Genomic DNA, 40,439 nt, shown 5'->3' with positions numbered 1-40,439 from the left:
ATCGCGCGGCACGGCTTCGACGCGGGGCGGGTCTACCTGGCCGGCATGTCGGCCGGCGCCAGCCTGGCCGCGCAACTCGGCCTGCACGAGCCGTCGCTGTTCGCCGCGCTCGCGCTTCATTCGGGGGTGTCTCCGGGGTTCGGTGCGCGATCGTTGCGGGGATCGCGTCGCGACGATGGTAGGGGAGTTCCGGCAACGGACGAATCGCGAATTGCCGATGTCCACATCGATCGCGATCGATGCATGCGGCGCGTGCCGCGCGGGCCTGCCTTCAGGCGGCTGCCGACTGCGCCCAGGCCAGCAGCTCGCGCTTGGTGCGCACGCCGAGCTTGGCGAAGGCGCGCTTCACGTAGGACTCGGCAGTGGCCACCCGCACGCCGACGATCTCGGCGGCCTCGGGCACGGTGCGCCCGCCGATCAGTTGCGCGCAGATCTCGTATTCGCGCCTGGACAGGCGCGGCTGGTCGCGCGCGAGGCGCGCATCGAACTGCGCGAGCGGATGCAGGTGCGGGGTGACGTGCGCGATCCGTCGCGAGGCCGCGGTGGCGGCATGCAGTTCGAGCAGCGGGAACAGGCAGTCGCTGACGGTGCGAAAGCGCTGCATCTCGGCCAGCGAGAAGGCGGGCTGGCGCGTATCGCGTTCCAGCGCGATCGAGTGCTGGGCGTGGCGCGTGCCGCGCGCCAGCACGCATTCGTGGGCGATCTGCACCTCGTCGTAGAGCCGCTGGCGGAATTCGCCGGGCGGGATCGCGCCGATGTCGCGCACCACCAGCAGGGTGCCGACCTCGCCGCGGATGCCGGCGAACAGCGGATCGCGATCGTAGAAGCGGTCGTAGTAGAGCGTCATCACCTCGGCGATGGTGCCGTGGTCCATGCCCACGCCGCCGCTGCCGACCCATTCGCAGCGAAAGCCGGTCGGCATCGCCGCGTCGACGCGCGAGCGTTCGATATGGACCGCGTTGACCGGCACGATCTGGTTGAGCAGCACCGTCAGGCGCGGCACGAAATCAGGTGTGCCGACCGAGTCGATGACTTCGCCGAGCGTCTGGAACGACAGCGGGATCGGGGCGGAATCGAGCGGGGAGGAAAGGGCGTGAACGGCCATGATGCATGCCGGAATGGAGGCGAGCCGATTATAGATCAGGCCTCGTGCCGGCCGTAAAGCCGGGGTTTTCCGCAGGCTCGCGGGAGGGCGAAAGCGCGGCTTGCCCCCCCCGCGGGGGGGCATACCGGGGCGCGGCCGCTCGCTACAGTCCAGCTCATCCCTTCTACACGGAATGAACCACGCAATGAGCAAACTGATTCAGGACATCGTCCCGCTGGGCGCCGGCCTCGGCGAATTCACGCGCCTCGACTACGGCATGGACGAATGCGACTGGCGCGCCGGCGCGGGCCCCAGCGCGGGCCACGTGATCGGCTGGTGGGAGGGCAAGGTCGGCGCGCTCGACTTCCCGGCCACCGAGGCGGACGAGGCGGTCTGGCTGGTCGAGGGGCGCGTCGCGCTGACCGACCTCGAGGGCAATCGCCAGGAATTCGTGGCGGGGCAGGGTTATCTGCTGCCGGCCGGTTTCGCGGGCCGCTGGGAAACGCTCGAGGACGCGAAGAAGTTCTACGTGCTGCTCGAGAAGGCCTGAGCCGCGCCGCGCGATGTTTCCGCTCGCCGCCTCGTGTTGCCCGCGTGCGTGCCTCGCGCCCGCGGCACCCCGCATGAACCTCGTTTCGTCGCCGCATCGCGGCGGCCTCATTCGTCAGGAGTCCCGCGATGCTTGATACCGCGAACCATCGTGAAGCCGGTCTCGGCGGCGCGCCTTCGTCCGCTCCGGCGGCCCGCCACGAGGGCCGGGGCGGCGCGCGCGGCGAGGCCAGCCAGGCCGATGCCGAACGCGCGCTGGCCGGCGCGAAGCTGATGCCGTACTGGCTCGACAACCCGGCCGAGCCGCCCGCCGAGGCCGCGCTGCGCGGCGACCGGCAGGCGGACCTGCTGATCGTCGGCGGCGGCTTCACCGGGCTGTGGGCGGCGATCCAGGCCAAGGAGCAGATGCCCGAACTCGAGGTGGTGCTGATCGAGGCAGGGCGCGTCGCGCATGGCGCCTCGGGCCGCGCCGGCGGCATCATCTCGACCTCGGTGATGCACGGGCTGCCGAACGCGGTGCGCGTGTTCCCGAACGACATCGCCGAGCTGGAACGCTTCGGCCATCTCAATCTCGACGGCTTCGAGGCGAGCCTGGAGCGCTACGGCATCGATGCCGACATCGAGTGGAACGGCGAGATGACGGTGGCGGTCGACCCCGCGCATCTCGGGCAACTGCGCGAGGACCACGAACTGCACACGCATCATGGCCACGACGTGCAGTTGCTGGATCGCCAGCAGACGCTCGAGCAACTGGATTCGCCGCTGTTCGCCGGCGCGCTCTGGTCGCGCAATCGCAGCGGCATCGTGCATCCGGCCAAGCTGGCCTGGGGCCTCAAGCGCGCGGCGCTCTCGCTGGGCGTGAGGATCCACGAGCACACGCCGCTCGAGGCGATCCGCGACGAAGGCGACACGGTGCTGGCCAGCACGCCCGAGGGCAGCATCCGCGCGCCGCGCGTGCTGTTCGGCAGCGGCACCGCGAAGGTCGGCATCGCCGACATCAACCGGCGCGTGCTGCAGGTGCGTGACCACGTGCTGGCCACCGAGCCGCTCAGCGAGGCGCAACTGGCGCGAATCGGCTGGAAGAACCGGCAGGGCATCTACGACACGCGCACCCAGCTCAACTATTTCCGCCTCACCAAGGACAACCGAATCATCTTCGGCGGCCTGGTCAGCTATCACTTCGACGGCAATCCGCAGCCGGCCCAGGATGCGCGCCACGATACCTACACGCGGCTGGCGCAGGCCTTCTTCCGCACCTTCCCGCAACTGGCCGGGCTGCGCTTCTCGCATGCCTGGGGCGGCCCGATCGACTACTGCTCGCGCGGCTCGGTGTTCGCCAAGCGCTACCTGGGCGGCAAGGGCGTGTTCGTGGCCGGTTATACGGGCTTCGGCGTCGCGGCCAGCCGCTTCGGCGCCTTCATGGGCCTGAACATCCTGTTCGATCGCGACAGCCCCGAGCGCCGGCTCGACATCGCCAGGCAGAGCCCGACCTACATCCCGCCCGAGCCGGTGCGCTGGCTGGCCGCGAAGATCACTTTCCACGCCTTCGACGGCGCCGATGCCGAGGGCGGCTGGAAACGCGCCTGGATTCGCGGCATCAAGGCGATGGGCTTCCCGATGTGAGCGCGGCGCGGCCGGCCAGGTGCCGGCCGCGCCGTTTCCTTGGGTGCCGCCGGCGCCTTTGCCGATCGATTCGTTCTCCGATGTTTTCGACCACTTCCGATCCCGCCGAAGCCTATGGGCACGGGCCGCCCGGGCCCGCCGAACTTCGAGCCTTCCCCGGCACGGGCGCGACAGCCCGTGAGCGCGGGCCGGCCCCGCGCGGCGTACCAGCGACACCGCGCGCCGGGCCCCGGCCCGCGGCATGAACAACGATCGGCACGATATGCCGGCCAGCCCGCGCGACGGGCGGGACCGGCGCCCGAATGGAGCGAGACGATGAGCGACACTTCCCACGACGACACCAGCATGACGCGGATCGAGACCTTCAGTTTCGAACGCATCCCCGATGCCTCGCGCTACGCGCGGCCCATCGACCTGTTCCGGCTGCTGTTCGGCGGCTGCAACACCTTTTCCACCTCGGTGCTCGGCAGCTTCCCGATCCTGGTCGGCCTGTCGTTTCGCGACGGCGCGCTGGCGATCGTGCTCGGCGTGCTGGCCGGTACCTGCATCCTCGCGCCGATGAGCCTGTTCGGCACGCGCAACGGCACCAACGACCCGGTTTCCTCGGGCGCGCACTTCGGCATCCACGGCCGCATCGTCGGCTCCTTCCTGGCGCTGCTGACCTCGGTGGCCTTCTTCTCGCTGGCGGTCTGGAGCTCCGGCGACGCGCTGGTAGGCGGCGCCCACAGCCTGGTCGGCCTGCCCGTCAACGGCGCCACGGTGGGCCTCTCGTACCTGGTGTTCGCGGTGCTGGTGCTGGTGGTCTGCATCTACGGCTTCCGCTTCATGCTGTGGGTCAACAAGATCGCCGTGTGGGCCGCCAGCCTGATGTTCCTGGTGGGTGCCTTCGCGTTTTCCGGCAGCTTCGACGCCGCTTATGCCGGCACCCTGCACGCGGGCGGCGCGGGCTTCTGGGCCGCCTTCTGCGGCGCCGCGCTGGTGGCGATGAGCAATCCCGTGTCGTTCGCCTCGACGCTCGGCGACTGGGCGCGCTACATCCCCGAGCACACGCCGCGCCATCGTGTGATCGGCGCCGTGTTCGTGGCCCAGCTCGCCACCTTCGTGCCGTTCCTGTTCGGGCTCGCCACGGCCAGCATCATCGCCACCCACGCGCCCTCGTTCATCGCCTCGAACGACTACGTGGGCGGGCTGCTGGCGGTGTCGCCGCGCTGGTTCCTGCTGCCCACCTGCGTGATCGCCATCATCGGCGGCATGTCGACCGGCACCACCGCGCTGTACGGCACCGGGCTCGACATGTCGAGCATGTTCCCCAAGCTGCTGAACCGCGTGCGCGCCACGCTGCTGATCGGCACGCTGGCGATCGGCTTCATCTTCGTGGGGCGCTTCGCCTTCAACCTGGTGGAGAGCGTGTCGACCTTCTCGACCCTGATCGGCACCTTCAGCTGCCCCTGGATGGCGATCATGGTGATCGGCTACGTGACGCGGCGCGGCTTCTATCTGGCCGACGACCTGCAGGTCTTCAATCGCGGCCTGCGCGGCGGCCATTACTGGTTCACGCACGGCTGGAACCTGCGGGCGATGGGCGCCTGGCTGCCGGCGGCCCTGGTCGGCCTGGCCTTCGTCAACCTGCCGGGGCAGTTCGTCGGCGTGCTGGGCAACCTGGCCGGCGGCCTCGACCTGAGCGTGCCGATCTCGCTGCTGCTGGGCGGCGTGCTGTATCTCGTCTTCGTCTGGCTGTTCCCGGAGCCCGATGCCGTGTATGGCCCGGCGGGGCGGCGTTTCGTGCGCGGCTTGACGCGCGCGCGGGGTGCCGCGCTGGCGGCGGGACCGCGCGCGATGGGGCCGGCGCGGGAAGAGGGCGATGCGGCTCGGTGCCTGCCGGTGCAGGGGATCGGCGAGCTGGCGCGACGCGGCAAGTGATGCGGTTCGATGTTATGTAAAGCAAGCTTTACATTTCGATCGGCTTACGTCAGACTGGTCGCCTTCGACAACAAGGAGGCCAGGATGAATCGTTATCGGATCGAGGTTGGGGCGGCGCTGCTCGCCTATGTGGCGCTGCTGACCGTCTCGCTGCTGCTGTTGCGCGGCGACGGCATCGAGTCGAGGGGTTGGCGCATCCTGGTCTCGCTGCTGCCGATCCTGCCGGGCGTGGGTGTCTGCTGGGCGATCGTGCGGCGCGTGCGGCGGCTCGACGAACTGCAGCGGCGCATCGAGCTCGAGTCCTTGTCGATCGCCTTCGGCGGCACCGCGCTGCTGACCTTCGGCTACGGCTTCCTCGAGAACGTCGGTTTCCCGTCGCTGTCGCTGTTCGTGGTGTGGCCGGTGATGGCCGTGCTGTGGGTGCTGAGTTCGGTGTTCGTGTCGCTGCGCTACCGATGAACAATCGCGTGCGGGAGTTGCGGCTGGAACGAGGCTGGTCGCAAGCGGCGCTGGGTGAGCGCCTCGGCGTGTCGCGCCAGACCGTGATCGCGATCGAGAACGGCCGCTACGATCCGAGCCTGCCGCTGGCCTTTTCGATCGCGCGTACCTTCGGGCTGGCGATCGAGGCGATCTTCGACGACGGGCATTCGGCGGCTTGAGAGGAAAGGCGGGCGCCGACGCGGGCCACAAAAGAAAAAGCCCGCAACACTGTTGCGGGCTGAATCCATGTTGGAGACATGGAGGAGACAGACGCAATACTAAGGGTTTGTACTAGGCGTGGCAAGCGAATTCGTTAGACGTCGTAGCGGCGTTGTGTCCACGCAACGCGGAACGGCTCGCCGGGTCGCTGTCGCGAACGATCTTGCCCCATTGTCGGCCATGCCTGACAAGGCGATCCACGTCGATTCAGGGCCTTCGGTATGATCTCGCGCAGGCCGTCGGACGAGGCGATTGCTCCCCGAACCCGCCGGCAGGACCACCCCACCCAGCCATGAACGATCACGATTCCCTGCCCGAACTCGTCGCGGCGGACCCGGCGGCGCTCGATGCGCTGCACGCTTTCGTCGAACGCCATCCCCGCCTGTTCGTGTTGACCGGCGCCGGCATCAGCACCGATTCCGGCATTCCCGGCTACCGCGACCGCAATGGCCAGTGGATGCGCTCACCCCCGATCCAGTACCAGGAATTCGTCGGCTCCGAGCCGGCGCGCCGCCGTTATTGGGCACGCAGCATGCTCGGCTGGCCGGTGGTGGGGCGCGCGCGGCCGAACGCGGCGCATCGCGCGATCGCGCGGCTCGGCGCGGCCGGGCGCATCGGCGGGCTGGTCACGCAGAACGTCGATGGCCTGCACCAGCGCGCCGGCAGCCGCGGCGTGATCGAGCTGCACGGCGGCATCGACGGCGTGAGCTGTCTCGATTGCGGCGCCCATCACGCGCGCGCGGCGATCCAGCACATGCTCGAGGCCGACAATCCCGCGCTGCTGGCCTATGAAGCCGTGCCGCTGGCCGATGGCGACGCGCAGCTCGAACTCGATACGCTCGACGATTTCCGCGTGCCGGCCTGCCCGATCTGCGCGGGCATGCTCAAGCCGGCCGTGGTGTTCTTCGGCGAGAACGTGCCGCGCGAACGCGTGGCGGCCGCGACGCGCGCGCTCGACGAAGCCGATGCGACGCTGGTGGTCGGCTCCTCGTTGATGGTGTATTCGGGGTATCGCTTCTGCGTCTGGGCCGGCGAGCGCGGCAAGCCGGTCGCCGCGCTGAACCTGGGGCGCACGCGCGCCGATCCGCTGCTCGCACTGAAGGTCGAAGCCGCCTGCGGCGCGACGCTGGAGGCGCTGCTGGCACGGCTCGGGCTGGCCGATCCGGAAGAGGGGGCGAGCCTCGTTCGCTGAGGGCGCGGTTGGTCGCGTGCCGGTGCGCTGACTCGACGATGCCGAGCGGGCCGGCGTGCCGGCCCGCCTGACCCGCGATGCCGAACTAGCCGAACCAGCCCGCCGTTCGTCACCAGCGTCTCGAAGTGTCGAAGGCGCCCCGCGTCCGCTACCACCGAGCCCGCCGATGCGGCACACTGCGCGCATCGCGGCTTCCGGCCGTCCCGTCCTCGTCCTCCACCGATCCTCCCGCATGACGAATTCCACCGATCCGAATCACGCCCGGCCGAGTGCCGAATGCACCGGCGAAGCCGCCGCCAATCCGGCCGATCGCCTGCAGGCGCCGGCGGCCGAGCGCAACCGCGAGCCGATCCTCGCGGTGCTGCGCGAGGTCCTGCCCGAGCGCGCCACCGTGCTCGAGATCGCGAGCGGCACCGGCCAGCACGCCGTGCATTTCGCGGCGGCCCTGCCGGGCATCGACTGGCAGCCGAGCGACCCCGAGCCGCGCTCGCGGCGCTCGATCGCCGCCTGGGTCGCGCAAGCCGGCCTGCCGAACCTGCGCGCGCCGCTGGCGCTCGACGTGCGCGCCGAGCCCTGGCCGGTGGACGCCGTCGACGCGGTGGTCTGCATCAACATGATCCACATCGCGCCCTGGGCGGCGGCCGTCGCGCTGGTGAACGGCGCCGCGCGGCGGCTGCCCGCCGGCGGCGTGCTGCTGCTGTACGGCCCGTATCGCCGCGCGGGCGCGCATACCGCGCCCTCCAACGCCGAGTTCGACGCGCAACTGCGTGCGCGCGATGCCGAATGGGGCGTGCGCGACCTGGAGGCGGTGGTCGCGCTGGCCGAGGCGGCCGGCCTCGAACTCGAGCGCGTGGTGGCGATGCCGGCCAACAACCTGAGCGTGGTGCTGCGCCGCCGCGCCTGATCGGCGCGTCGCGCGCGAGGCAGCGGCCTCGCCTGGTTTTCCCGTATCCTTGCGGCTATGCGCGCGGCTCGGTCGGGCCGCGCCGTGTTTTTTTCGGAGAATGAACAATGGGCAAACAAGCAATCGGCGTGGTCGGGATGGCCGTGATGGGCCGCAATCTGGCGTTGAACATCGAGAGCCGCGGTCACGCCGTGTCCGTGTACAACCGCAGCCGCGACAAGACCGACGAGCTGATCGCCGAATTCCCCGACCGCAAGCTGGTGCCGACCTACACGCTGGAGGAATTCGTCGCGTCGCTCGAAACGCCGCGCCGCATCCTGCTGATGGTCAAGGCGGGCGAGGCCACGGACGCGACGATCGCCGCGCTCAAGCCGCTGCTCGGCAAGGGCGACGTGCTGATCGACGGCGGCAACACGCATTTCACGGACACCATCCGCCGCAACCAGGAACTCGCGCAATCGGGCCTGCACTTCATCGGCACGGGCGTGTCGGGCGGCGAGGAGGGCGCGCTGCACGGCCCCTCGATCATGCCGGGCGGCCAGCGCGACGCCTACGACCTGGTCGAGCCGATCCTCAAGCAGATCGCCGCCAAGGCGCCGGGCGACGGCGAGCCCTGCGTGGCCTACATGGGCCCGGACGGCGCAGGCCACTACGTGAAGATGGTCCACAACGGCATCGAGTACGGCGACATGCAGCTGATCGCCGAAAGCTACGCGGTGCTCAAGCAGGTGGCGGGGCTGTCGAACGAGGAACTCGGCAAGGTCTACACCGAATGGAACCAGGGCGAGCTCGACAGCTACCTGATCGAGATCACCTCGAAGATCTTCGACAAGAAGGACGAGGAAACCGGCCAGCACCTGGTGGACGTGATCCTCGACCGCGCCGCGCAGAAGGGCACCGGCAAGTGGACCAGCCAGAACGCGCTGGACCTGGGCGTGCCGCTGCCGCTGATCACCGAATCGGTGTTCGCGCGCGTGCTGTCCTCGCTGAAGACGCAGCGCGTGGCCGCCAGCAAGGTGCTGAAGGGGCCCTCGCCGGCCAAGCCGGAAGGCGATCGTGCCGCCTTCGTCGAGGCGGTGCGCCGCGCGCTCTACCTGAGCAAGGTGATCTCCTACGCGCAGGGTTTCGCGCAGCTCGACACGGCCTCGAAGGAATACGGCTGGAAGCTCAACCTGGGCGAAATCGCGCGTATCTTCCGCGCCGGCTGCATCATCCGCGCGCGTTTCCTGCAGAAGATCACGGATGCCTACACGGCCAGCCCGGAACTCGCGAACCTGCTGCTCGACCCGTACTTCCAGGAGATCTCGACCAACTACCAGCAGGCGCTGCGCGACGTGGTGGTGGCCGCGGTGCAGGCCGGCGTGCCGGTGCCGGCCTTCTCCTCGGCGGTCGCCTACTTCGACAGCTACCGCTCGGAACGCCTGCCGGCGAACCTTGTGCAGGCGCAGCGAGACTTCTTCGGCGCCCACACCTTCGAGCGCACGGACAAGCCGGGCAGCTTCCACGCGAACTGGGCCTGAGGAGGGTGCGAACGGTAATTGTTGCGATTAACCACGCTATCTATCGGGTTGATAGCGTCGGAACCCGCTGATTATTATCGTTCGCGGAACAGTGTTTTCGTCGTTTCATGGTTTTCCCTAGGTGCCGAGAAGACTAGACTTCACATCACTCGCTGCTCACATGGTGTGTGCGGTGAAGCAAAAAAAGTCTCGGAGGTGAAAATCATGAAATCGCTGATCGCTACTGTTGCTGCCGCTGCCGTTCTCGCTGTCCCGGCTCTCTCGTTTGCTCAACCGACCAACGGCCCGTTGACCCGTGCCGAAGTGAAGGCCGAACTGGCCCAGCTGCAAAAGGCCGGTTACAACCCGAGCGCTGACCGCAACGACTACCCGAACGGTATCCAGGCTGCTGAATCCCGCATCAACCCGCAACAAAACTTCGCCAACGCCGATACCAGCGGCTACGGCGCGCAACCGGCCGCGGCCGCCGAATCGGGCACGCCGTCGAAGGTTCGCCGCATCGCCGACGGCGCCCCGGTCTACAAGGGTCGCTGATCGACGCGGGCGGCGCGCCAGGATGGCCGCGCCGCCCGTGGCAGGTAGTTGAAGCAGGTAGTTGAAGTTGCAGTGGAAGTCGAGCTGTACCGCAGTCCGGATCGGCCCGTGGTGTTCCACCAGGAACCCACGGGCCGATTTTTTTTGCATGGCGAAATCCCCGGCGCGCTCGGTCCGGATCCCGCGCCCGGGCGTTCCCGAAGCGCCGAATCGGGGCGCGAAGGTTCCGAAATTCGCGCCGAGCAGGTACTATCCGACGGGCACGCAGCGGCCGGGCCGGGCCGCGCGGCGAGATTCGCGGCCATCTCGCCGCGATGCCGGAACCCGACATGAAGCTCATCCGCAGCAAGACCTTTACCGCGTCGCGTGCCTGGGGCGCCCTCGATATCGCCAATATGCGCGGTATCACCACGCGCCTGCACTGGACCGACCAGCCTTACATCTGGCATGTGAACGACGGCGAGGAAGTGTTCGTCGTCCTCGACGGACAAGTCGACATGCACTATCGCGATGCCGCCGGCGAGCATATTGCCCTGCTCGAGACCGGCGACATCTTTCACGCCACGGTGGGGACGGAACACGTCGCCCATCCACGCGGGGAAGCTCGTATTCTCGTCGTGGAAACCGAAGGCAGCGTCTGAAGGTCCCACTCCTGTCGGGACCGGCCCGACCCGGGCCACGCGGCGCGCGCCGCGCATCCCCGCGATGCACGGCCGCCCGCAGCGAAGCGAAACTAGGGAGGCAGCTTGAGAAGAACGATCTTCACTGAAACCACCACGTATCGTCGCGCCGTCTCGCGCGCGACCCTGTTCGCCGTCGGCGCCGCGCTGGTCGGCGGCTGCACGATGACGCCGTGGACGGACTCGTGGCAGCCGACGAGCACGCCGCAACCCAGCCGCCAGAACCAGGGCGGCGTGCTGGCCGGCTACTACCGCGTCAACCCCGGCGATACGCTGCCGTCCATCGCGGCCGGCTTCGGCCAGCGCAGCCAGGACGTCGCGAGCTGGAACCACATCGCGCCGACCGACATGCTCACGCCCGGCCAGGTGCTGCGCGTCGCGCCGCCGCCGGGCAATACCGCGATCACCTCGCCGGTGCCGTCCTCGGGCCAGCCGTCCTCGTCCGCGCTGCCCGGCGCCACGGCGACCGAGCCGCCGGCGCTGGCCTGGCCGGCGCAGGGCACCGTCACCTCGCGCTTCATCCCCGGCAAGACGCGCGGCATCACGATCACCTCGACCGGCGACAAGACCGTGCGCGCCGCGGCCGCGGGCCGGGTGGTGTATGCCGGCACCGGCGTCGCGAAATACGGCCCGCTGGTGATCCTCAAGCACGAGAGCGGCCTGATCACCGCCTACGGCCACAACGGCAAGCTGCTGGTCAACGACGGCGACGCCGTCGCGGCGGGCCAGGCGATCGCCGAGATGGCCACCGATCCGGATGGCCGTTCCTCGTTCGACTTCGAGGTCCGGCAGGACGGCAAGCCGGTCGACCCGATCGGTTTCCTGCCGCGCAACGGCGGCTGATTACCGGTCGATCCCAGGTCGATCCCCGGCCGATCAGCGGCTGATTGCCGATCGCCGATGCGGCGCGCGCTCCCGACGGGGCGCGCGCCGTTGTTTTTTCCGCTGCCGTGGTTCGTGCGGCACGCGCATCGCGTGGCTGCCGGCTGCGCCGATCCCTCATCGCTTCGCCTCGCTGCGGACCCTGCGGCTCACTCGCGACGCCTGACCAATCGCCGCATCCGTGCGGGCCGAAGCTGCCGCGAGCCACTTCGCCCCGGTACAATCGCCGCGATAGCCGCCGGCCGCCACCAGCCAGGCGCCGCCCCCAATACGATTCGCCCGCCGGAGCCCCGATGAAGAACATCCTCGCGACCCAGCCGCGCTACAACCGTCCCGCGATCGCCTTTCACTGGCTGATCGTGCTGCTGGTGGCGCTGGGCTACCTCGCGATCGAGATTCGCGGCCCGAAGGGCACCGACAGCCGCCTGTTCTGGACCAACGTGCATTTCTGCGCGGGCACCCTGGTGTTGTCGCTCTCGATCCTGCGCGTGCTCTGGCGCTTCGCCTCGCGCCGCCCCGATCCGCTGCCGCAGCCGCCGGTGCTCGCGTTCCTCGCCAAGCTCTCCCATCTCGCGCTCTACCTGTTCACGCTGGCCCAGCCGCTGCTCGGCATCGCCTTCGTCAACATGGGCGGCCATCCCGTGACGATCGCGCCGCTCGGTATCTCGTTCACGTTGTTCGACGCGAACCCGGCCTTGCGCGGGCCCCTGAAGGAAGCCCACGTACTGATCGGCAACAGCTTCTATTTCGTGATCGGGCTGCACGCGCTGGCCGCGCTCTGGCATCACTTCGTGAAGCGCGATGCCACATTGCGGCGCATCCTGCCGTAACAAAACGAACCCGCGCGCTGGTTGCGCCTGCAACATACGCGCCGTTTTCCGCGCTTTCTCCCTCGTGCGTTCCTGGCCGGCATGATTGCCGGTCGGCTTGCCGCGTCTGTTCCATGCGCACATCGCGCGATGCTTCGCAGTCCGTGACATCTCCATGTGGCGACGCAGCATCGCGATGCGATTCGTTCGGCCGCCGTTCCCGATCGCTCGCGTCAATCGATTAGAGATGCGCATCCAAACATCCGTGTGAGTCCGGACAGGACTGCCACCGCCGTGTTTCACTCCGCACTTGCCGCGCCCGGCTTCGCGCGAAGCCGCGATCGAGCGCTGCATTCACATCGACGGATCCAATAACGAGGGAGATAAGCATGCGCAGATCGATGCGTTCGAGGCTGGCGGCGAGGGCGGTGGCATGGGCGCTGGCGGCGATGCCGCTGGCCGGGGTGGCGGGCCTGGCAATGACGGCGGCGCCCGCGGCGATGGCGGCCGATACCTATGCGGCGACGCGCTATCCGGTGATCCTGGTGCACGGCCTGGCCGGCACCGACAAGTTCGCGAATGTGCTCGACTACTGGTACGGCATCCAGAGCGACCTGCAATCGCATGGCGCGAAGGTCTACGTGGCCAACCTGTCCGGTTTCCAGAGCGACGACGGCCCGAACGGCCGCGGCGAGCAGTTGCTGGCCTACGTCAAGCAGGTGCTGGCAGCCACCGGCGCAACCAAGGTCAACCTGATCGGCCACAGCCAGGGCGGGCTGACCTCGCGCTACGTGGCGGCGGTCGCGCCGCAACTGGTGGCTTCGGTGACCACCATCGGCACGCCGCATCGCGGCTCCGAGTTCGCCGATTTCGTGCAGGGCGTGCTGGCGACCGATCCCACCGGCCTGTCGTCGACGGTGATCGCCGCCTTCGTCAACGTGTTCGGCACGCTGATCAACAGCTCGCTGAACACCAACCAGGACGCGCTGGCCGCGCTCAAGACGCTGACCACCGCGCAGACGGCCGCCTACAACAAGAACTTCCCGAGCGCCGGGCTCGGCGCGCCGGGCACCTGCCAGACGGGGGCGGCGACCGAAACCGTCGCCGGCAACCAGCACCTGCTCTATTCCTGGGGCGGCACGGCGATCCAGCCGGGCGCGACCGTGCTCGGCGTGACGGGCGCGAGCGATACCAGCACCAGCACCTTCGACTCGGCCAACGTCACCGATATCTCGACGCTGGCCCTGCTCGGCACCGGCGCGGTGATGGTCAATCGCGGCTCGGGCCAGAACGACGGGCTGGTGTCGCGCTGCAGCTCGCTGTTCGGCCAGGTGATCAGCACCAGCTACCACTGGAACCACCTCGACGAGATCAACCAGTTGCTCGGCGTGCGCGGCGCGAATGCCGAGGATCCGGTCGCGGTGATCCGCACGCACGTGAACCGCCTCAAGCAGCAGGGCATCTGATGGCGCGATCCGATCGTCCGGTGCGCGCCGCGCGGGCCGGGCGCGTCGCGCTGTTCGCGGCGAGCGGCTTCGTCGCGGCCGGCGCGATCGCCTGGTGGCTGCTGCCGCCGGGCGGCGAGCCACACCACCACGCGGCCGCGGTCGTTGCGTCCGCAACCGTTACCGCGAGCGCCGGGCAGGTGGGCGAGGCGGCGCCGCTGGCCGCCACGCTGCCGGCCTCGCTGGCCGGTTCCAGCGCGCCGCGCCTGCCGCTCGATGCCGGCGGCAGGCTGGCGAGGACGCGCGCGGTGCGCGACTTCCTCGACTACTGCCTGAGCGCGCAGCACGACCTCACGCCGGCCGGGCTCGACGCGCTGGTGCGTCGCGAGATCGCCGCGCAACTGGAGGGCAGCCCGGCGCAGCAGGACGCGCTCGATGCCTGGCAACGCTATCGAGCCTATTTCGACGGACTCGCGCGGCTGCCGGGCGGCGGCTCGGTGCTCGGCGACAAGCTCGATCCGGCCGCCATGCAGCTCGCGCTCGAACAGCGCGCGACGCTGGCCAGCCGCACGCTCGGCGAATGGGCCGAGCCCTTCTTCGGCGAGGAGCAGCGTCGCCAGCGGCTCGACCTGGAGCGGATCCGGATCGCGCGCGATCCCGCGCTCAGCGACGAGCAGAAGGCCGCGCGCCTGGCCGCGCTCGATGCGCAGCTGACGCCGGCCGAGCGCGCGCAGCAGGCGGCGATCCGTGCCCAGCAGGATGCGGTGTCGAAGATCGCGGCCATGCAGCAGGCCGGCGCGACGCCGGAGCAGATGCGGGCCCAGCTCGCGCAGGCGCTCGGGCCCGAGGCGGCTGCGCGCGCCGCCAAGCTGCAGCAGGACGACGATGCCTGGCAGGGGCGCTACCAGGCCTATGCGGCCGAACGCGACCGGATTCTCGCGCAGGGGCTCTCGCCCGACGATCGCGACGCGCGCATCGCGCAGTTGCGGCAGCAGACCTTTACCGAACCCGGCGAGGCGATTCGCGCAGCCTCGCTCGATCGCGGCGCGCTCGGCGCGGGCGGGTAGCCGGCGAGAAGGCGAGAAGGCGAGAAGGCGAGAAGGCGAGAAGGCGAGGAGGCGAGGAGGCGAGCAGATCCGGCCGGCGGTGAGTCGGCCGACGACGGCAGCCCGCGGTGCCGTGACTGCCCGCTTCGCCGACACTGCCGGAAGCTCCCGGCTGCCATCACCGGCAGCCAGGCTTTCGACCAGCTTTCTCGCGTGTCGCGAGCCTGCAGGATCGGCGCCGCTCTGCAACAATGCGGGGGCTGCGGCGGGTTTCGTTTCCGGAAATCGGGCAATCGACGCGCCGCCGCGTCGATCCATTCGCGATGCGCGATCCGCGTCGCCCGTCCTGCCGAGTCCTGCCTTGTCCGAAACCCTTCTCGCCGGCCGCCCCGCGGAGCCGGCGTTCAACTGGCGCGCGATGATCGCGATCCTGCTCGCGGTCGCGCTCGCGACGCTCGATACGGCGATCGCGAACACCGCCTTGCCCGCCATCGCCGCCGACCTGCACACGGCGCCTGCCGCCTCGGTCTGGATCATCAATGCCTACCAGCTCGCGATGGTGGCCACCTTGCTGCCGCTGGCCGCGCTGGGCGACATCGTCGGCCACCGCCGCATCTATATCGGCGGGCTGGTGGTGTTCACGGCCGCCTCGCTGGCCTGCGCGCTGGTCTCCACGCTGCCGATGCTGACCGCGGCGCGCATCGTGCAGGGCCTGGGCGCGGCAGCCATCATGAGCGTCAACACCGCGCTGATCCGCCATCTCTACCCGGCGCAGCGGCTCGGGCGCGGGCTCGGCCTGAACGCGCTGATCGTCGGCGTGTCCTTCGCGGTGGGGCCGACGGTGGCCTCGGTGATCCTCTCGCTGGCCGACTGGCCCTGGCTGTTCGCCGTCAACGTGCCGCTCGGGCTGGTCGCGCTGGCGGTGGCGATCCCGGCGCTGCCGCACACGGGGCGCGGCGGCCACAGTTTCGATCCGGTCGCGGCCGGCCTCAACGTGGTGACCTTCGCGGCGCTGATCTTCGCGCTCGGCGAAACCTCGCAGCGCGGGCCGCTGGCCTTCAGCCTGGCGGCCGCCGGCGTGACCCTGGTGTTCGGCTGGCTGCTGATCCGCCGCGAGGCGGGGCATCCCGCGCCGATGCTGCCGGTCGACCTGTTCAAGCGGCCGGTGTTCGCGCTGTCGGCGCTGACGGCGGTCTGCTCGTTCGCGGCGCAGGGCCTGGCCTTCGTCTCGCTGCCGTTCTATTTCGAGGATGTCCTGCATCGCAGCGCGGTCGAGACCGGCTTCCTGATGACGCCCTGGTCGGCGGTGGTGGCGCTGTCCGCGCCGATCGCCGGGCGCATGTCGGATCGTTATCCGCCGGGGCTGCTGGGCGCGGTGGGGCTGGCGATCCTGGCGCTCGGCATGGCCTTGCTGGCGATGCTGCCGCCGTATCCGCACGTGTCCGACATCATCTGGCGCATGGCCTTGTGCGGCGCCGGTTTCGGCTTCTTCCAGTCGCCCAACCTGAAGGCCCTGATGGCGAGCGCGCCGCCCGAGCGCAGCGGCGGCGCGAGCGGCATCATCGCCACCGCGCGCCTGATCGGGCAGGCCACCGGCGCGGCCCTGGTCGCGCTGTGCTTCGGCATCGCCGCCAAGCACGGCCCGACGCTGGCGCTCGGGCTGGGCGCCGGCTTCTCGGCCGCCGCCAGCCTGGCCAGCGGCCTGCGCCTGTTCGCGCCCTCGCATCGCTCGGGCAAGGCGGTGCCGTCGGAGCGGGGCGCCAAGTAGGCGGGCGAGAGGGCGACGAGGGCGACGAGAGGGAGCGGCGGGCGGCGCGTGATGCGCGGCTGGCGAAGCGTCGCCGCGCGAGTGCCCCGAACCTCGAACGGGAGCCCGAGCCGGCTCGCGCTTCCGTCGCCGCCCGGCCGATCGAGTCAGCGCGTCGCCATCGCCATCGCGCCCCGGGCCGGGACGAAAAAAAGCCCGGCCGGAGCCGGGCTCGAATCGTCCGCGCATCGTTTCCGACACGCGGCACCTGCAAAAACCGCGCGCTCAGGCGGCCAGCAGCGAGCGCAGCACGAAGGGCAGGATCCCGCCGTGCTTGTAGTAGTCCACCTCGATCGGCGTGTCCACGCGCAGCAGCACCGGCACGCGCTTGGTCTCGCCGTTCTTGTAGTGGATCACCAGGGTGACGTCCTGCTGCGGCTTGAAGTCGTCGCCGAGGTCTTCCACGTCGTAGGTTTCCTCGCCGGTGATGCCGAGCGACTGGACGCTGTCCGAGCCCTTGAACTGCAGCGGCAGCACGCCCATGCCGACCAGGTTCGAGCGGTGGATCCGCTCGAAGCTGCGCGCCACCACGGCCTTCACGCCGAGCAGCTGGGTGCCCTTGGCGGCCCAGTCGCGCGACGAACCCGTGCCGTATTCCTCGCCCGCGAAGATCACGGTCGGCACGCCGGCGTCGACGTACTGCATCGCCGCGTCGTAGATCGACAGTTGTTCGCCGCTCGGCTGGTGGATCGTCAGGCCGCCCTCGACGCGCGAGCCGTCGGCCTTGGCCGGGATCATCAGGTTCTTGATCCGCACGTTGGCGAAGGTGCCGCGCATCATCACGTCATGGTTGCCGCGACGCGAGCCGTAGCTGTTGAAGTCGGCCTTCTGCACGCCGTTCTCCTTCAGCCAGCGGCCGGCCGGCGAATCTTCCTTGATCGAGCCTGCCGGGCTGATGTGGTCGGTGGTCACCGAGTCGCCGAACACGCCGAGCGCGCGCGCGCCCTTGACCGGCGTGATCGAGTCCGACGGCTGCATCGGGAAGTCCTTGCCGAAGAACGGCGGCTCGGCGATGTAGGTCGACTTCGGCCAGTCGTAGACCTGGCCCGTCTCGCCCTCGATCTTGCTCCACAGGTCGCCCTTCTTGGTCAGCTTCGCGTAGTTCGATTCGAAGGCCTTGGGGTCGAGCGCGTACTTCAGCAGCGACTGGATTTCCTCGCTGGTCGGCCAGATGTCGCCGAGGTAGATGTCGCGGCCGCCGCGGCCCTTGCCGACCGGTTCGGTCATCAGGTCGCGCGTGATGGTGCCGGCGATCGCGTAGGCCACCACCAGCGGCGGCGAGGCCAGGAAGTTGGCGCGGATGTTCGGGTGGATGCGCGCCTCGAAGTTGCGGTTGCCCGACAGCACGGCCGCCGCCACGATGTCGTTCTTGACGATCGCTTCGTTCAGCTCGGGCGTCAGGTCGCCGGCGTTGCCGATGCAGGTCGTGCAGCCGTAGGCGGCCAGTTCGAAACCGAGCTTGCTCAGGTAGGGCAGCAGGCCCGTCTTGGTCAGGTACTCGGTGACGATGCGCGATCCCGGCGCCAGCGAGGTCTTGATGTGCGGCGCGACCGTGAGGCCCGCTTCCACCGCCTTCTTGGCCAGCAGGCCCGCGGCCAGCAGCACGCTCGGGTTCGAGGTGTTGGTGCAGGAGGTGATCGCGGCGATCAGGATGTCGCCGTTCTTCACGTTCACGCCGTTGCTGGTGGTGTATTGCGCCGCCAGGTCCTCGGCCTTCTTGTTGAAGCCGTTTTCGGCGACGGGCTTCGAGAACAGGTCGGCGAAGGTCGACTTGACGTGGGTGATCTCGATGCGGTCCTGCGGACGCTTCGGGCCGGCCAGCGAGGGCGCGACGCTCGACAGGTCGAGCGTGAGCGACTTGGTGTAGTCGATCTCGCCGGCCTTGGGCACGCCGAACAGCTTCTGGGCCTTGAAGTAGTTCTCGAAGGCGGCGATCTCGGCCTTGGTGCGGCCGGTGCCCTCGAAGTACTCGATGGTCTTCTCGTCGACCGGGAAGAAGCCCATGGTCGCGCCGTACTCGGGCGCCATGTTGCCGATGGTGGCGCGATCCGGCAGCGACAGCGAGGCGGTGCCTTCGCCGAAGAACTCGACGAACTTGCCCACCACCTTTTCCTTGCGCAGCATTTCCGTGATGGTCAGCACCAGGTCGGTGGCCGTCACGCCTTCGCGCAGCTTGCCCTTGAGCTCGACGCCGACCACGTCCGGCGTGAGGAAGTACACGGGCTGGCCGAGCATGCCGGCTTCCGCCTCGATGCCGCCCACGCCCCAGCCCACCACGCCGATGCCGTTGATCATGGTGGTGTGGCTGTCGGTGCCGACCAGCGTGTCGGGGTAGTACACCGTGTCGGCGCCTTCGGCCTTCTTGTGCACGCCGCGCGCCAGGTACTCGAGGTTGACCTGGTGGACGATGCCGATGCCCGGGGGCACCACGCCGAAGGTGTCGAAGGCCTGCATGCCCCACTTCATGAACTGGTAGCGCTCGTTGTTGCGCTGGAATTCCAGCTTCATGTTCAGGTCGAGCGCGTTCTTCTGGCGGAAGTAGTCGATCTGCACCGAGTGATCGACCACCAGATCGACCGGGACCAGCGGTTCGATCTTCTTCGGGTCCTGGCCGGCGCGCTGCGCCACACCGCGCATGGCCGCGATGTCGGCGAGCAGCGGCACGCCCGTGAAATCCTGCAGCACCACGCGCGCGACCACGAACGGGATCTCGTCGACGCGCTTGGCATCGGGCTTCCAGTTCGCCAGTTGCTCGATGTGTTCCTCGGTGATCTTCTTGCCGTCGTAGTTGCGCAGCACCGATTCGAGCACCAGACGGATCGACACCGGCAGGCGTTCGATCTTGGTCTTCAGTTCCTTGCCGAGCTGGGGCAGCGAATAGAACTTGCCTTTTCCGGAACCGCTGTCGAATTCCTTGAGGGTTTTGTGGAGATTGTGGGCCATGGTGTTTTCCTGGTTTCCTGGGTTGAGGCGAGGAAAGATGTCCTGTATCTGACGGCTAGATCACATACAAGTCGACGTATTCATTGACCGGCATGGCGGCGAGCCTTGCCGGATCGAGCGACACGTCGAGAATCGCTTGTTGCTGCTTCGCCGGGAAACGCCGCGCCAGGTTGCTGCGGAATTTCTCGACGAGAAGGGGGATGCCCTCGTCACGACGGCGGCGATGCCCGATCGGGTAGTCGACCACCACCTCGTCGAGCACCGTGCCGTCGTCGAATTCGACCGTCAGCGCGTTGGCGATCGCGCGCTTGTCCGGGTCGTGATAGTCCTTCGTGAATTGCGGATCCTCGACGCAGGCGATCTTCGCGCGCAGCGCGTCGATGCGCGGGTCGCGGGCGATCTCGTCCTCGTAGTCGGCGGCCGTCAGCCGTCCGAACAGGAGCGGCACCGCCACCATGTACTGGATGCAGTGGTCGCGGTCGGCCGGATTGGCCAGCGGCCCGCTCTTGTCGATGATGCGGATCGCGGCCTCGTGCGTGCGGATCGTGACGCGCCGGATCGATTCGGCGTCGCGACCGGCGGCGAGGATCTGGCGATGCAGCGCGAGCGCGGCCTCGGCGGCCGTCTGCGCATGGAATTCGGCGGGGAACGCGATCTTGAACAGCACGTTCTCCATCACGTAGCTGCCGTAGGGACGCTGGAAGCGGAACGGCCTGCCCTCGAACAGCACGTCGTAGAAGCCCCAGGTCGGCGCGCTCAGCGCCGAGGGGTAGCCCATCTCGCCGGTGCGCGCGATCAGCGCCAGGCGCACCGCGCGCGAGGTGGCGTCGCCGGCCGCCCAGGACTTGCGGGAGCCCGTGTTGGGCGCGTGGCGGTAGGTGCGCAGCGCCTGGCCGTCGACGAAGGCCAGCGACAGCGCGTTGATCAGCTCGTCGCGGGTGAGGCCGAGCAGTTGCCCGACCACGGCGGTGGAGGCGACCTTGACCAGCAGCACGTGGTCGAGGCCGACGCGGTTGAAGGCGTTCTCGAGCGCGAGGCACCCCTGGATCTCGTGCGCCTTGACCATCGCCACCAGCACCGCGCGCATCGTCAGCGGCGGCTTGCCGGCGGCGACCGCGGTGCGCGAGAGCCAGTCGGCGGTGGCCAGGATCCCGCCGAGATTGTCGGACGGGTGGCCCCATTCGGCGGCCAGCCAGGTGTCGTTGAAATCGAGCCAGCGGATCGCCGCGCCGATGTCGAAGGCGGCCTTGACCGGATCGAGCTGGAACGAGGTGCCCGGCACGCGCGCGCCGTTGGGCACCACGGTGCCGGGCACCAGCGGCCCGAGCAGCTTGGTGCAGGCCGGGTAGGACAGGGCCTCGAGCCCGCAACCGAGCGTATCGAGCAGGCAGTGGCGCGCCGTTTCCAGCGCGAGCTCACTGTCGATCTCGAAACCCAGCACGTAGTCGACGATCTCGACCAGTACCGGGTCCGGCGCGGGCCGGAGATTCGTTTGCGGGGCGGACATCAGGATTCCTGTCGTGGCTGGCCTGCTGTTTCGTTGCGGATCGGGTACCGCCGGGTGCTGCTTACTTCTGGACGTTCGGTGCCAGTTCGTTCGACTGCGTCGGCGCCGGCGTGCCGTTGGCGGCCATCTCGGCGGTCACGCATTCGTCGGCCAGGCGCGTGTCTTCCTTGTCGCTGAACAGCATGCCCTTGGTCGGGATCACCACCAGCTTCAGGCCGCTGGCCGGATCGTAGAACACGTCGGCGCCGGTCGTGGTGGCCTGGCGCGGCAGCTTGTAGTTCTTGTTGGCCCAGTGGACCGTGACGATCTGGTCGCGCTTCATGTCGCCGGCCAGCTGGTAGGACAGGCCGTCCTTGCACGACCACTTGACCGCGCCGTCCGGTGCCGGATCGACCTTGGCCGCCGCGGCCGCCTGGGCGCGCTTGCTGCGCGGGATCAGGTGGCGCTTGGGCGCCGGACGCTTGGCCACGGCCTTCTTGGCGGGAGCCTTGGCGGTGGTGCCGGCGGTCTGTGCCGAGGCTTGCGGGGCGACGCTCAGCAGCGTGGCGGACAGGGTGCCGATGGCGGCGGCGATCAACAGTTTGTTCATGTGCTCAAGCCTTTTATGGATATCGGTTGACGAGGGAGGCGGCCGGCGCGCGACACGCGCCCCATGGTGCGCAGCGGCCGCTATTTTCTCCTAATTCGCGCGATGGTTTTAAGGGAATTCGAAGCTTCTGTCGTGATTTCGCGAAACAGTCGGCTCGCCGGCCGCGCGCCGGGGCCATCGAGGGCGCCCGGGCGCGAGCCGGCAAGCGAATCGCGGGCCCGGCTCATGCACGCGCCTCGTCGCGCGGCGGCAGCCAGGGCGCGACCTCGGCGGGCAGCGCGCGGCCCGTGGCGTGGGCGCGGCGCAGCACGCTCCAGTAATAGCGGTAGCTGGCGCGGTCGTGCAGCGTATCGTGATGGCGCGTCGGGCCCCAGTCGGCGGCCTGCGCGGCCAGCAGGATCTCGGCGGCCAGGGCGATCTCGTCCTCGCGCGGCGCGAAGGCCTTCACGATCACAGGGATCTGGGCCGGGTGGATGCTCCACTGGCGCGTGTAGCCGAACTCGTCGCGGGCGCGCCGCGCATTGCCGGCCACCACGTCCATGTCGCGGATCTCGGTGCTGACGTTGTGGGAGGGCGTCTTGCCGTGGGCGTGGCTTGCGGCGGCGATCTCGAGCTTGGCGCGGCGCACCAGCGGGTGGTCGAACTGGCCGGGCGAGCGCATCGCGCTGTCGGGGATCGCGCCGTGGTGGGCCGAGACGAAGTCCATCAGCCCGAAGCTGAGCGTGGAGACGGCCGGCAGCGCGGCGATCCGGGCCACCTGCTCGAGCGCGCCGTGCGTCTCGATCAGCACGTCGGCCGGAATTGGCCGGTCGATGCCGAGCTCGCGGCGGGTGCCTTCGATGAAGGCGCAGGCCTCGGCGACATCGGCCGCGCTGGTGACTTTCGGAAGCGTAATGTAAGCCGGCGCGCGGGCCGCGCGCAGCACGATGCGCACATCGTCGCGCCAATGCGGGTGGCTGAAGTCGTGGATACGCACGCCGGCGCGGCCGAAGCGGTTGGCCGCCTCGCCCAGCATGGCGGCCACCAGCTCGGCATGCTCGGCCTCGCGGCCGACCGCGGCGCCGTCCTCGCAGTCGAGCGTGAGGTCGAACACCGGGCCCAGCTCGGCCTGCAGCGCGAGCGACTTGCGCATCAGCTTTTCGCTGCCCGCGTAGTGATCGCAGCAGGACAGGATCGCGGGCGGCGAGGCGCCGTCGTAGAGGACTTCGGCGGGGGAGAGCGCGGGCATCGTGGTTACGCGTGGGATCGCAAGCATCGAAAAGGCATCGGATTCGAACGGGCTCTGCGGTGCCTGGGGCGTCGGCCGGGGCCGGCCTGGCGGGCAAAGCGCGTGCGGATCGAATGCGAATCGGCCGGCGCCCGGGGCCGAGCTCGCCGTGAGCTCGACCGGGCGCCGGCCGGTGCGGGGCGGGCCACGCGCGAGGCGTGCCCGTCCCGGCGGGTATTACTTCAGCAGGTGGGCGACGCCGTCGCGCTCCTCGAGCAGCTCGGCCAGCGTGCCGTCCATCTTCTCGCGCGAGAAGGCGTCGATTTCCAGACCTTCGACGCGCTTGTACTCGCCGTTCTCGCAGGTCACCGGCACGCCGTAGATGATGTCCTCGGGGATGCCGTAGGAGCCGTCCGACGGGATGCCCATCGTGACCCACTTGCCGTTGGTGCCGAGCACCCAGTCACGCACGTGGTCGATCGCCGCGTTGGCCGCCGAAGCCGCCGACGACAGGCCGCGCGCCTCGATGATGGCCGCGCCGCGCTTGCCGACGGTCGGGATGAAGGTGTCGCGGTTCCAGACGTCGTCGTTGATCAGCTTGAGCAGCGATTCGCCTTCGGCGCTGGCGAAGCGGAAGTCGGGGTACATCGTCGGCGAGTGGTTGCCCCACACGGCCAGCTTCTCGATCGAGGCGACCGGCTTGCCCGACTTGGCGGCCAGTTGCGACAGCGCGCGGTTGTGGTCCAGGCGCAGCATCGCCGTGAAGTTCTTCTTCGGCAGGTCCGGCGCCGACTTCATGGCGATGTAGGCGTTCGTGTTGGCCGGGTTGCCGACCACCAGCACCTTGACGTCGCGGCTGGCGACTTCGTTCAGCGCGGCGCCCTGCACCGTGAAGATCTCGGCGTTGGCCGACAGCAGGTCCTTGCGCTCCATGCCCTTCGAACGCGGGCGGGCACCGACCAGCAGCGCCACGTCGGCATCCTTGAAGGCGACCTTCGGATCGTCGGTGATCACGACGCCGGCGAGCAGCGGGAACGCGCAGTCGTCGAGCTCCATCACGACGCCCTTGACGGCGGCTTGGGCTTGCGGGAGGTCGAGCAGTTGCAGGATGACCGGCTGATCCTTGCCGAGCAGGTCGCCGTTCGCGATGCGGAACAGCAGCGAGTATGCGATTTGACCTGCGGCGCCGGTAACGGCAACGCGCTTTGCGGGCTTAGCCATGAGAAATCTCCAGGACGATGGGCGTGGGACGCGAGCAAAAGCGCCATTTTATGCGCGTTATGCGTCGCATTGCATTGAAGCGGTGCGCAGGAGGCGCGTCCGGGTCGGGCCGGCGCCGGGCGATCGGCCTGGAAGCCAGGCTGGGCGCGGGTCGGGCGCGTTCCGGGGGCGCTTCCTTGCTCGCCCCGGAGTGTAGGAGCGAGCTATGGCAAAGTCAAACGGTATCTTATGTCTTATATAAGACAGAGTATTGCTGGAAAAATGTGGACGAAAAACTTGGCTTTGTGTTGAAATGCGCGCCATGACATCCAACCAGGCGAACGCGTCGAATCCGAACGCCCCCGGCCAGGCCTTGGCCGGCGGCGAGCCGACGCCTGCGCAGGCCCCGTCGCCGACCTTCAGCCCCTTATACCAGCAGATCAAGGCATTGATCACCCAGGGGCTGGAATCGGGCGAGTGGAAGCCCGGCGAGATCATACCAAGCGAAGTGGAGCTCGCGGCGCGCTACAAGGTGAGCCAGGGCACGGTACGCAAGGCGATCGACGAGCTGGCGGCCGACAACCTGCTGGTGCGCCGGCAGGGCAAGGGCACCTTCGTGGCGACCCACAGCGAGGAACGCGCGCAGTTCCGTTTCCTGCGCCTCTTGGCCGAGGACGGCGTCGAGCACCCGCACGTGAGCCGCCTGCTGGAGTGCCGCCGCACCCGGGCGCCGGCTGAGATCGCACGGCAGCTGGACCTGAAGCCGGCCGATCCGGTGGTGCAGGTGCGCCGGCTGCTGGAGTTCGACGGCGTGGCCACCGTGCTCGACGAGATCTGGCTGCCGGGCGCGATGTTCCGCGGCCTGAGCTTCGAGCGCCTGTCCGAGTACAAGGGGCCGCTCTACGCGATGTTCGAGTCGGAGTTCGGCACGCGCATGATCCGCGCCACCGAGAAGGTGCGCGCGGTGGCGGCGGAGCCGGCGGTGGCCGGACTGTTGTCGGTGTCCGAAGGATTTCCTTTGCTGTCGGTCGAACGCGTGTCCTATACCTATGGAGACCGTCCGGTCGAGGTGCGCCGCGGTTGGTATGTCACAACCGGGTATTACTATCAGAACGATCTGAGCTGATCGAATGATGGCAGGCCGTCGACGAACGGCCGCAAGGCAGTGGGGAACGGGCTCGCGCCCACATGCGAAGCACGTTTCGGGCCGCCTTTTGTTCGCTGCGATGCAACTGTCCTGAGCAGGTTTTCGCTGCAGCGCGACATAAAAAGGCGCTAAAATCGCGGATTAGTGTGACTACATAGTAGGGGTCTAGCATGACTGAAGCAGTAAGAAAACCGAGGCCGGAGTATCGGAACATCGGCATCGGAGACATAACTCGCCATTACCGCCTGCCGATCGCGGGGCAACTCTCGATCTTCCACCGGGTCAGCGGCGCGCTGTTGTTCCTGTCGCTTCCGTTCCTGCTGTTCCTCTTCGACAAGAGCCTGACGTCCGAAATCAGCTTCGACGTCTTCAAGGCCTTCCTCTCCAACATCATCGTCAAGCTGGTCGTCCTCGTGCTGGCCTGGGCGTTCCTCCATCATTTCTGCGCCGGCATCCGCCACCTGCTGATGGACGTCAACCATGACGCCGTCACCAAGGAAAGCGGCAAGCGCACGGCCATCGTCGTGTTCGTCGTGTCGCTGGCGCTGACGCTGGTGTTCGCGCTCAAACTGTTCGGAGCATTCTAAGAAAATGGCAGGCAACAACCGAATCGGCTCGAAGCGCCTCGTGGTCGGCGCTCACTACGGCCTGCGCGACTGGCTCGCGCAACGGATCACCGGCGTCATCATGGCGGTCTACACCGTGATCCTGCTCGCCTGGTTCTTCGCGGCGCGCGATTTCTCCTACGACGGCTGGGCATCGATCTTCGCCACGCAATGGATGAAGCTCGCGACCTTCGTCACGCTGCTGGCGCTGTTCTATCACGCCTGGGTCGGCATTCGCGATATCTGGATGGATTACGTGAAGCCGGTCGGCGTGCGGCTGCTGCTGCAATCGCTGACGATCGTCTGGCTGCTCGCGTGCGCGGGCTACGCTGCGCAGATTCTCTGGAGAGTGTAAAAGAATGGCTGCAATCAATACTTCCCTGCCGCGTCGCAAGTTCGACGTGGTCATCGTCGGCGCGGGCGGCTCGGGGATGCGCGCCTCGCTGCAACTCGCGCGCGCGGGCCTGTCGGTCTGCGTGCTGTCGAAGGTGTTCCCGACGCGTTCGCACACGGTCGCCGCGCAAGGCGGGATCGGTGCCTCGCTGGGCAACATGAGCGAAGACAACTGGCACTACCACTTCTACGACACGATCAAGGGCTCCGACTGGCTCGGCGACCAGGACGCGATCGAGTACATGTGCCGCGAAGCGCCGAATGCCGTCTACGAGCTCGAGCACTTCGGCATGCCGTTCGACCGTAACGCCGATGGCACGATCTACCAGCGCCCGTTCGGCGGCCATACCGCGAACTACGGCGAGAAGCCGGTGCAGCGCGCCTGCGCGGCCGCCGACCGTACCGGCCACGCGCTGCTGCACACGCTGTACCAGCAGAACGTCGCGGCCAAGACGCAATTCTTCGTCGAATGGATGGCGCTCGACCTGATCCGCGACGCGGACGGCGACGTGCTCGGCGTGACCGCCCTGGAAATGGAAACGGGCGACGTCTACATCCTCGAAGGCAAGACCACGCTGTTCGCCACCGGCGGCGCCGGCCGGATCTTCGCGGCCTCGACCAACGCCTTCATCAACACCGGCGACGGCCTCGGCATGGCGGCCCGTTCGGGCATCGCGCTGCAGGACATGGAGTTCTGGCAGTTCCACCCGACCGGCGTGGCCGGCGCGGGCGTGCTGATCACCGAAGGCGTGCGCGGCGAGGGCGGCATCCTGCGCAACTCGGACGGCGAGCGCTTCATGGAGCGCTATGCACCGACCCTGAAGGACCTGGCACCGCGCGACTTCGTCTCGCGCTCGATGGACCAGGAAATCAAGGAAGGCCGCGGCGTGGGCCCGAACAAGGACCACGTGCTGCTCGACCTGTCGCACATCGGCGCCGAGACGATCCTGAAGCGCCTGCCGTCGATCCGCGAGATCGCGCTGAAGTTCGCGAACGTCGACTGCATCAAGGAACCGATCCCGGTCGTGCCGACCATCCATTACCAGATGGGCGGCATCCCGACCAACATCCACGGCCAGGTGGTCGGTACCTCGAAGGGCCACGAAGACCCGATCAACGGCTTCTACGCCGTCGGCGAGTGCTCCTGCGTGTCGGTGCACGGCGCGAACCGCCTGGGCACCAACTCGCTGCTCGACCTGGTGGTGTTCGGCCGCGCGGCCGGCAACCACATCGTCGAGCACGTCAAGAAGCAGCGCGAGCACAAGCCGCTGCCGAAGGACGCGGCCGATTTCGCGCTCTCGCGCCTGGCCAAGCTCGACAGCTCGAGCTCGGGCGAATACGCGCAGAGCGTCGCCAACGAGATCCGCGGCTCGATGCAGAAGCATGCCGGCGTGTTCCGTACCTCGGCGCTGCTGGCCGAAGGCGTGGAAGACATCAAGAAGGTGGCCGAGCGTGCCCAGCACATCCACCTGAAGGACAAGTCGAAGGTGTTCAACACCGCGCGCGTCGAAGCGCTCGAAGTGGCGAACCTCGTCGAAGTGGCGCGTGCCACGATGGTGTCGGCCGAGGCCCGCAAGGAAAGCCGCGGCGCGCATGCGCAGGACGACTTCCCGCATCGCGACGACGAAAACTGGATGCGTCATACGCTGTGGTTCAGCGAAGGCGACCGCCTCGACTACAAGCCGGTGCACATGCAGCCGCTGACGGTCGAATCCGTCCCGCCCAAGGCACGTACGTTCTAAGCCGAATCCGGAGAATCTGACCATGGCAAAACGCATTTTCGAACTCTATCGTTACGATCCGGACAAGGACGCGGCGCCGCGCATGCAGACGTACGAACTCGAGCTCACGCATGAACGCATGCTGCTCGACGCGCTCGTCAAGCTCAAGGAAGTCGACGAAACCCTGTCGTTCCGTCGCTCCTGCCGCGAAGGCGTGTGCGGCTCGGACGCGATGAACATCAACGGCAAGAACGGCCTGGCGTGCCTGACGAACCTGAACGAGCTGCCGCAGAAGATCGTGCTGCGCCCGCTGCCGGGCCTGCCGGTGGTGCGCGACCTGATCGTCGACATGACGCACTTCTTCAACCAGTACCACTCGATCAAGCCGTTCCTGATCAACGACACGCCGCCGCCCGAGAAGGAGCGCCTGCAGTCGCCGGAAGAGCGCGAAGAGCTCGACGGCGTCTACGAGTGCATCCTGTGCGCCAGCTGCTCGACCTCGTGCCCGAGCTTCTGGTGGAACCCGGACAAGTTCGTCGGCCCGGCCGGCCTGCTGCAGGCCTACCGCTTCATCGCCGACAGCCGCGACGAAGCCACCGCCGAACGCCTCGACAACCTCGAGGATCCGTACCGTCTGTTCCGTTGCCATACGATCATGAACTGCGTCGACGTCTGCCCGAAGGGCCTGAACCCGACCAAGGCGATCGGCAAGATCAAGGAATTGATGGTTCGCCGCGCGGTCTGAGCTGATTCGACATGACTGAACAGTCGCACCAGTCCGACCCGCACCGCCGCGCGCGCCTTCGCTGGCGCGCGCGGCGCGGTCTGCTGGAGAACGATCTCATCATCGAGCGTTTCTTCAGCCGATACGAGCATGACCTCACCGATACCGACGTGGGCGCGTTGACCCGCCTGCTCGAACTATCCGACAACGACCTGATGGACTTGCTGCTCGCGCGCAAGGAACCGGAAGGCGACCTTGCCGGCCCGGATGTTTCCCGGCTGCTGGAGATGCTGCGCAGCGTGTGAGAGCGCCGCGCCCGTTATCGAATCCCGTTTCCATTTTCGATTGAGGATGTGCCATGACCCCGTCTGATGTTAAAGCCACGCTATCGTTCAGCGACAATTCGCCGAGCGTCGAACTGCCGATCTACAAGGGCACGATGGGCCCGGACGTGATCGACATCCGCAAGCTGTACGGCCAGACCGGCAAGTTCACCTACGACCCGGGCTTCATGTCCACGGCGTCGTGCAATTCGGCCATCACGTACATTGACGGGGACAAGGGCGAGCTGCTGTACCGCGGTTACCCGATCGACAATCTCGCGCAGAACGCCGACTTCCTCGAGACCTGCTACCTGCTGCTCAAGGGCGAACTGCCGAACGTCGCGCAGAAGAAGGAATTCGTCGAGACCGTCACGAAGCACACGATGGTCCACGAGCAGATGCACTTCTTCTTCCGCGGCTTCCGTCGCGACGCGCACCCGATGGCGATCCTGGTGGCCGCGGTGGGCGCGCTGTCGGCGTTCTACCACGACTCGCTCGACATCAACGATCCGCGTCACCGCGAAGTCTCGGCGATCCGCATGATCGCCAAGCTGCCGACGCTGGTCGCGATGGCCTACAAGTACAGCATCGGCCAGCCCTTCGTCTATCCGAAGAACGAACTCTCGTACAGCGCGAACTTCATGCACATGATGTTCTCGAACCCGTGCGAGGAGTACAAGGTCAACGACGTGCTGGTTCGCGCGCTCGACCGCATCCTGATCCTGCACGCCGACCACGAGCAGAACGCCTCGACCTCGACGGTCCGCCTGGCGGGTTCCTCGGGCGCCAACCCGTTCGCGTGTATCGCGGCCGGTATCGCCTGTCTGTGGGGCCCGGCGCACGGCGGCGCGAACGAAGCCGCGCTGAACATGCTCGAGCAGATCGGCTCGCCCGACAACATCCCCGAGTTCATCAAGCAGGTGAAGGACAAGAACTCGGGCGTGAAGCTGATGGGCTTCGGCCACCGCGTCTACAAGAACTACGACCCGCGCGCCAAGCTGATGCGCGAGACCTGCTACGAAGTGCTGAACGAACTGGGCCTGCACGACGACCCGCTGTTCAAGCTCGCCATGCAGCTCGAGAAGATCGCGCTGGAAGACGAATACTTCGTGTCGCGCAAGCTGTACCCGAACGTCGACTTCTACTCGGGCATCGTCCAGCGCGCGCTGGGCATCCCGACCTCGATGTTCACCTGCATCTTCGCGATGGCGCGTACCGTCGGCTGGATCGGCCAGTGGAACGAAATGATCGGCGATCCGGAGCAGAAGATCGGCCGTCCGCGTCAGCTCTTCATCGGCTCCACGCCGCGTGAAGCGACCGCGATCGACAAGCGTGCCTGAGCGGTGCCTGTCGGCAGCCTAGCCTGACGACCCGAAACACCCCGGCGGCCTCGGCCCCGGGGTGTTTTGTTTTGGGCGTGCCCTGGATGCCTCGCATGCCGTGTATCGCCGGCTCGACGCAGGCGGCGGGGCGGCGTGGCATCATCGGAACATTCCGTCGTCGGGAGCCGTCGATGCTGTCTCATGTCTGTATCGGTGTGGAGGATGTCGAGCGCGCCTACGCGTTTTACGCGCCGCTGATGGAGGCGCTGGGCCTGCGGCTGAAATTCCGCAACCCTCCCGAGATGGCGGGGTGGATGCCGGCCGAGGCGGCGCGGCCGCTGTTGCTGGTCTGCCGCCCGTTCGACGGCGGCGCGCCGGCGCCCGGCAACGGCCAGATGCAGGCCCTGCTGGCACACGATCGTGCCACCGTCGAGCGCTGCCACGCGCTCGCGCTGGCTGGCGGCGGCAGTTGCGAAGGGCCGCCCGGCTTGCGGCCCCATTACCACCGCGATTATTACGGCGCGTATTTTCGCGATCCCGACGGCAACAAGCTCTGCGTGGTCTGCCACGAGCCGGAATGAGCAGGCTGCCATCCGCTCCGGTCACATAATGCTTACAAAACTCGACAGGCCGCCGGGCAGAAAGCACTACACTGCGGACATTCGCCGAAACAGACAACACCACAGGGGGCGCGGTGCGTATCCAATCCATTTTGTCGGCGGTCTTGATCGCCACGATGCTGAGCACGACGCTCGGCGCTAAGGCCGGCATCATCGAGCAAAACATTCGCGATGCGGCAAACGGGACGCTGAACAAGAAATCCGCGCCGCCGGCACGCTGCTCCGATCCCGCTCGACCGGCCCTGTCGATGATGCAGAATGAGGGCGGCGGGATCCTGAACGCAGGCATCGGCCTCGCATCGCTCGCAGTGCTGGCAGCCAGCGTATCGCTGCTGTCATCGCCCAAGCATGACAACACCTTCCGCTCGAACTGCGACTCCGATCGTCTTGCAAAGTCATCGTCGGGCGCGTATCCCTTCGCGGCACCGTCGTCCGCCCCGGCGCCGACCACTACCGAGTGAAGCGGCCGTCTCTGCGATGAGTATGTCCGGGCAGCACATGCTAAGCTCGTGCGCACGTGGATGGCATGGTCTTTAAGAGGCACGCCAAGCCACACTTCGTTCCCGCATCCAGCCGCTTCCCATGAAAGACCGCGTCGAATACACCCGCAGCCGCGACGTCCCCGGACTCGTGCTCGGCGACGCGCGTTTCAGCGAATTCCGCTTCGATCGCCATTACCACCTCGATTTCCACGTCGGGGTGGTGACCGAGGGCGTCCAGCGCCAGCAGTTCGGCGGCAAGACGGTGTTGCTCGGCCCCGGCAGCGTTTCGCTGATGCCGCCCGGCGAGGTGCATGACGGCACGCGCGTGGGCGACGGCGCCTACACGCTGAAGACCTTCCGCCTGCCGCCCGAGCTGATGGCGGGGCTGGCCGAGGAGTTGTCGGGCAGCACGCGGGAGCCGGCGCTGCAGGGCGCCTCGCTCGAGGATCTGGGGCTGGCGCAGCGGCTCAACGCGATTCACGCTGCGCTGCGCGGCGAATACCGCGATGCCCCGCTGGGCGTGCAGTCGGCCTGGCTGGTCGCGCTCGAGCGCCTGTTCGCGCAATCGCGCGCCTGGGCGCCGCGGCAGGTCGCGGGTGCCTTGTCGGACCTGCAATGGCAGCGCGTGCGCGACTACTGCGAGGCGCATCTGGCCGAGAAGATCACGCTGGACGAACTGGCCGCGCTCTGCGAGCTGGACCGTTTCGTATTCCTCAAGCTGTTCAAGCGCAGCGCCTCGATGACGCCGCATGCCTGGCTGGTGCGGCTGCGCCTGGAGCGTGCCTGCCTGATGCTGCACCGGGGCACGCAGTCGATCGCCGAGGTCGCGCAGGCCGTCGGTTTCTACGACCAGAGCCATTTCAACCGCGCCTTCCGGCGCGCCTTCGGCTGCGCGCCGTCGCGTTACTGAACGCCATCCAGGCAAACGTGCCGACGCGCCCGCGCGAAACCGGGGCGCTCGCTCGTGCGCTGCCTCAGCCGGCCGCGATGCGCGCGATGTCCAGCAGGCGGTCGACTTCTGCCTCGGTGGTGGCGAACGATGTGACGAAGCGCACCACGCCCGGTTCCCAGCGATCGTGATAGAAGCGCACGCCGGCCGCCAGCAGGCCGGCGATCACCGGTTGCGGGAGCCGGCAGAACAGGATGTTGGCCTCGGTGGCACCCGTCATCGAGACGCCCGGCACGCCGGCCAGCCCGGCCGCGAGACGCTGCGCCATGGCATTGGCGTGACGCGCGTTGCGCAGCCAGAGATCGTCGGCCAGATAGGCGTCGAGCGGCGCCGACAGGAAGCGCATCTTCGAGGCGAGTTGCCCGGCGCGCTTGCGGCGGAAGGCCAGTTCCCCGGCGCGGCGCGGGTCGAACAGCACCACCGCCTCCGAGCCCGGCACGCCGTTCTTGGTCGCGCCGAACGACAGCACGTCGACGCCGGCGCGCCAGGTCATCTCGGCCGGCGAGCAGCCCAGCGATACCAGCGCATTGGCGAAGCGCGCGCCGTCCATATGCAGCGGCAGATTGGCCTCGCGGCAGATCTCGCCGATCGTGCCGATCTCGTCGAGCGTGTAGACGCTGCCGACTTCGGTGGCCTGCGTGATGCTGACGGCCGAGGGCTGGGTGGTATGGACGTCGCCGAGCTTGGCACGGGCGGCCGCGCGCAGCCGGGCCGGGTCCAGCTTGGCCGCGGGGCCGTCCACCGTGATCAGCTTGGCGCCGTCGGCGTAGAAGGCCGGCGCGCCGCATTCGTCGTTGTTGATGTGACTGCCCGGGTGGCACAGCACGCTGCCCCAGGGCGGCGTCAGCGCGGCTAGCGCGAGCGAGTTGGCGGCCGTGCCGGTGGAGACGATGAACACCGCCACCTCGTGCTCGAACAGCTCGGCGAGCCTTTGCTCGACGCGCGTGGTCCAGGGATCGGCGCCATAGGGCGCCGCGTGGCCGGCCGCGCAGGCGACCAGGGCATCGAGCACGGCGGGCGCCGCGCCGGCGGTGTTGTCGCTGCTGAAGTTCAGGGTCGGTTGATCCGGCGTCGGGGCGTGTTCCATGAGGCGTGATCCTGGTGAGTCGTCTGAGGAAAAGAGTGGTTCGGGCATCAGGCTACGCGCGCGGCGTCAGGCGCGGATTGTAAAAAATTGAGCGGCCCGAACCCCTTGAGCGGCGGGGCTGTCGACCGCATAGTCGGAACCTCGATATCCCTGCAAGAGGAAGCACCATGACGATCCGCCGCTATTTCGACAGCGATGCCCTGACGCTGAACACCGAGGTGCTCGCCTGCGAGCCCGACGAGGAGGCCGGGCGCTTTTGCGTGACGCTGGCCGAGACGCTGTTCCATCCGCAAGGCGGCGGCCAGCCTTCGGATACGGGCCGGATCGGCGAGGCGCGCGTGCTGCGCGTGGCCGCCGACGGCGAGGCCATCGTGCACCTGGTCGATCGCGCCGTGGTGCCGGGCGAGGTCGAGATCGAGGTCGACGCCGGGCCGCGCGCGCTGCATGCGCGCCTGCATTCGGCCGGGCACCTGATCGCCTACGTGGGCGCGGCCGTCGGCTGGCGCGCCGTGAAGGGACATCATTGGCCCGGCGAGGCGCGCGTGGTGTTCGAGCGCGACAGCGCCGACGCCGAGCTGGCCGCGATCGAGGCGCAGGTGCTCGCGAACGGCGTCAACGCGATGATCGCGGCCGGCTTGCCGCGCGTGCTGGCCGAGCAGGAAGGGCGGCGCGTGATCGCCTATGGCGAACACGATTTCAGCCCCTGCGGCGGCACGCACGTGGCCGGCACGGGCGAGATCGGTGCGGTGCTCATCACCAAGGTCAAGGAGAAGAAGGGGCAGGTGAGCGTGCAGTACGAGGTGGCCTGATTCGGCGCGGGGTGCCCGTTAGCGCCCCCATTTGCCGGGTAGCACTTATCCAGGTATCGAAACTACCATTCAACTCACTGTTTTTATTGGGTTTTTTCTCATCCTGGTAGTGCCGGGCGGCAATCTTGGTGGCATAATCGACCGAACCCAGAAGGAACCGTCGTCACCACAAACCCCGCATACCATGGCACAGACTCTCTACGACAAATTGTGGAATTCGCACGTCGTCCACACCGAGGAGGACGGCACCGCATTGCTCTACATCGACCGTCACCTGCTGCACGAGGTGACGAGCCCGCAGGCGTTCGAAGGGCTGAAGATGGGCGAGCGCCCGGTCTGGCGCATCAGCGCCAACCTCGCGGTGTCGGACCATAACGTTCCCACCACCGATCGCACCCACGGCATCGCCGATCCGGTCTCGAAGCTGCAGGTCGACACGCTCGACGCGAACTGCGACAGCTTCGGCATCACCCAGTTCAAGATGAACGACGTGCGCCAGGGCATCGTGCACATCGTCGGCCCGGAGCAGGGCGCGACGCTGCCGGGCATGACCATCGTCTGCGGCGATTCGCATACCTCCACGCACGGCGCGTTCGGCGCGCTGGCGCACGGCATCGGCACCTCGGAAGTCGAGCACGTGCTGGCCACCCAGACGCTCCTGCAGAAGAAGAGCAAGAACCTGCTGATCAAGGTCGAGGGGCAACTGCCGCGCGGCTGCACCGCCAAGGACATCGTGCTGGCCATCATCGGCAAGATCGGCACGGCCGGCGGCACCGGCTACGCGATGGAATTCGGCGGCTCGATGATCCGCTCGCTGTCGATGGAAGGCCGCATGACGGTCTGCAACATGGCGATCGAGGCGGGCGCGCGCGCCGGCATGGTCGCGGTGGACGACACCACCATCGACTACCTCAAGGATCGCCCGTTCTCGCCGACCGGCGCCGAGTGGGACCAGGCCGTGCAGTACTGGCGCGGCTTCCGCTCCGACGACGGCGCGCAGTTCGACCGCGTGGTCGAGCTGAGCGCGGCCGACATCGTGCCGCAGGTGACCTGGGGCACCTCGCCGGAAATGGTCACGGCGGTCGACAGCCGCGTGCCCGATCCCGAGCGCGAGAAGGACCCGGTCAAGCGCGACGCGATGGAGCGTGCACTGAGCTACATGGCGCTCGAGCCGAACATGCCGATCGAATCGATCAAGGTCGACAAGATCTTCATCGGCTCCTGCACCAATGCGCGCATCGAGGACATCCGCGCGGCCGCCTACGTGGTGAAGAAGCTGAACCGTCGCGTCGCCGCCAACGTGCGCCTGGCGATGGTGGTGCCGGGCTCGGGCCTGGTGAAGGCGCAGGCCGAGCGCGAAGGGCTCGACAAGGTGTTCAAGGATGCCGGCTTCGAATGGCGCGAGCCGGGCTGCTCGATGTGCCTGGCGATGAACGCTGACCGCCTCGAGCCGGGCGAGCGCTGCGCCTCCACCTCGAACCGCAATTTCGAGGGTCGTCAGGGCGCGGGCGGCCGTACCCACCTGGTCAGCCCGGCGATGGCGGCAGCCGCCGCCATCGAGGGCCATTTCGTCGATATTCGCCGGCTGGGATAAGCATGCGCAGCAACCGCAACCTCATCGTCGGCCGCCTGGCGGCGGCTCTCGCCCTGGCGGGCATGGTATTCGGGCTGGCCGCCTGCCACACGGTGGCCGGCGTCGGCGAGGACATCAATGCCGCGGGCCGCGCGATCACGCGCGCCGCGAACTGATCGCCGCCTGACGGACTAACCGAAGGACAGTCGAGCGCCGGCCCCGGGGCCGGCGTCCAATCTGGAAACGGATCATGGAAAAATTCACAGTGCATACCGGCGTCGTGGCGCCGCTCGATCGCGAAAACGTCGACACCGACGCGATCATCCCGAAGCAGTTCCTCAAGTCGATCAAGCGCACCGGCTTCGGCCCGAACGCCTTCGACGAATGGCGCTACCTCGACCGCGGCGAGCCGGGCCAGGACAATGCCAAGCGCCCGCTCAACCCCGACTTCGTGCTGAACCAGCCGCGCTACCAGGGCGCCTCGGTGCTGCTGGCGCGCAAGAACTTCGGCTGCGGCAGCTCGCGCGAGCACGCGCCCTGGGCGCTGCAGCAATACGGCTTCCGCGCCATCATCGCGCCGAGCTTCGCCGACATCTTCTTCAACAACTGCTACAAGAACGGGCTGCTGCCGATCGCGCTGACCGAGCAGCAGGTCGACCACCTGTTCAACGACACCTACGCGTTCAACGGCTACCAGTTGACCATCGACCTGGAGGCGCAGCTGGTGCGCACCGGCGATGGCCGCGAATATCCGTTCGAGGTGTCGGGCTTCCGCAAGTACTGCCTGCTGAACGGCTTCGACGACATCGGCCTGACCCTGCGCCACGCCGACAAGATCCGCCAGTTCGAGGCCGAGCGCCTGGCCAAGCAGCCCTGGCTCAACAACCGTCTGATCGGCTGAAGGCGCGCGCGGCGCGCGGGTTCCGAACTCACAACTCTTTCAGGAAAATCGCATGAAGATTGCAGTGCTGCCGGGCGACGGCATCGGCCAGGAGATCGTCACCGAAGCGGTGAAGGTGCTGAACGCCCTCGACGAGCAATTCGAACTCGAACAGGCGCCGGTCGGCGGCGCCGGCTACGAGGCCGCCGGCCACCCGCTGCCCGAGGCCACGCTGAAGCTGGCCAAGGAAGCCGACGCGATCCTGTTCGGCGCCGTGGGCGACTGGAAGTACGACTCGCTGGAGCGCGCGCTGCGTCCGGAGCAGGCGATCCTCGGGCTGCGCAAGCATCTCGAGCTGTTCGCCAACTTCCGCCCGGCGATCTGCTACGAGCAACTGGTGGACGCCTCGCCGCTGAAGCCGGCGCTGATCTCGGGCCTCGACATCCTGATCGTGCGCGAACTGAACGGCGACATCTACTTCGGCCAGCCGCGCGGCACGCGCGAGGCGCCGGACGGCCCGTTCGCCGGCGCGCGCGAGGGTTTCGACACGATGCGCTATTCGGAGCCCGAAGTGCGCCGCATCGCCCACGTCGCGTTCCAGGCCGCGCAGAAGCGCAGCCGCAAGCTGCTGTCGGTGGACAAGGCCAACGTGCTCGAGACCTCGCAGTTCTGGCGCGACATCATGATCGACGTGTCGAAGGAATACGCCGAGGTCGAGCTCTCGCACATGTACGTCGACAACGCGGCGATGCAGCTGGCCAAGGCGCCCAAGCAGTTCGACGTGATCGTCACCGGCAACATGTTCGGCGACATCCTCTCGGACGAAGCCGCGATGCTGACCGGCTCGATCGGCATGCTGCCCTCGGCCTCGCTCGACAAGAACAACAAGGGCCTGTACGAGCCCTCGCACGGCTCGGCGCCGGACATCGCCGGCAAGGGCGTCGCCAATCCGCTGGCGACCATCCTGTCGGTCGCGATGCTGCTGCGCTACTCGCTGAATCGCGGCGAGCAGGCCGAGCGCATCGAGCGCGCGGTGCAGAAGGTGCTGGAGCAGGGCTACCGGACCGGCGACATCGCCACGCCGGGCTGCAAGCAGGTCGGCACGGCGCAGATGGGCGACGCGGTGGTCGCCGCGCTGTAAGCACGAGCGGGCGGCCCGCCGCGTGAAGCGACGGCGCGGCGGCCGTTCCGGTTCGCGATGCGAGGCGCGGCGAACCCTTGTTCCGGTGCGTATTCCCTCGATCTGTCCCGGAAACAGAGTACCCGCGCGACATCGCGCACGATAGCAACGACGGGCCGTTGTACGGCCCACCAGGTTTGTGTAGACTCTTTCGCATGGCGCAAAATCGTTCGATCTCCCCGGTCTCCAAGCTGCACGGCATCACGGCCCGTGCGCTGACGCGCGCCATCGTCTCCACGAAAATCATCACCACGAAAACGATCACGAAAAGCTGATCGTCATCCGTCGTGCCCGCCTGATTTCCCCGCGCGGTTACACGGGGGACGGAAAAGGCGGGGAAGCTCTCAAGCAAAGGGTTAGTCATGAACGTAGGTCTCGTAGGTTGGCGCGGCATGGTCGGCAGCGTCCTGATGCAGCGCATGCAGGAAGAAGGCGATTTCGATCTGATCGAGCCGGTGTTTTTCAGCACCAGCAACGCGGGCGGCAAGGCACCGGCCTTCGCGAAAAACGAGTCCACGCTCAAGGACGCCTCGAGCATCGACGATCTCAAGAAGTGCGACGTGATCATCACCTGCCAGGGCGGCGACTACACCAACGAGGTGTTCCCCAAGCTGCGCTCGGCCGGCTGGAACGGCTACTGGATCGACGCGGCCTCGTCGCTGCGCATGAAGGATGACGCGGTCATCATCCTCGATCCGGTCAACCTCGACGTGATCAAGGACGCGCTGGTCAAGGGCACGCGCAACTTCGTCGGCGGCAACTGCACGGTCAGCCTGATGCTGATGGCGCTTGGCGGCCTGTACCGCGAGAACCTGGTCGACTGGATGACGGCCATGACCTACCAGGCCGCATCGGGCGCCGGCGCGCAGAACATGCGCGAGCTGCTGTCGCAGATGGGCACGCTGCACGGCGCGGTGGCCGAGCAACTGGCCGATCCGGCCTCGGCGATCCTCGACATCGACCGCCGCGTGCTGGCCGCGATGAACGGCGATGCGATGCCGACCAGCCAGTTCGGCGTGCCGCTGGCCGGCTCGCTGATCCCCTGGATCGACAAGGATCTCGGCAACGGCATGTCGAAGGAAGAGTGGAAGGGCGGCGCCGAGACCAACAAGATCCTCGGCAAGCCGGCCATGGGCGAGCCGGGCTCGATTCCGGTCGACGGCCTGTGCGTGCGGATCGGCGCGATGCGCTGCCATTCGCAGGCGCTCACCATCAAGCTGAAGAAGGACGTGCCGCTCGACGAGGTCAACGAGATCCTTGCCTCGGCCAACGACTGGGTGAAGGTGGTGCCGAACGAGCGCGAGGCCTCGATGCGCGAGCTGTCGCCGGCCGTCGTCACGGGCACCCTGACGGTGCCGGTCGGCCGCCTGCGCAAGCTGGCGATGGGCGGCGAATACCTGTCGGCCTTCACGGTCGGCGACCAGCTGCTGTGGGGCGCGGCCGAGCCGCTGCGCCGCATGCTGCGCATCCTGCTCGACAAGTAAGCCGAAGCGTTCCGCGTCCGGCAAGGACGGCGGCGACGGCGTTCGCGGTGCCCGGTGTTTCGCCGGGGCGGCGAGCGCCGTTTCGTTTTTGTGCCCGTCGCGCGGCGGTCGCGTCCGGTCCGGATCCGCGGCCGGCGCCACAAATTCGACGAAATGGCCGGCGGGTAAAGTAAACTACGCGGTTACGACGCAATCGGCGTCGCGCACGCGTGGCGCCCTGCGCCCCCGCGACGTCCAGAATCCTGTCCTCCTTCCAACGCGAACCAGGGCCGCGCGCTGCCGCGGCGAATGTGCCGATGACGCTGCGATTTTTCCCCGGTATTTCTTCTCTTGCCCGAGCACGCGCCGCGCTGTCGCCACGAGCGTTCGCGCTTCGTGCGATCACGGGCGCGGTGTTCGCGCTGATGTCCGCTGCGGCCGTGCCGCTCGCGCAGGCCGCGCCGTCCGATGCCGCGGCGAACGCGCCGCAGTCGATCACGGTCCAGCCGGGGCAGTCGCTCAACGATATCGCGGTGGCGGCCACCCAGTCGCGCGATCCGGGCGTGCTGGCGCGAGCCGGCCGCGCGCTGTTCGCCGCGAACCCGCAGGCCTTCATGAAGCACGACCCGAGCCGGCTGAAGGTGGGCGCGACGCTGACGGTGCCGCCGCTCGACGCGAGCGGGTCGGCCGTGGCTTCGCCGGTTGCCACATCGACTGTTTCGGGGGCTTCAGGGGCTTCGGCGCCGGCAGGGGCCGCGCCCGCGCATGCAGGCAGTGCCGCGACGGCCGTGGCCGGCGCAGCGGCGCCGCATGCGGGCAGCTCGGCTGCGCCGGGCGCGTCGTCGGCGGGAAGTGTTTCGGGAGCGCATCCCAATCCTGCTGCCGCCGTACCGGCTGCCGGTGGTTCGATGCCGCATCCGGCGACGGCTGCAACAGCGGCCACAGGCGCGGCCACGGCCGCCGGCGCCTCGTCGGCTTCGGGCGCATCGCATGTCGACGCGTCGCTGCCCGCGCATCCGGA

At 68.1% G+C, this 40,439-nt stretch carries 39 protein-coding genes and 2 pseudogenes; 34 read left to right on the top strand and 7 right to left on the bottom strand.

The genetic code is table 11. The annotated features are described in order from the left end of the window. Positions 1–138, top strand: a pseudogene (locus tag F3J10_RS15950) (PHB depolymerase family esterase); the annotation flags it as partial. Between the two features lie 133 nt (positions 139–271). Here F3J10_RS15950 and F3J10_RS15945 read toward each other — a convergent pair. Continuing rightward, entirely contained in the window at positions 272–1,105 is an 834-nt protein-coding gene (locus F3J10_RS15945; RefSeq protein ID WP_017921992.1) for a LuxR family transcriptional regulator, read from the bottom strand. Between the two features lie 184 nt (positions 1,106–1,289). Here F3J10_RS15945 and F3J10_RS15940 point away from each other — a divergent pair, with 184 nt between their 5' ends. From F3J10_RS15940 to F3J10_RS15870, 15 genes are all read left to right on the top strand, one after another. Continuing rightward, entirely contained in the window at positions 1,290–1,634 is a 345-nt protein-coding gene (locus F3J10_RS15940; protein ID WP_167242457.1) for a cupin domain-containing protein, read from the top strand. A gap of 272 nt (positions 1,635–1,906) precedes the next feature. Then, on the top strand, positions 1,907–3,256 hold the full coding sequence (locus tag F3J10_RS15935; RefSeq protein WP_167242459.1) for an FAD-dependent oxidoreductase: 1,350 nt from the start codon (positions 1,907–1,909) through the stop codon (positions 3,254–3,256). Positions 3,257–3,571: 315 nt separating this feature from the next. Beyond that, complete coding sequence (locus F3J10_RS15930) at positions 3,572–5,176, top strand: cytosine permease (protein WP_167242456.1); 1,605 nt, start codon at positions 3,572–3,574, stop codon at positions 5,174–5,176. Positions 5,177–5,260: 84 nt separating this feature from the next. Then, a complete protein-coding gene (locus F3J10_RS15925) occupies positions 5,261–5,635 on the top strand; it encodes a hypothetical protein (RefSeq protein WP_166913415.1) in 375 nt (124 codons plus the stop codon). Then, a complete protein-coding gene (locus tag F3J10_RS15920) occupies positions 5,632–5,835 on the top strand; it encodes a helix-turn-helix transcriptional regulator (RefSeq protein WP_025098924.1) in 204 nt (67 codons plus the stop codon). Before F3J10_RS15925 ends, F3J10_RS15920 begins: the two co-directional genes overlap by 4 nt. A 332-nt stretch (positions 5,836–6,167) precedes the next feature. Beyond that, a complete protein-coding gene (locus F3J10_RS15915; RefSeq protein WP_167242455.1) occupies positions 6,168–7,067 on the top strand; it encodes an NAD-dependent protein deacetylase in 900 nt (299 codons plus the stop codon). Between the two features lie 232 nt (positions 7,068–7,299). Then, positions 7,300–7,971 carry a DUF938 domain-containing protein gene (locus F3J10_RS15910; protein ID WP_240155604.1) on the top strand — a complete coding sequence of 224 codons (672 nt, stop codon included), beginning with the start codon at positions 7,300–7,302 and terminating at the stop codon, positions 7,969–7,971. A 107-nt stretch (positions 7,972–8,078) separates the two neighbouring features. After that, entirely contained in the window at positions 8,079–9,491 is a 1,413-nt protein-coding gene (gene gndA / locus F3J10_RS15905) for an NADP-dependent phosphogluconate dehydrogenase (protein ID WP_013690609.1), read from the top strand. A 204-nt stretch (positions 9,492–9,695) separates the two neighbouring features. Beyond that, positions 9,696–10,025 carry a DUF4148 domain-containing protein gene (locus F3J10_RS15900; protein ID WP_025098921.1) on the top strand — a complete coding sequence of 110 codons (330 nt, stop codon included), beginning with the start codon at positions 9,696–9,698 and terminating at the stop codon, positions 10,023–10,025. A 329-nt stretch (positions 10,026–10,354) separates the two neighbouring features. Continuing rightward, positions 10,355–10,666: a cupin gene (locus F3J10_RS15895; RefSeq protein WP_017920564.1), complete on the top strand. Its 312-nt coding sequence runs from the start codon at positions 10,355–10,357 to the stop codon at positions 10,664–10,666. 105 nt (positions 10,667–10,771) lie between these two features. Beyond that, positions 10,772–11,548 carry a peptidoglycan DD-metalloendopeptidase family protein gene (locus tag F3J10_RS15890; protein ID WP_025098920.1) on the top strand — a complete coding sequence of 259 codons (777 nt, stop codon included), beginning with the start codon at positions 10,772–10,774 and terminating at the stop codon, positions 11,546–11,548. Between the two features lie 332 nt (positions 11,549–11,880). After that, positions 11,881–12,417, top strand: a complete 537-nt coding sequence (locus F3J10_RS15885) for a cytochrome b (RefSeq protein ID WP_167242454.1) — start codon at positions 11,881–11,883, stop codon at positions 12,415–12,417. A 368-nt stretch (positions 12,418–12,785) separates the two neighbouring features. Further along, positions 12,786–13,862 (top strand): triacylglycerol lipase, encoded by a 1,077-nt coding sequence (locus F3J10_RS15880; RefSeq protein WP_167242453.1) that lies wholly within the window; start codon positions 12,786–12,788, stop codon positions 13,860–13,862. Further along, a complete protein-coding gene (locus F3J10_RS15875) occupies positions 13,862–14,908 on the top strand; it encodes a lipase secretion chaperone (protein ID WP_167242452.1) in 1,047 nt (348 codons plus the stop codon). Before F3J10_RS15880 ends, F3J10_RS15875 begins: the two co-directional genes overlap by 1 nt. Before the next feature lie 397 nt (positions 14,909–15,305). Further along, positions 15,306–16,655, top strand: coding sequence for an MFS transporter (locus F3J10_RS15870; RefSeq protein ID WP_043278403.1), 1,350 nt, complete (start codon positions 15,306–15,308; stop codon positions 16,653–16,655). A gap of 264 nt (positions 16,656–16,919) precedes the next feature. Here the strand turns inward: F3J10_RS15870 and acnA are convergent, their stop codons facing one another. The 5 genes from acnA to F3J10_RS15845 all read right to left on the bottom strand — a co-directional run bounded on the left by acnA (position 16,920) and on the right by F3J10_RS15845 (position 24,161). Further along, a complete protein-coding gene (acnA, locus tag F3J10_RS15865; protein ID WP_025098915.1) occupies positions 16,920–19,637 on the bottom strand; it encodes an aconitate hydratase AcnA in 2,718 nt (905 codons plus the stop codon). 55 nt (positions 19,638–19,692) lie between these two features. Further along, a complete protein-coding gene (locus F3J10_RS15860; RefSeq protein WP_025098914.1) occupies positions 19,693–21,144 on the bottom strand; it encodes a bifunctional 2-methylcitrate dehydratase/aconitate hydratase in 1,452 nt (483 codons plus the stop codon). A 61-nt stretch (positions 21,145–21,205) separates the two neighbouring features. Further along, entirely contained in the window at positions 21,206–21,733 is a 528-nt protein-coding gene (locus tag F3J10_RS15855) for a hypothetical protein (protein WP_013690599.1), read from the bottom strand. 223 nt (positions 21,734–21,956) lie between these two features. Then, positions 21,957–22,961, bottom strand: a complete 1,005-nt coding sequence (locus F3J10_RS15850; RefSeq protein WP_167242451.1) for an aldolase/citrate lyase family protein — start codon at positions 22,959–22,961, stop codon at positions 21,957–21,959. Between the two features lie 216 nt (positions 22,962–23,177). Further along, on the bottom strand, positions 23,178–24,161 hold the full coding sequence (locus F3J10_RS15845) for a malate dehydrogenase (RefSeq protein WP_025098912.1): 984 nt from the start codon (positions 24,159–24,161) through the stop codon (positions 23,178–23,180). 301 nt (positions 24,162–24,462) lie between these two features. On the opposite strand from F3J10_RS15845, the gene F3J10_RS15840 reads away from it, so the two are divergent. The 10 genes from F3J10_RS15840 to F3J10_RS15795 all read left to right on the top strand — a co-directional run bounded on the left by F3J10_RS15840 (position 24,463) and on the right by F3J10_RS15795 (position 32,387). Continuing rightward, entirely contained in the window at positions 24,463–25,266 is an 804-nt protein-coding gene (locus F3J10_RS15840) for a GntR family transcriptional regulator (protein ID WP_167242450.1), read from the top strand. 191 nt (positions 25,267–25,457) lie between these two features. Next, entirely contained in the window at positions 25,458–25,874 is a 417-nt protein-coding gene (gene sdhC, locus F3J10_RS15835; protein WP_025098910.1) for a succinate dehydrogenase, cytochrome b556 subunit, read from the top strand. Between the two features lie 4 nt (positions 25,875–25,878). Continuing rightward, on the top strand, positions 25,879–26,247 hold the full coding sequence (gene sdhD, locus F3J10_RS15830) for a succinate dehydrogenase, hydrophobic membrane anchor protein (protein WP_013690594.1): 369 nt from the start codon (positions 25,879–25,881) through the stop codon (positions 26,245–26,247). Positions 26,248–26,251: 4 nt separating this feature from the next. Beyond that, complete coding sequence (sdhA, locus tag F3J10_RS15825) at positions 26,252–28,027, top strand: succinate dehydrogenase flavoprotein subunit (RefSeq protein ID WP_025098909.1); 1,776 nt, start codon at positions 26,252–26,254, stop codon at positions 28,025–28,027. Positions 28,028–28,049: 22 nt separating this feature from the next. After that, entirely contained in the window at positions 28,050–28,751 is a 702-nt protein-coding gene (locus F3J10_RS15820) for a succinate dehydrogenase iron-sulfur subunit (protein WP_013690592.1), read from the top strand. An 11-nt stretch (positions 28,752–28,762) separates the two neighbouring features. Further along, positions 28,763–29,035 (top strand): succinate dehydrogenase assembly factor 2, encoded by a 273-nt coding sequence (locus tag F3J10_RS15815; RefSeq protein WP_013690591.1) that lies wholly within the window; start codon positions 28,763–28,765, stop codon positions 29,033–29,035. Positions 29,036–29,088: 53 nt separating this feature from the next. Continuing rightward, a complete protein-coding gene (gene gltA, locus F3J10_RS15810; protein WP_025098908.1) occupies positions 29,089–30,393 on the top strand; it encodes a citrate synthase in 1,305 nt (434 codons plus the stop codon). Positions 30,394–30,566: 173 nt separating this feature from the next. Next, positions 30,567–30,956: a VOC family protein gene (locus F3J10_RS15805; protein ID WP_167242449.1), complete on the top strand. Its 390-nt coding sequence runs from the start codon at positions 30,567–30,569 to the stop codon at positions 30,954–30,956. A gap of 113 nt (positions 30,957–31,069) precedes the next feature. Beyond that, positions 31,070–31,456: a hypothetical protein gene (locus tag F3J10_RS15800; protein WP_167242448.1), complete on the top strand. Its 387-nt coding sequence runs from the start codon at positions 31,070–31,072 to the stop codon at positions 31,454–31,456. A 121-nt stretch (positions 31,457–31,577) separates the two neighbouring features. Beyond that, on the top strand, positions 31,578–32,387 hold the full coding sequence (locus F3J10_RS15795; protein ID WP_025098905.1) for an AraC family transcriptional regulator: 810 nt from the start codon (positions 31,578–31,580) through the stop codon (positions 32,385–32,387). A 64-nt stretch (positions 32,388–32,451) separates the two neighbouring features. On the opposite strand, the gene F3J10_RS15790 is transcribed toward F3J10_RS15795, so the two are convergent. Continuing rightward, positions 32,452–33,513, bottom strand: a complete 1,062-nt coding sequence (locus F3J10_RS15790) for a low specificity L-threonine aldolase (protein WP_167242447.1) — start codon at positions 33,511–33,513, stop codon at positions 32,452–32,454. Between the two features lie 167 nt (positions 33,514–33,680). Here F3J10_RS15790 and F3J10_RS15785 point away from each other — a divergent pair, with 167 nt between their 5' ends. From F3J10_RS15785 to F3J10_RS15750, 8 genes and pseudogenes are all read left to right on the top strand, one after another. Continuing rightward, positions 33,681–34,322, top strand: coding sequence for an alanyl-tRNA editing protein (locus tag F3J10_RS15785; RefSeq protein WP_167242446.1), 642 nt, complete (start codon positions 33,681–33,683; stop codon positions 34,320–34,322). A 184-nt stretch (positions 34,323–34,506) separates the two neighbouring features. Then, positions 34,507–35,916: a 3-isopropylmalate dehydratase large subunit gene (leuC, locus tag F3J10_RS15780; RefSeq protein WP_166914629.1), complete on the top strand. Its 1,410-nt coding sequence runs from the start codon at positions 34,507–34,509 to the stop codon at positions 35,914–35,916. A 2-nt stretch (positions 35,917–35,918) separates the two neighbouring features. Continuing rightward, positions 35,919–36,071 carry an entericidin A/B family lipoprotein gene (locus F3J10_RS15775; protein ID WP_025098901.1) on the top strand — a complete coding sequence of 51 codons (153 nt, stop codon included), beginning with the start codon at positions 35,919–35,921 and terminating at the stop codon, positions 36,069–36,071. A gap of 74 nt (positions 36,072–36,145) precedes the next feature. Further along, entirely contained in the window at positions 36,146–36,796 is a 651-nt protein-coding gene (gene leuD, locus F3J10_RS15770) for a 3-isopropylmalate dehydratase small subunit (RefSeq protein WP_025098900.1), read from the top strand. A 52-nt stretch (positions 36,797–36,848) separates the two neighbouring features. Next, positions 36,849–37,916 carry a 3-isopropylmalate dehydrogenase gene (leuB, locus tag F3J10_RS15765; protein WP_167242445.1) on the top strand — a complete coding sequence of 356 codons (1,068 nt, stop codon included), beginning with the start codon at positions 36,849–36,851 and terminating at the stop codon, positions 37,914–37,916. 194 nt (positions 37,917–38,110) lie between these two features. After that, on the top strand, positions 38,111–38,230 hold the full coding sequence (locus F3J10_RS15760; protein ID WP_017919649.1) for a hypothetical protein: 120 nt from the start codon (positions 38,111–38,113) through the stop codon (positions 38,228–38,230). An 87-nt stretch (positions 38,231–38,317) separates the two neighbouring features. Continuing rightward, complete coding sequence (gene asd / locus F3J10_RS15755) at positions 38,318–39,439, top strand: aspartate-semialdehyde dehydrogenase (protein WP_025098898.1); 1,122 nt, start codon at positions 38,318–38,320, stop codon at positions 39,437–39,439. 392 nt (positions 39,440–39,831) lie between these two features. Beyond that, positions 39,832–40,439 (top strand): annotated as a pseudogene (locus F3J10_RS15750) (pilus assembly protein FimV); the annotation flags it as partial.

It is taken from the genome of Burkholderia sp. Cy-637, assembly GCF_011753175.1.
Taxonomy (GTDB): Bacteria; Pseudomonadota; Gammaproteobacteria; order Burkholderiales; family Burkholderiaceae; genus Burkholderia; species Burkholderia gladioli.
This window is presented reverse-complemented; position numbering and strand designations above follow the sequence as displayed.

Excerpts from the sequence above, each read along its gene's own strand:
- F3J10_RS15945 (WP_017921992.1), bottom strand. The coding sequence starts at position 1,105 with ATGGCCGTTCACGCCCTTTCCTCCCCGCTCGATTCCGCCCCGATCCCG.
- F3J10_RS15940 (WP_167242457.1), top strand. The coding sequence starts at position 1,290 with ATGAGCAAACTGATTCAGGACATCGTCCCGCTGGGCGCCGGCCTCGGC.
- F3J10_RS15935 (WP_167242459.1), top strand. The coding sequence starts at position 1,907 with ATGCCGTACTGGCTCGACAACCCGGCCGAGCCGCCCGCCGAGGCCGCG.
- F3J10_RS15930 (WP_167242456.1), top strand. The coding sequence starts at position 3,572 with ATGAGCGACACTTCCCACGACGACACCAGCATGACGCGGATCGAGACC.
- F3J10_RS15925 (WP_166913415.1), top strand. The coding sequence starts at position 5,261 with ATGAATCGTTATCGGATCGAGGTTGGGGCGGCGCTGCTCGCCTATGTG.
- F3J10_RS15920 (WP_025098924.1), top strand. The coding sequence starts at position 5,632 with ATGAACAATCGCGTGCGGGAGTTGCGGCTGGAACGAGGCTGGTCGCAA.
- F3J10_RS15915 (WP_167242455.1), top strand. The coding sequence starts at position 6,168 with ATGAACGATCACGATTCCCTGCCCGAACTCGTCGCGGCGGACCCGGCG.
- F3J10_RS15910 (WP_240155604.1), top strand. The coding sequence starts at position 7,300 with ATGACGAATTCCACCGATCCGAATCACGCCCGGCCGAGTGCCGAATGC.
- gndA (WP_013690609.1), top strand. The coding sequence starts at position 8,079 with ATGGGCAAACAAGCAATCGGCGTGGTCGGGATGGCCGTGATGGGCCGC.
- F3J10_RS15900 (WP_025098921.1), top strand. The coding sequence starts at position 9,696 with ATGAAATCGCTGATCGCTACTGTTGCTGCCGCTGCCGTTCTCGCTGTC.
- F3J10_RS15895 (WP_017920564.1), top strand. The coding sequence starts at position 10,355 with ATGAAGCTCATCCGCAGCAAGACCTTTACCGCGTCGCGTGCCTGGGGC.
- F3J10_RS15885 (WP_167242454.1), top strand. The coding sequence starts at position 11,881 with ATGAAGAACATCCTCGCGACCCAGCCGCGCTACAACCGTCCCGCGATC.
- F3J10_RS15880 (WP_167242453.1), top strand. The coding sequence starts at position 12,786 with ATGCGCAGATCGATGCGTTCGAGGCTGGCGGCGAGGGCGGTGGCATGG.
- F3J10_RS15875 (WP_167242452.1), top strand. The coding sequence starts at position 13,862 with ATGGCGCGATCCGATCGTCCGGTGCGCGCCGCGCGGGCCGGGCGCGTC.
- F3J10_RS15870 (WP_043278403.1), top strand. The coding sequence starts at position 15,306 with ATGATCGCGATCCTGCTCGCGGTCGCGCTCGCGACGCTCGATACGGCG.
- acnA (WP_025098915.1), bottom strand. The coding sequence starts at position 19,637 with ATGGCCCACAATCTCCACAAAACCCTCAAGGAATTCGACAGCGGTTCC.
- F3J10_RS15860 (WP_025098914.1), bottom strand. The coding sequence starts at position 21,144 with ATGTCCGCCCCGCAAACGAATCTCCGGCCCGCGCCGGACCCGGTACTG.
- F3J10_RS15855 (WP_013690599.1), bottom strand. The coding sequence starts at position 21,733 with ATGAACAAACTGTTGATCGCCGCCGCCATCGGCACCCTGTCCGCCACG.
- F3J10_RS15850 (WP_167242451.1), bottom strand. The coding sequence starts at position 22,961 with ATGCCCGCGCTCTCCCCCGCCGAAGTCCTCTACGACGGCGCCTCGCCG.
- F3J10_RS15845 (WP_025098912.1), bottom strand. The coding sequence starts at position 24,161 with ATGGCTAAGCCCGCAAAGCGCGTTGCCGTTACCGGCGCCGCAGGTCAA.
- F3J10_RS15840 (WP_167242450.1), top strand. The coding sequence starts at position 24,463 with ATGACATCCAACCAGGCGAACGCGTCGAATCCGAACGCCCCCGGCCAG.
- sdhC (WP_025098910.1), top strand. The coding sequence starts at position 25,458 with ATGACTGAAGCAGTAAGAAAACCGAGGCCGGAGTATCGGAACATCGGC.
- sdhD (WP_013690594.1), top strand. The coding sequence starts at position 25,879 with ATGGCAGGCAACAACCGAATCGGCTCGAAGCGCCTCGTGGTCGGCGCT.
- sdhA (WP_025098909.1), top strand. The coding sequence starts at position 26,252 with ATGGCTGCAATCAATACTTCCCTGCCGCGTCGCAAGTTCGACGTGGTC.
- F3J10_RS15820 (WP_013690592.1), top strand. The coding sequence starts at position 28,050 with ATGGCAAAACGCATTTTCGAACTCTATCGTTACGATCCGGACAAGGAC.
- F3J10_RS15815 (WP_013690591.1), top strand. The coding sequence starts at position 28,763 with ATGACTGAACAGTCGCACCAGTCCGACCCGCACCGCCGCGCGCGCCTT.
- gltA (WP_025098908.1), top strand. The coding sequence starts at position 29,089 with ATGACCCCGTCTGATGTTAAAGCCACGCTATCGTTCAGCGACAATTCG.
- F3J10_RS15805 (WP_167242449.1), top strand. The coding sequence starts at position 30,567 with ATGCTGTCTCATGTCTGTATCGGTGTGGAGGATGTCGAGCGCGCCTAC.
- F3J10_RS15795 (WP_025098905.1), top strand. The coding sequence starts at position 31,578 with ATGAAAGACCGCGTCGAATACACCCGCAGCCGCGACGTCCCCGGACTC.
- F3J10_RS15790 (WP_167242447.1), bottom strand. The coding sequence starts at position 33,513 with ATGGAACACGCCCCGACGCCGGATCAACCGACCCTGAACTTCAGCAGC.
- F3J10_RS15785 (WP_167242446.1), top strand. The coding sequence starts at position 33,681 with ATGACGATCCGCCGCTATTTCGACAGCGATGCCCTGACGCTGAACACC.
- leuC (WP_166914629.1), top strand. The coding sequence starts at position 34,507 with ATGGCACAGACTCTCTACGACAAATTGTGGAATTCGCACGTCGTCCAC.
- F3J10_RS15775 (WP_025098901.1), top strand. The coding sequence starts at position 35,919 with ATGCGCAGCAACCGCAACCTCATCGTCGGCCGCCTGGCGGCGGCTCTC.
- leuD (WP_025098900.1), top strand. The coding sequence starts at position 36,146 with ATGGAAAAATTCACAGTGCATACCGGCGTCGTGGCGCCGCTCGATCGC.
- leuB (WP_167242445.1), top strand. The coding sequence starts at position 36,849 with ATGAAGATTGCAGTGCTGCCGGGCGACGGCATCGGCCAGGAGATCGTC.
- F3J10_RS15760 (WP_017919649.1), top strand. The coding sequence starts at position 38,111 with ATGGCGCAAAATCGTTCGATCTCCCCGGTCTCCAAGCTGCACGGCATC.
- asd (WP_025098898.1), top strand. The coding sequence starts at position 38,318 with ATGAACGTAGGTCTCGTAGGTTGGCGCGGCATGGTCGGCAGCGTCCTG.